Annotated in this window: 57 protein-coding genes (1 of these 57 running past the window's edge); 31 read left to right on the plus strand and 26 right to left on the minus strand. The window is 72.2% G+C overall.

The features are described 5' to 3' along the window. Nucleotides 1-235 precede the first annotated feature (235 nt). Complete coding sequence (locus ABD785_RS30565; protein ID WP_344835310.1) at nt 236-868, minus strand: glycerophosphodiester phosphodiesterase; 633 nt, start codon at nt 866-868, stop codon at nt 236-238. Between the two features lie 72 nt (nt 869-940). Here ABD785_RS30565 and ABD785_RS30570 point away from each other — a divergent pair, with 72 nt between their 5' ends. Beyond that, on the plus strand, nt 941-1,813 hold the full coding sequence (locus tag ABD785_RS30570; protein ID WP_344835312.1) for an alpha/beta fold hydrolase: 873 nt from the start codon (nt 941-943) through the stop codon (nt 1,811-1,813). Between the two features lie 42 nt (nt 1,814-1,855). On the opposite strand, the gene pip is transcribed toward ABD785_RS30570, so the two are convergent. Beyond that, nucleotides 1,856-2,803, minus strand: a complete 948-nt coding sequence (gene pip, locus ABD785_RS30575) for a prolyl aminopeptidase (RefSeq protein ID WP_344835314.1) — start codon at nt 2,801-2,803, stop codon at nt 1,856-1,858. A gap of 67 nt (nt 2,804-2,870) precedes the next feature. On the opposite strand from pip, the gene ABD785_RS30580 reads away from it, so the two are divergent. Further along, complete coding sequence (locus ABD785_RS30580) at nt 2,871-3,779, plus strand: oxygenase MpaB family protein (protein WP_344835316.1); 909 nt, start codon at nt 2,871-2,873, stop codon at nt 3,777-3,779. Between the two features lie 25 nt (nt 3,780-3,804). On the opposite strand, the gene ABD785_RS30585 is transcribed toward ABD785_RS30580, so the two are convergent. From ABD785_RS30585 to ABD785_RS30595, 3 genes are all read right to left on the minus strand, one after another. Continuing rightward, complete coding sequence (locus ABD785_RS30585; protein WP_344835318.1) at nt 3,805-4,692, minus strand: RecB family exonuclease; 888 nt, start codon at nt 4,690-4,692, stop codon at nt 3,805-3,807. Between the two features lie 116 nt (nt 4,693-4,808). Next, nucleotides 4,809-5,477, minus strand: a complete 669-nt coding sequence (locus ABD785_RS30590; RefSeq protein WP_344835320.1) for an MBL fold metallo-hydrolase — start codon at nt 5,475-5,477, stop codon at nt 4,809-4,811. A gap of 104 nt (nt 5,478-5,581) precedes the next feature. Next, the gene (locus tag ABD785_RS30595) at nt 5,582-6,220 is read right to left on the minus strand and encodes a DUF6758 family protein (RefSeq protein ID WP_344835321.1); all 639 of its coding nucleotides are present in this window, start codon (nt 6,218-6,220) and stop codon (nt 5,582-5,584) included. A gap of 88 nt (nt 6,221-6,308) precedes the next feature. Here ABD785_RS30595 and ABD785_RS30600 point away from each other — a divergent pair, with 88 nt between their 5' ends. Together ABD785_RS30600 and ABD785_RS30605 are read left to right on the plus strand one after the other, a co-directional pair. Beyond that, complete coding sequence (locus ABD785_RS30600) at nt 6,309-6,731, plus strand: NUDIX hydrolase (protein WP_344835322.1); 423 nt, start codon at nt 6,309-6,311, stop codon at nt 6,729-6,731. A gap of 35 nt (nt 6,732-6,766) precedes the next feature. Further along, entirely contained in the window at nt 6,767-7,474 is a 708-nt protein-coding gene (locus ABD785_RS30605; RefSeq protein WP_344835324.1) for a hypothetical protein, read from the plus strand. Nucleotides 7,475-7,487: 13 nt separating this feature from the next. Here the strand turns inward: ABD785_RS30605 and ABD785_RS30610 are convergent, their stop codons facing one another. From ABD785_RS30610 to ABD785_RS30620, 3 genes are read right to left on the minus strand one after another with little or no spacing between them, the layout of a single operon-like run. Continuing rightward, nucleotides 7,488-8,861 (minus strand): CPBP family intramembrane glutamic endopeptidase, encoded by a 1,374-nt coding sequence (locus ABD785_RS30610; RefSeq protein ID WP_344835326.1) that lies wholly within the window; start codon nt 8,859-8,861, stop codon nt 7,488-7,490. Between the two features lie 38 nt (nt 8,862-8,899). Further along, the gene (locus ABD785_RS30615) at nt 8,900-9,208 is read right to left on the minus strand and encodes a YkvA family protein (RefSeq protein ID WP_344835328.1); all 309 of its coding nucleotides are present in this window, start codon (nt 9,206-9,208) and stop codon (nt 8,900-8,902) included. Nucleotides 9,209-9,257: 49 nt separating this feature from the next. Then, a complete protein-coding gene (locus tag ABD785_RS30620; RefSeq protein WP_344835330.1) occupies nt 9,258-9,617 on the minus strand; it encodes an MmcQ/YjbR family DNA-binding protein in 360 nt (119 codons plus the stop codon). 141 nt (nt 9,618-9,758) lie between these two features. Between ABD785_RS30620 and pnuC the strand changes: the two genes are divergently transcribed. The 3 genes from pnuC to ABD785_RS30635 are packed head-to-tail and all read left to right on the plus strand — an operon-like array spanning nt 9,759 to nt 11,892. After that, nucleotides 9,759-10,394, plus strand: a complete 636-nt coding sequence (pnuC, locus tag ABD785_RS30625; RefSeq protein ID WP_344835332.1) for a nicotinamide riboside transporter PnuC — start codon at nt 9,759-9,761, stop codon at nt 10,392-10,394. Next, nucleotides 10,391-11,458, plus strand: coding sequence for an AAA family ATPase (locus ABD785_RS30630; protein ID WP_344835334.1), 1,068 nt, complete (start codon nt 10,391-10,393; stop codon nt 11,456-11,458). Before pnuC ends, ABD785_RS30630 begins: the two co-directional genes overlap by 4 nt. A gap of 17 nt (nt 11,459-11,475) precedes the next feature. Then, nucleotides 11,476-11,892 carry an SRPBCC family protein gene (locus tag ABD785_RS30635; RefSeq protein WP_344835335.1) on the plus strand — a complete coding sequence of 139 codons (417 nt, stop codon included), beginning with the start codon at nt 11,476-11,478 and terminating at the stop codon, nt 11,890-11,892. A gap of 6 nt (nt 11,893-11,898) precedes the next feature. On the opposite strand, the gene ABD785_RS30640 is transcribed toward ABD785_RS30635, so the two are convergent. Then, nucleotides 11,899-13,056 carry an acyl-CoA dehydrogenase family protein gene (locus tag ABD785_RS30640; protein WP_344835336.1) on the minus strand — a complete coding sequence of 386 codons (1,158 nt, stop codon included), beginning with the start codon at nt 13,054-13,056 and terminating at the stop codon, nt 11,899-11,901. Between the two features lie 116 nt (nt 13,057-13,172). Here ABD785_RS30640 and ABD785_RS30645 point away from each other — a divergent pair, with 116 nt between their 5' ends. After that, nucleotides 13,173-15,056 (plus strand): NACHT domain-containing protein, encoded by a 1,884-nt coding sequence (locus ABD785_RS30645; protein WP_344835337.1) that lies wholly within the window; start codon nt 13,173-13,175, stop codon nt 15,054-15,056. Between the two features lie 46 nt (nt 15,057-15,102). Beyond that, nucleotides 15,103-15,756, plus strand: a complete 654-nt coding sequence (locus ABD785_RS30650) for a maleylpyruvate isomerase N-terminal domain-containing protein (RefSeq protein ID WP_344835339.1) — start codon at nt 15,103-15,105, stop codon at nt 15,754-15,756. Here the strand turns inward: ABD785_RS30650 and ABD785_RS30655 are convergent. Continuing rightward, nucleotides 15,743-16,708 carry an HpcH/HpaI aldolase/citrate lyase family protein gene (locus ABD785_RS30655; RefSeq protein WP_344835340.1) on the minus strand — a complete coding sequence of 322 codons (966 nt, stop codon included), beginning with the start codon at nt 16,706-16,708 and terminating at the stop codon, nt 15,743-15,745. The genes ABD785_RS30650 and ABD785_RS30655 overlap by 14 nt on opposite strands. Nucleotides 16,709-16,788: 80 nt before the next feature. Between ABD785_RS30655 and ABD785_RS30660 the strand changes: the two genes are divergently transcribed. The 4 genes from ABD785_RS30660 to ABD785_RS30675 all read left to right on the plus strand — a co-directional run bounded on the left by ABD785_RS30660 (nt 16,789) and on the right by ABD785_RS30675 (nt 20,124). Then, nucleotides 16,789-17,304 (plus strand): hypothetical protein, encoded by a 516-nt coding sequence (locus ABD785_RS30660; RefSeq protein WP_344835341.1) that lies wholly within the window; start codon nt 16,789-16,791, stop codon nt 17,302-17,304. 86 nt (nt 17,305-17,390) lie between these two features. Further along, on the plus strand, nt 17,391-18,323 hold the full coding sequence (locus ABD785_RS30665) for a DUF4259 domain-containing protein (protein ID WP_344835342.1): 933 nt from the start codon (nt 17,391-17,393) through the stop codon (nt 18,321-18,323). 68 nt (nt 18,324-18,391) lie between these two features. Further along, nucleotides 18,392-19,639, plus strand: a complete 1,248-nt coding sequence (locus ABD785_RS30670; RefSeq protein WP_344835343.1) for a magnesium transporter MgtE N-terminal domain-containing protein — start codon at nt 18,392-18,394, stop codon at nt 19,637-19,639. After that, a complete protein-coding gene (locus ABD785_RS30675; protein WP_344835344.1) occupies nt 19,636-20,124 on the plus strand; it encodes a DUF1003 domain-containing protein in 489 nt (162 codons plus the stop codon). Before ABD785_RS30670 ends, ABD785_RS30675 begins: the two co-directional genes overlap by 4 nt. 4 nt (nt 20,125-20,128) lie before the next feature. On the opposite strand, the gene ABD785_RS30680 is transcribed toward ABD785_RS30675, so the two are convergent. Further along, a complete protein-coding gene (locus ABD785_RS30680; RefSeq protein ID WP_344835345.1) occupies nt 20,129-20,611 on the minus strand; it encodes a MarR family winged helix-turn-helix transcriptional regulator in 483 nt (160 codons plus the stop codon). Between the two features lie 125 nt (nt 20,612-20,736). On the opposite strand from ABD785_RS30680, the gene ABD785_RS30685 reads away from it, so the two are divergent. Then, entirely contained in the window at nt 20,737-21,873 is a 1,137-nt protein-coding gene (locus ABD785_RS30685; protein ID WP_344835346.1) for an Mrp/NBP35 family ATP-binding protein, read from the plus strand. Between the two features lie 137 nt (nt 21,874-22,010). Next, a complete protein-coding gene (locus ABD785_RS30690; protein WP_344835347.1) occupies nt 22,011-23,021 on the plus strand; it encodes an ROK family protein in 1,011 nt (336 codons plus the stop codon). A gap of 68 nt (nt 23,022-23,089) precedes the next feature. On the opposite strand, the gene ABD785_RS30695 is transcribed toward ABD785_RS30690, so the two are convergent. The 4 genes from ABD785_RS30695 to sigE form a co-directional block, all read right to left on the minus strand. Next, nucleotides 23,090-23,431, minus strand: a complete 342-nt coding sequence (locus ABD785_RS30695) for a sec-independent translocase (RefSeq protein WP_344835349.1) — start codon at nt 23,429-23,431, stop codon at nt 23,090-23,092. An 83-nt stretch (nt 23,432-23,514) separates the two neighbouring features. Further along, nucleotides 23,515-25,317: a S1C family serine protease gene (locus ABD785_RS30700; protein WP_344835351.1), complete on the minus strand. Its 1,803-nt coding sequence runs from the start codon at nt 25,315-25,317 to the stop codon at nt 23,515-23,517. Nucleotides 25,318-25,522: 205 nt separating this feature from the next. Then, a complete protein-coding gene (locus tag ABD785_RS30705) occupies nt 25,523-26,449 on the minus strand; it encodes an anti-sigma factor family protein (RefSeq protein WP_344835353.1) in 927 nt (308 codons plus the stop codon). Further along, nucleotides 26,446-27,012: an RNA polymerase sigma factor SigE gene (gene sigE / locus ABD785_RS30710; protein WP_344835354.1), complete on the minus strand. Its 567-nt coding sequence runs from the start codon at nt 27,010-27,012 to the stop codon at nt 26,446-26,448. Before sigE ends, ABD785_RS30705 begins: the two co-directional genes overlap by 4 nt. A 158-nt stretch (nt 27,013-27,170) precedes the next feature. Between sigE and ABD785_RS30715 the strand changes: the two genes are divergently transcribed. Together ABD785_RS30715 and ABD785_RS30720 are read left to right on the plus strand one after the other, a co-directional pair. Then, a complete protein-coding gene (locus ABD785_RS30715) occupies nt 27,171-27,779 on the plus strand; it encodes an O-methyltransferase (RefSeq protein WP_344835355.1) in 609 nt (202 codons plus the stop codon). After that, on the plus strand, nt 27,772-28,398 hold the full coding sequence (locus ABD785_RS30720) for a hypothetical protein (RefSeq protein ID WP_344835356.1): 627 nt from the start codon (nt 27,772-27,774) through the stop codon (nt 28,396-28,398). The genes ABD785_RS30715 and ABD785_RS30720 overlap by 8 nt, the downstream gene beginning before the upstream one ends. Nucleotides 28,399-28,419: 21 nt before the next feature. On the opposite strand, the gene ABD785_RS30725 is transcribed toward ABD785_RS30720, so the two are convergent. From ABD785_RS30725 to ABD785_RS30740, 4 genes are all read right to left on the minus strand, one after another. Continuing rightward, nucleotides 28,420-29,835, minus strand: coding sequence for a leucyl aminopeptidase family protein (locus tag ABD785_RS30725; protein WP_425547838.1), 1,416 nt, complete (start codon nt 29,833-29,835; stop codon nt 28,420-28,422). Between the two features lie 167 nt (nt 29,836-30,002). Next, on the minus strand, nt 30,003-30,170 hold the full coding sequence (locus ABD785_RS30730; protein ID WP_344835359.1) for a DUF3117 domain-containing protein: 168 nt from the start codon (nt 30,168-30,170) through the stop codon (nt 30,003-30,005). 127 nt (nt 30,171-30,297) lie between these two features. Further along, nucleotides 30,298-30,882, minus strand: a complete 585-nt coding sequence (locus ABD785_RS30735) for a DNA-3-methyladenine glycosylase I (protein WP_344835360.1) — start codon at nt 30,880-30,882, stop codon at nt 30,298-30,300. A 117-nt stretch (nt 30,883-30,999) separates the two neighbouring features. Then, the gene (locus tag ABD785_RS30740; RefSeq protein WP_344835361.1) at nt 31,000-31,488 is read right to left on the minus strand and encodes a hypothetical protein; all 489 of its coding nucleotides are present in this window, start codon (nt 31,486-31,488) and stop codon (nt 31,000-31,002) included. A 49-nt stretch (nt 31,489-31,537) separates the two neighbouring features. Between ABD785_RS30740 and ABD785_RS30745 the strand changes: the two genes are divergently transcribed. Further along, on the plus strand, nt 31,538-31,840 hold the full coding sequence (locus ABD785_RS30745) for a hypothetical protein (RefSeq protein ID WP_344835362.1): 303 nt from the start codon (nt 31,538-31,540) through the stop codon (nt 31,838-31,840). A gap of 24 nt (nt 31,841-31,864) precedes the next feature. Here the strand turns inward: ABD785_RS30745 and ABD785_RS30750 are convergent, their stop codons facing one another. After that, the gene (locus ABD785_RS30750; protein ID WP_344835363.1) at nt 31,865-33,187 is read right to left on the minus strand and encodes an alkaline phosphatase PhoX; all 1,323 of its coding nucleotides are present in this window, start codon (nt 33,185-33,187) and stop codon (nt 31,865-31,867) included. A 99-nt stretch (nt 33,188-33,286) separates the two neighbouring features. Beyond that, nucleotides 33,287-33,874, minus strand: a complete 588-nt coding sequence (locus ABD785_RS30755) for an LOG family protein (protein ID WP_344835364.1) — start codon at nt 33,872-33,874, stop codon at nt 33,287-33,289. Between the two features lie 72 nt (nt 33,875-33,946). Between ABD785_RS30755 and ABD785_RS30760 the strand changes: the two genes are divergently transcribed. The 3 genes from ABD785_RS30760 to ABD785_RS30770 all read left to right on the plus strand — a co-directional run bounded on the left by ABD785_RS30760 (nt 33,947) and on the right by ABD785_RS30770 (nt 36,200). Continuing rightward, nucleotides 33,947-34,780: an aldo/keto reductase gene (locus tag ABD785_RS30760; protein ID WP_344835365.1), complete on the plus strand. Its 834-nt coding sequence runs from the start codon at nt 33,947-33,949 to the stop codon at nt 34,778-34,780. A 172-nt stretch (nt 34,781-34,952) separates the two neighbouring features. Beyond that, on the plus strand, nt 34,953-35,612 hold the full coding sequence (locus ABD785_RS30765; RefSeq protein WP_344835367.1) for a Crp/Fnr family transcriptional regulator: 660 nt from the start codon (nt 34,953-34,955) through the stop codon (nt 35,610-35,612). 120 nt (nt 35,613-35,732) lie between these two features. Further along, nucleotides 35,733-36,200, plus strand: coding sequence for a hypothetical protein (locus ABD785_RS30770; protein WP_344835369.1), 468 nt, complete (start codon nt 35,733-35,735; stop codon nt 36,198-36,200). Nucleotides 36,201-36,210: 10 nt separating this feature from the next. Here the strand turns inward: ABD785_RS30770 and ABD785_RS30775 are convergent, their stop codons facing one another. Beyond that, nucleotides 36,211-37,176, minus strand: coding sequence for a hypothetical protein (locus tag ABD785_RS30775; RefSeq protein ID WP_344835370.1), 966 nt, complete (start codon nt 37,174-37,176; stop codon nt 36,211-36,213). A gap of 142 nt (nt 37,177-37,318) precedes the next feature. Here ABD785_RS30775 and ABD785_RS30780 point away from each other — a divergent pair, with 142 nt between their 5' ends. From ABD785_RS30780 to ABD785_RS30825, 10 genes are read left to right on the plus strand one after another with little or no spacing between them, the layout of a single operon-like run. Continuing rightward, nucleotides 37,319-38,989, plus strand: coding sequence for a dynamin family protein (locus ABD785_RS30780; RefSeq protein ID WP_344835371.1), 1,671 nt, complete (start codon nt 37,319-37,321; stop codon nt 38,987-38,989). Beyond that, complete coding sequence (locus ABD785_RS30785) at nt 38,986-39,471, plus strand: nucleotide exchange factor GrpE (protein WP_344835372.1); 486 nt, start codon at nt 38,986-38,988, stop codon at nt 39,469-39,471. Before ABD785_RS30780 ends, ABD785_RS30785 begins: the two co-directional genes overlap by 4 nt. Further along, complete coding sequence (locus ABD785_RS30790; RefSeq protein ID WP_344835374.1) at nt 39,468-41,375, plus strand: dynamin family protein; 1,908 nt, start codon at nt 39,468-39,470, stop codon at nt 41,373-41,375. The genes ABD785_RS30785 and ABD785_RS30790 overlap by 4 nt, the downstream gene beginning before the upstream one ends. A gap of 3 nt (nt 41,376-41,378) precedes the next feature. Further along, nucleotides 41,379-44,900 (plus strand): Hsp70 family protein, encoded by a 3,522-nt coding sequence (locus tag ABD785_RS30795; protein WP_344835375.1) that lies wholly within the window; start codon nt 41,379-41,381, stop codon nt 44,898-44,900. Nucleotides 44,901-44,904: 4 nt separating this feature from the next. After that, complete coding sequence (locus tag ABD785_RS30800) at nt 44,905-48,216, plus strand: hypothetical protein (RefSeq protein ID WP_344835377.1); 3,312 nt, start codon at nt 44,905-44,907, stop codon at nt 48,214-48,216. Further along, entirely contained in the window at nt 48,213-49,274 is a 1,062-nt protein-coding gene (locus ABD785_RS30805; RefSeq protein WP_344835378.1) for a hypothetical protein, read from the plus strand. Before ABD785_RS30800 ends, ABD785_RS30805 begins: the two co-directional genes overlap by 4 nt. A gap of 7 nt (nt 49,275-49,281) precedes the next feature. Continuing rightward, the gene (locus tag ABD785_RS30810; protein WP_344835379.1) at nt 49,282-49,842 is read left to right on the plus strand and encodes a hypothetical protein; all 561 of its coding nucleotides are present in this window, start codon (nt 49,282-49,284) and stop codon (nt 49,840-49,842) included. Nucleotides 49,843-49,866: 24 nt separating this feature from the next. Continuing rightward, entirely contained in the window at nt 49,867-50,574 is a 708-nt protein-coding gene (locus ABD785_RS30815; protein WP_344835380.1) for a vWA domain-containing protein, read from the plus strand. After that, nucleotides 50,571-51,635, plus strand: a complete 1,065-nt coding sequence (locus ABD785_RS30820) for a protein phosphatase 2C domain-containing protein (RefSeq protein ID WP_344835381.1) — start codon at nt 50,571-50,573, stop codon at nt 51,633-51,635. The genes ABD785_RS30815 and ABD785_RS30820 overlap by 4 nt, the downstream gene beginning before the upstream one ends. Further along, nucleotides 51,632-52,723, plus strand: coding sequence for a hypothetical protein (locus ABD785_RS30825; RefSeq protein WP_344835383.1), 1,092 nt, complete (start codon nt 51,632-51,634; stop codon nt 52,721-52,723). The genes ABD785_RS30820 and ABD785_RS30825 overlap by 4 nt, the downstream gene beginning before the upstream one ends. 9 nt (nt 52,724-52,732) lie before the next feature. On the opposite strand, the gene ABD785_RS30830 is transcribed toward ABD785_RS30825, so the two are convergent. The 4 genes from ABD785_RS30830 to ABD785_RS30845 all read right to left on the minus strand — a co-directional run. Beyond that, nucleotides 52,733-53,347, minus strand: coding sequence for a hypothetical protein (locus ABD785_RS30830; RefSeq protein WP_344835384.1), 615 nt, complete (start codon nt 53,345-53,347; stop codon nt 52,733-52,735). Nucleotides 53,348-53,432: 85 nt separating this feature from the next. Then, nucleotides 53,433-54,053 (minus strand): Crp/Fnr family transcriptional regulator, encoded by a 621-nt coding sequence (locus tag ABD785_RS30835; RefSeq protein WP_344835386.1) that lies wholly within the window; start codon nt 54,051-54,053, stop codon nt 53,433-53,435. A gap of 87 nt (nt 54,054-54,140) precedes the next feature. Beyond that, on the minus strand, nt 54,141-55,046 hold the full coding sequence (locus tag ABD785_RS30840; RefSeq protein WP_344835387.1) for a hypothetical protein: 906 nt from the start codon (nt 55,044-55,046) through the stop codon (nt 54,141-54,143). Next, nucleotides 55,043-55,580 carry the 3' portion of a vWA domain-containing protein gene (locus ABD785_RS30845; protein WP_344835388.1) on the minus strand. Its footprint extends 158 nt past the window's final position, so only the last 538 of its 696 coding nucleotides appear in the window; its start codon lies beyond the right edge, outside the window — the gene reads right to left on this strand; the stop codon is at nt 55,043-55,045. Before ABD785_RS30845 ends, ABD785_RS30840 begins: the two co-directional genes overlap by 4 nt.

Genomic DNA, 55,580 nt, shown 5'->3' on the forward strand with positions numbered 1-55,580 from the left:
GCCCGCCGCACGGCCGCCGCCGACGCGGAGCCCGCCGCGGAGGCTCCGGAGGCGGCGCCGAAGCGGACCAGGACCCGCAAGGCGGCCGAACCGGCGCAGGCCCCGGCCGCCGAGACCGAGACCAAGCCGGTCCGCAGGACCCGCGCCCGCAAGGCCCCCGAGGCCGAGGCGGAGTAGCCGCGGTGAGCAGCAGATCCGTCCGGTCGGTGACCGGACGGATCTTCGCTTTCCGGGGTCAGCCCCTGGTGGACAGCCGGAGGGCGAGGGCCTCGGCCGGACGGTCGGTGATCAGGACGGCCACCCGCGGATCGTGGATGTAGCGCCGGATGGTCGGCAGGTCGTTGATCGTCCAGAGCATCGCGGGAAAGCCGGCCTTGGCGCAGCGGTCGAGGACGCCCAGCCCGGCCAGCCGGTAGTTGAGGGCGACCCAGTCCGCCCCGCAGGCCCTGATCCGGTTGACGGGCCCGATGTCGGACACGAAACCGCGCTCCCAGAAAGATCTACCGACCGACAGCGCGCAGTGGACCTCGGGCCTGGCGTCCTTGATCGTCCGGATGGAGCGGGGCGACTTCGTGGTGACCACGTAGTTCCCGGGGCCCATGATCTCCTCCGTCATCTCGACGACGGTGAGCTCGTGCCCCTCCTCCTTCAGGTCCAGATGGGCCTTGGCGCGCCCCTGAAGGAGCTTCAGGGCGTCGAGGACGCCCGTCCGGGGTATTCCGGTCAGCCGGTCGTGGCTCACCAGGAGGTCGCCCGCAGGGCCGCGCCGGATGTCCAGTTCCACGTACTCGGCGCCGGTGGAAAGGGCTCGGGCCAGGGCGGTCGGTTCGTCGTCTGAGTCGCGCCGGTGGGCGGAAACCAGGGCCATGAAGCCACAAGTTACCGGTAGGAGATGGCGGAGAAGGCGGAGGGCCGCTTCGGTTAGGTAGGTTGAAGCACCGTGAGTACGCCCCGGTTTCTCGATCTGCCCCCCGTCGTCCGACGCACCAGCCTGCGCACGGAGCGCGGGAGCTTCGCCGTGCTCGAGGCGCTGCCGGTGGGTGAGCCCGAACGCTGTCCAGCGCTGCTGGTGCCGGGCTTCACCGGGAGCAAGGAGGACTTCCTCGGCGTCCTGCAGACCCTGACGGGCGGCGGCCGCAGGGTCGTGGCGGTCGACATGCGCGGGCAGTACCAGTCCGAGGGCAGCCCGCAGGATCCGGCGGCCTATGGCATCCCGGCCCTGGGCGCCGACGTCGACGCGCTGGTCGAGCTGATGGGCCCGAACCCCGTCCACCTGGTCGGGCACTCCTTCGGCGGGCTCGTCACCCGCGAGACCGTCCTGGCCGATCCGACCGGGATCGCCTCCTTCACGCTCATGTCGTCGGGCCCCTCCGCGGTGACCGGGCCGTCGGCGCTGCGGGCGGGGGCACTGCGCGAGGCGCTGGCCACGCTGACCATGGCCGAGATCTTCGAACTCAAGATCGGCCCCGACGCCCTGGCCGCCGGCCATCCCGCGGAGATCGTGGAGTTCCTGCGGGAGCGGAGCGTCGGCAACTGCCCCCAGGGGCTGATCGGCATGGCGGGCGAGCTGCTGAGCGCCGTCGACAGGGTGGACGAGCTCGCCAAGGTCGCCGACGACGCCGATCTGCCGATCATGGTCCTGTGCGGCGAGGACGACGACGTGTGGGATCCGCGCGTCCAGGCGGCGATGGCCGACCGGCTCGACGCGTCCCGGGTGGTCATCCCCGGCGCCGCCCACTCCCCCGCCTGGGACGCCCCGGAGACCACGGCCCATGCCCTGACCGACTTCTGGAACGCCGCCGAACGTCGCTAGACCGGCGCCTTCCTGGCGTCTCCCACGGGCGATCCGGGCGCCTCAGGGGCGGAAGCGGTCGGTCGCGGCGATGAGGGCGGCCAGGGTTCCGGGCTCGGAGGCGCCGTGGCCCGCGTCCTCCACGATCCGGAGATCGGCCTCCGGCCAGGCGTCGCGCAGGGCGAAGGCGGCGTCGGGGGGCGTCTTCATGTCGTAGCGGCCGTTGACGATCGCGCACGGGATGCCGCGGACCGGGTCCAGGTCGGTGAGGAGGCCGTCGCCGAGGAAGCAGCGGTGGGCGAAGTAGTGCTGCTCGATCCGGGCGAAGGCCAGCAGCAGCCGGTCGTCGAGGTCGGGGGGCGGCACCGGCAGCAGGGTGCCGGCCGACAGCTCCCAGCCCGCCCAGGCGCGCGCCGCCGGGAGGTGGACCGCCGGGTCGGGGTCGGACAGGAGGCGCCCGTAGGCGGCCAGGAGGTCGCCGCGCCGGGCCGGCGGGACCGGCGCGAGGAACGCCGCCCACTCCTCGGGGAACAGCCGGGCCGCGCCGGAGCCGGTGAAGGCCCAGTCCTCGTCGGCGGCGGTGGCGAGGTAGATCCCGCGCAGGACCAGCTCGCTCACCCGGGCCGGGTGGGCGAGGGCGTAGGCCAGGGCGAGGGTGCTCCCCCACGATCCGCCGAACACCAGCCACCGCTCGACGCCCCGGTGCTCGCGGAGCCGTTCGAGGTCGGCGACGAGATGGGCGGTCGTGTTGGCCTCCAGCGTCACCCCCGGATCCCCCGCGTGCGGGGTGCTGCGGCCGCAGTTGCGCTGGTCGAGCAGGATGACGCGGTAGGCCTCCGGGTCGAACCAGCGGGCGCTGCCGGGCACCAGCCCGCCTCCGGGGCCTCCGTGCAGGAAGACCGCGGGCTTGCCGCCGGGGTTCCCGCACTCCTCCCAGTGGATCCGCTGCCCGTCGCCGACGTCGAGCAGGCCGGACGCGTAGGGCTCGATCGGGGGATAGAGGGAAGTCATGCACCCCTTCCTACTCGACCGGGAGGTAACGATACACTTATCGGAATTTGTCTCATGGGAGGTGGCTATGGCGGCGACGGTCGCGGCTCCGGAGAGCGTCACGTGGCGGGTCCACATCGACCGGTCGATGTGGATCGGCGGCGTACGGAGCCTCATGCTCCAGGCGCTGCACCCGATGGCCATGTGGGGGGTCTGGCAGAACTCCAACTTCCAGGAGGACCCGTTCGGACGGCTCCAGCGGACCGCCGACTTCGTGGGCATGGCGACCTTCGGCTCCCACGAGGAGATCGACGAGCTCGCGGCCAAGGTCCGCGGCATCCACCGCCGCCTGCGCATCCTCAACCACGACACCGGCAGGACCGAGCGTCTCGACCAGCCGGAGCTGCTGCGCTGGGTGCACTGCGCCGAGGTCTACTCCTACCTCGAGACCGCCCGCCGCGCGGGGCTCCCCCTGACGGCGAAGATGTGCGACCAGTACCTCGACGAGCAGCGGCACACCGCCACCCACGTCGGCCTGCACGCCGAGGACATCCCCGGCACGGTGGCCGAGACGGAGGCCTACTTCCACGACATGCGCCCGCGGCTGCGGGTGACCGAGGAGGCCCGCGCGACGGCCAAGTTCCTCATCTGGCCGAAGCTGCCGGAGAACCTGCGCTTCCTGTCCCCCGGCAAGCCCGCCTACTTCCCCTTCGGCGCGCTCTGCTACTACTCGCTCCCCGCCTGGGCGCGCGAGATGTACGGGATGCTGCCCGAGGTGCCCCAGCCCGCCGTGACGGCCGCGCTGCGCTCGTTCCGCCTGGCCGTGAACTCCCTGCCGGAGCCCGTGCACGACTACGCGTTCATGAAGCCCACCCGCGACATGCTCGGACGCGCCCGGCAGCGGCTGTCGGCCGACGGCTACGACCTCTCCAAGGGCCTCTACGGGCTCCGTGACCCCCGCCGCTGGCCTGCCGCCCGTCCCCTGACCTCCGCCTGAGAGGCCGCGGGACGGTGCCCCGCCGTCAGGTGACGGCGGGGTGGTCGTCCAGGGCGGCCCACGGTTCCCTGCGGGTGGTCGCGGCCTGGCCCTCGGGGCAGTGCCGGGCGAAGTCGCACCAGCCGCACAGCGGGCCGGTCGAGGGCGGGAAGACCTCGTCATAGGGGGCGTGGTCGGGCGGGGCGTCGACCGGGCGGCGCGGCTTGGGGATCTTCGTGCGGTAGGCGTCGTCGGCGTCGGCGCACTCGGCCGCGATGGCCTCGGCGCGGCCCAGATGGCGGGCCAGGGACTCGTCGGTGTGCCGCCAGGACGCCACCGTGCCGGTCGGCAGATGGTGGAGCTCGACGGTGTGGCAGGGCTTGCGCAGCACGCGGGAGGAGGCGATCGCGTACAGGGCGAGGGCCAGGGAGCCGCGGGCGTCGTCGGAGGTCAGGGGGCGGCGGCCGGTCTTGTAGTCGACGACGGCCAGCTCGGCGCCCCGGTCGTCCAGCCGGTCGATGCGGCCCGAAACGGCGATGACCTCGGTCTTGGTGGCGACGGTGCGTTCCACCCCGGCCGGCTCGTCGAGCGGATCGAGGGCGGCGGCGTAGTCCTCGACCATGACGCGTGCGCGCTCGCGCCAGGCCGCCGACTGCTCGCCGTCACGGAAACCGTCGGTGAGCCAGCCCCTGCTCAGCAGGGTGCCGGCGGGCGCCGCCGTGCGGTCGGCGACGGGCAGGCGCCACCACGCGGCGAGCGCGTTGTGCACGGCCGCGCCCATGCTGTTGTGCGCCCACGGCAGGCCCTTGGACGGCATGGGCCGGTCCAGGTAGGTCATGCGGTACCGGCGCGGGCAGTCGAGCCAGTTGTTCAGCCGCGACGGTGTGCACGAGTACAACCGCCGCGGCATGCCCTCGAGTCCGAGCTGCTCCACGCCTCTACTCCAAAAGTCGTCCGGCGACCGACCCTACGCAAAGGGTCTGACACTCTCCGTCCGACACTCTCGGCCCGACGCTCTCGGCCCGACGCTCGCGGCCGAGGGGTGTGCGGTCAGGCGTCCTCGTCGGAGCGGTTGGACAGCGAGTACCAGGATTCCCAGCGGTCGGCCTCCTCGCCGACCGTGGTCTCCTCGCCCTGGGCGGGCAGGACGCGCGTGTCGCCGGGGATCTGGCCGAACTGGGCGCTGATGGAGTTGAGCTGGGTGTGCAGCTCGGGGTACTCGTCGCCGATCGAGCCGGGCTTGCCGCGCAGGAGGGTGTGGCCCGTGAACAGCACCGCGTCGCCCTCGCTGTACAGCGAGACGCTGCCGGGGGTGAACCCGGGGGTGTGCAGCACCTCCAGCTGGATGCCGGCGATCTCGAAGGTGCCGCCGTCCTCGAGGTACTGGTCGGGCTCGAGGGACTTGAGCTCCTCGTCCTCGGTCTCGAGGGCGAGCTGGCGGAAGAAGTCGCGCCACAGGCTGCGGTCGCCGCGGTGCAGGAGGATCTCGGCGTCGCCGCGCTCCTCGTCGGAGGCGACCTCCAGGACGGTGCTCAGCACGTTGTCGCGCCCGTTGGTGCACACGACGGCCATCACCTCCCGTCCGTCGACGACCTTGAGGACGGCCTCGGCGTCGTTGGCCGGGTCGATCACGATCACGGCGTCGTCGTCGCCGACGACCCACGAGTTGACCTCGACGGTGAACTTCTCGTCGTCCAGCGTTACCGGGCCACTCGTCACAACTTGTTCAATGCGCGCAGTCACGGAGGCAGACTATCCGGCTTGGACGAGAGAACGCACTGCGTCCGCGGAGAGTTGTGCGTGGCCGCGCGGGCGGGGCGGCGTCAGGTGCCCGGGGTCCCCTCCAGCCACGGGCAGGCCGCTCCGTAGGGCAGGTCGAGATCGATGCCGGGTTCGCGCAGGTCGCAGAGGTGAAGATCGCCGATCATCAGCGCGCCCGCCTGGCTCGGCCACAGGATCGCCCACAGCCAGTGACCCATGGCCTCTCCGAGATAGACGGCGCGGTCGGGCCCGGCCTCGACCGCCCACAGCGGCAGCGGGCGTCCCTCGGCGGTGACCTTGGCGTGCGGCGGCCCCTGGGCGAAGCCGTCGCCGGGGTCGGGGCCCGGGATCCCCGCGAGGTGGGCGCCGAGGCCCACGCCGGGCTCCTCGGAGATCATGATCATGTCGGCGGGGCCGGAGGTCAGGCCCGGTCCGGTGAGGGCCACGCCGGTGGCCCGCGCGCCCTCGCGGGCGTCGCCCGCGTGGAGGAAGCCGGTGACCAGCCAGCCGAGCGGCAGCGGCCACGGCAGCCAGAGCGGGACCTTCGCGTTCTTGCGGACGGCCGCCAGGCCCTCCTTCGACGGGCTCCCGGCCAGCAGCGGCAGCACGGGCCCGTGCGACGCGCAGACCCATTCGCTGGACCACGCGTTCGGCGGTTCTAGGTGTCCACGGCACCGTGGACAGGTCGGTTCCGGCCTCACGATTACTCACAGTCGCCGTTCGGGGGCTCCAAGTCAAGGGAGATTCGCTATGTAGTTCCCAAAAGTCTTTACTGGTGGGGTGCGGTGCGTGGGAGCGGTGATCGTCCGGGATGACGCTTTGCTCCTGGTGCGGCGGCGACGTCCCCCCGGCGCGGGGCTGTGGTCGATCCCCGGCGGCCGGGTGGAGGCGGGCGAGTCCGACGCGGCGGCCCTCGTGCGGGAGGTCCTGGAGGAGACGGGTCTGGCCGTCGAGGCCGGGGAGTTCCTCGGCCGGGTCGAGATCCCGGTGCCGGTCCCGCCGGACGGTCCGGTGCTCAGGCCCGGTTTCTGGGGGCCGCGGACCCTCGTCTACGAGGTGTTCGACTACCGGGCGACGGTCGTCGGCGGGGAACTCCTCGCCGGTTCGGACGCCGCCGACGCGCGGTGGCAGCCGTTCGGGTCGCTGAACTCACTCGAGATGACCGCAGGACTGGTGAACGCACTAAGGTCCTGGCGAGTCATACCCGAGTAAAATCGACTCCACCGCACGACCTGAGGGGCGCCCCGATGCAAGAGATCCAGTTCCGGCTGACCGAGCGACAGCGGAAGGTGTATCTGGTCCTCGCCGGGGTGTTCGCCGTCCTCGCGCTGCTCCGGTTCGTGATCAGCTTCGCCAGCGGCCTGTTCACGCTGGTCATCGCCGGTGCGATGGTCGGCTACTACTTCCTGTACGCGAGGTTCGGGCTCGACCTCGGCCAGCAGGGCGTGACCTTCCGCGGCTGGCAGACCAGGACCGTCCCGTGGAACCAGATCACCTCGGTGCAGCCGACCAAGTTCTGGTTCCAGGACCGGGTGCTGTTCACCCTCGCCGACGGCTCGTCCAAGCGCTCCTGGGCGCCGATGAACTACTTCTCGATGCCCGACCGCGAGTTCCCGCTCAAGGTCCAGGGCATTCAGCAGTGGCACGCGCAGTTCGCCGGCGCCCCCGCCCCGCAGGCGCAGTTCGGTCAGGCGCAGTTCCCGCAGCAGCAGCCGCAGTTCGGCCAGCCGCAGCCCTACGGCCAGCAGCCGCCCGCCGCACCGCAGCAGCCCTACGGCCAGCAGCCCGGCTACCAGCAGCAGCCCCAGGGCTACGGCCAGCAGCCCCCGGCCCCGCCGTACGGCCAGCAGCCGGTTTCCCCGCAGCAGCCCTACGGCCAGCCCCAGCCCGGCCAGCAGCCCGGCGAGTGGACCCAGGTCTTCGGCGCCGGCGGCCAGGACCCCAACGCCCGTTGAGCGACGTCCGCGGTCAAGCGACGCCCTCGGTGGAGACCCGTACCGCATCGGTACGGGTCTCCGTCGTCTCCGGGCCGCCCGGCGTGACGGTCCCGACGCGCATCCGGCGGGCCAGGAGCAGGACCGCCAGGGCGTAGAGGATCAGCGGGGGGACGGTCGTGAGCAGGGCGTACCAGGGAGCGCCGCCCTGCTCGAGGGAGAGCGTCCCGGCGGCGGCGGGCAGCAGGAACGCCAGCAGGTTGTTGAGGACGTGCAGCGCGATCGAGGCCTCCAGGCCGCCGGTCCTGATGACGAGCCACGCCGCGACCATCGCGAACACGAAGATGTCGAGCATCGCCCAGCCGGTGTAGCCGTGGCCGAGCACGAAGAGCACGCTGGTGAGGACCATCGCGGGCAGCGGGCCGCGCAGCGCCTTGTAGGAGCCCACGGCCTGGAGCAGCCAGCCGCGGAACACGAACTCCTCGGCCGCCGACTGGAACGGCACGAGCAGCACGATGACCAGGGCGGGCTTCCAGAACTCCGCCCAGCCCACGAACTCCGCGGCCTCGTCGTCCGCCTCGAAGACGACGGAGACCCCGGCGCTCAGCGCGTAGGAGACGGCGACGAAGGCCACCCCGAGGCCGCAGCAGGCGGCCAGCCAGCGCCACCGCATCCGCCCCACGACGGAGATCACGCTCCCGGCGGCCCGCCGCCCGACGCCCCAGGTCACCAGCAGCACCCACGGCAGCACGAGTGCGAGCCCGGCGAGCTGGAAGGCCAGGTCCTCGGTGACGTTCCCGAACATGCCGTCCTCGAGCGGCGCCTCGTCCCCGGTGATCGTCCAGTGCGCGATGCCGCCGGCGATGAGCAGCACCAGCATCGTGCCGAGCACCGCCGCGGCCAGCGCCAGGAACCCGACGACGGGCCGCCACCAGCGGAAGACCGCGTTCCGGCCCATCCTCAGGAACGGCACCCCCGGCTCGACCGGCACGGCCCAGGGCTGCCGGGGCACGGCCACCCACCGGGCGCCGTCCCACGTCCACCCCGGGTACGGCGACGGGAGCTCGTAGGCGGGACCGCCCGCCCGGGGCACTCCGGGACCGTGCGGCGGGGCCGCGACGGCGGGCCGCGGCGCGCCGGGCGCGGGATAGGGCTGTGCGGGATAGGGCTGTGCGGGATAGGGCTGTGCGGGATAAGGCTGCCCGGCGGCCGGAACCGGCTGCCGCGGGCCGCCGGGGACGGGCCCGCCGGACGGCCATTCGGGGGCGGGCGGCCGCAGGGCGGTGTCCTCGGGCAGGCGGGGCCACCGGGGGACGTCCTCGGGCGGCAGGAAGGTGGGGCCGACGCCGTCCGGGGGCGTCCAGGACGGCGGACCGGCGGGATCGGGTGCCGAGGCGTCGTGCTCCATGGGACCGACACTACGCAGCGTGATCCGGAAGCTGATGATCAGGGTCGGATCGTGACCGGACCGGAGTTCTCGCGGTCGCGGCGGGTGAGGCGCTCGATGGTGGCGATCGCGGCCAGGACCACGCCGATGTCGTCCAGGTAGATCGGATCGGGGAGGAAGTCGACGGGGCTGATCGCGTAGAGCCAGGCCGCGTAGTAGGCGAACCTGGCGGTGCCGGGGGCGTCGGGGGCGTGCACGCGCCTGCGCAGCCCGTAGAGCCGGACCAGCACGCGGACGGCCAGGAAGATCGTCACCACGGCCACGACGGCGAGCACGGCGTAGAGCCACAGGGGGATGTCGTCGAACATCGGGCACCTCCTTCTCGGACGCGGGGAGGGGTACCCCCATTCTCCGTGATCAGTCCTGGGCGTCGAGCCGTGCGACCAGGGTTCGCGGGGCGACCTGCCGGTAGGCGTCCAGAACGTGCTCGCCGACGGCCGTCCAGTCGGGTGCGACGTCGAGCCGGACGCCCAGCCAGCCGCGATGGCCGACATAGGGCGGCCTGAAGTAGGTCTCCGGATCGGCGGCCACGCACGCCTCCTGCGCCCCGGGCGGGGCGGCGCACCAGAACGCGAGCCGGTCGTCGTGATGGTGGTCGGCGAACATCACGAAGGCCTTCCTGCCGCGCACGAACCAGACCGGTTCGCCGTGGCTCGGACGCTCGGTGACCTCGGGCAGCGCCAGGCAGAGCGAGCGCAGGTTCTCCAGCGGGTCCATGCAGACGTCATAGCACGGTGAAGACGGATGCTGAAGACGGACGCCGAAGACGGATCGTGAAGTAAGACTCATCATGAGAAAAACCGTTGGCAGGAGGGCCGCCGCCCCGTTATCGTCTGGTTGACGATTTTGGAGGTCGCGATGTTGCACCAGCTCATCGAGCCACTGCTCGAACCCGCCTTCACCCTCGGGGGCACGCCGACCTCGTGGGGCGAGGTGCTCGGCTTCACCACCGGCGCGCTCTGCGTGTGGCTGGTGGTGCGGCAGCATCTGTGGAACTGGCCGATCGGCATCCTCAACGTGATCCTGCTGGGGCTGATCTTCCTCGACAGCGGGCTCTACGCCGACGCCTCCCTCCAGGTGGTCTACGTCGTCCTCAACGCCTACGGCTGGTGGGCGTGGGTCTACGGCGGCGAGGGCAGGACCGCGGAGGTCGTCCGGCGGACGTCGCGGGTGGAGTGGGGCTGGATCGCGGCCGGCCTCGCGGGGTCGACGGCCGTCATGTACCTGGTCCTGACCACGTGGACGGAGTCGACCGTCCCGTTCTGGGACGCGGTCACCACCGCGATCTCCCTGGCCGCGACCTACGGGCAGTGCCGCAAGCTGGCCGAGTCCTGGTGGCTGTGGATCCTCGCCGATCTCGTCTACATCCCGCTCTACGCCCACAAGGAGCTGTACCTGACGAGCGCGCTCTACCTGGTGTTCCTGGCGCTCTGCGTGGCCGGGCTGCGGGCCTGGCGCGCGGAGCTGGGACAGGGAAGGCTGGTGGCGGCATGACGCACGGGCTGGTCATCGGCAAGTTCTATCCGCCGCACGCGGGTCATCACCATCTCATCGACACCGCCGCGGCGGCCTGCGAGACCGTGACGGTCGTGGTCGCGGCGGCGTCCTCGGAGACCGTCCCGCTGGCCGACCGGGCGGCCTGGCTGCGCGAGGCCCATCCGCAGCCGAACGTCCACTTCGCGGCCGTGCTCGACGACGTGCCGGTCGACTACGACGACGCCGACGTCTGGTCGGCGCACGTCGAGGTCTTCCGGCACGGGCTGCGGTCGCTGTGGGGCACCGAGCCGGTCATCGACGCGGTGTTCGGCTCCGAGCCCTATGTGGAGGAGCTGGCCCGGCGGTTCGGCGCGCGCGCCCTTCTCGTGGACGTGGCCCGCGAGGCCTTCCCCGTCAGCGGGACCGCGGTGCGGGCCGATCCCCCCGCGACCTGGCACCATCTGTCGCCCGCGGTGCGCGCCGCGCTGGCCAGGCGGGTGGTGGTCGTCGGCGCGGAGTCGTCGGGCACGACCACCCTCGCCCGTTCGCTCGCCGCCGCCTACGCCGCCCGCGGCGGCGTCTGGGCGGCGACCCGCTGGGTCCCCGAGTACGGCAGGACCTACTGCGAGGAGAAGCTCGGACGCACCCGGCTGACCAGCCCGGACGCCTGGCTCGACGACCTGCCCTGGGAGTCGTCCGAGTTCAGGCTGATCATGGACAGGCAGCTCGCCTGGGAGGACGCCGCCGCCAGGACCGGCTCCCCGCTCCTGGTCTGCGACACCGACGCCTTCGCCACGACCGTCTGGCACGAGCGCTATCTGAACCTGCCCCTGGAGGAACATCCGGCGGCCCGGCACGACCTGTGGATCCTCACCGACGTCCACGGCGTCCCGTTCGAGCAGGACGGCTGGCGGGACGGCGAGACGATCCGCGAGGCCATGCACGACCGGTTCACCGTCGAGCTCAAGGGCCGGCGGCACCTCCTGGTGACGGGCACCCCGGCCGAGCGGCTGGCGCAGGCCGTCGCGGCGGTCGACGCCCTCCTGGCCGAGGGGTGGCGTTTCGGCGCGCCGCCCGGCTGATGTGGTCTGATCGGAAGGTGATCGATCGGGTCGAAGTGACGAGCAGTGCCCCGGCGGAGCGGGTGTTCGAGGTCCTCACGGACTGGCCCCGCCACGGCGAGTGGATGCCCTTCACCAGGGCCGAGGGCGGAACGGGCAACGGAGCCGTGATCAAGGGCTGGACGGGCGTCGGCCCGATCGCCTTCCTGGACACGATGACCATCACCGCCTGGGAACCGGGCCGCCGTGTGGAGGTCGTCCACACCGGCCGCCTGGTCCGCGGCGAAGGCTGGTTCGCCACCACCCCGCTGCCCGGCGGCGGCTGCGCCGTCGAGTGGGGCGAACGCCTCGCCCCACCCCTGGGCGGCCTCCCCTGGAAGATCATCGGCCCGCCCTTCCGGCTCTTCATGCGCGTCGGCCTCCGCCGCCTGGCCCGCCTCGCCGAACGCCCCTGAGGCGTCTCAGCCGAGGAGGCGCTTGGCGATGATCATTTTCTGGATGTCGGCGGTGCCCTCGCCGATGAGGAGCATGGGGGCCTCGCGGTAGAGGCGCTCGATCTCCGAGTCCTTGGAGTAGCCGAAGCCGCCGTGGATGCGGAGGGAGTCCTCGACGACCTCCTTGCAGTACTCGCCCGCGAGGAGCTTGGCCATGCCCGCCTCGAGGTCGTTGCGTCCGTGCTCCTTGCGGCGGGCGGCCATCAGGACCATCTGGTGGCCGGCCTCGACCTTGGTCGCCATCTCCGCGATCCGGAACCGGACGGCCTGGTGCTCGGCGATCGGCACCCCGAACGCGCGCCGCTCCTTGGCGTAGGCGACGGCCAGCTCCAGCGCCCGCTGGGCCATCCCGCAGGCCCGGGCGGCGACGTTCACCCGGCCGACCTCGACCCCGTCCATCATCTGGAAGAAGCCGCGGCCCTCGACCCCGCCCAGCAGCGCGGACTCCGGCACCCGGTGGCCGTCGAAGATCAGCTCGGTGGTCTCGACTCCCTTGTAACCCATCTTCTCGATCTTGCCGGGGATGGTCAGGCCCGGCTCGACCTCGCCGTAACCCGGCGCCTTCTCCACCAGGAAGGTGGACATGCCGCGGTGGCCGCCGTCCGGTGAGGTGCGGGTGAGGGTGGCGACGAGCGTCGCGGTGGCGCCGTTGGTGAGCCAGTACTTCTGCCCGGTGATCGCGTACCCGTCACCGTCCCGGACGGCCCTGGTCGTGATCGCCGAGACGTCCGACCCGCAGCCCGGCTCCGACATGGAGAAGGCCCCGCGCACCTCCCCGGTCGCCATCCGGGGCAGGAACCGCGCCTTCTGCTCCTCGGTCCCGTGCTGCATGATCATCCAGGCGACGATGAAGTGCGTGTTGATGATCCCGCTGACCGACATCCAGCCCCGGGCGAGCTGCTCGACGGCCAGCGCGTAGGTCAGCAGCGACTCCCCCGCCCCGCCGTACTCCTCGGGGATCATGAGCCCGAACAGGCCGAGCTCCCTCATCCCCGCGACGATCCGCTCCGGGTACTCGTCCGCGTGCTCGAGCTCCGTCGCGACCGGCAGCACCTCCTTCTCCACGAAGTCCCGCACCGCCGCGACGATCGCCTCTTGGACGTCGGAAAGCCCCTCGGTATACATAGAACGAGATTCTAGTCAGCACCCGCTTACCGGAGAGCGGGCGGTGTCACGGAGCCCGCGTCACGATGGGACAACTCCCCCGGTCCGGCACGGCCGGCTTCGGCAGAGTGGGGCATATGGACCAGACGGTGTCGAACAGCTATGTCGCCGGATCCGTGGTGATGATCTCGGGGGTGGCCGGGAACGTCAGCGTCGTGGTCCGCGAGACGCCTGCGGAGATCGTCCACGGGCAGCTCCAGCGGCTGGCCGAGGTGGTGCGGGGCGTCGCGGACGCGCAGTGGCGCAGCCGGCAGCAGCACCAGGCCGACCTGCGGGTCGGCTGGCGGACGGTGGGACCCCCGGTGAGCGACCACTGGGAGACGATCACCGGCGAAGACCGTGCCGTGTCCTTCGACGGGGACGGCGGCGACCTGCTCGGCCTGGTCTCGGGGACGGTCCCGACCCACCGGGTCGTGCTGCTCGGCGACCCGGGAGCGGGCAAGAGCGCCCTGGCCGCGCGGTTCGTCCTCGACTGGATCGAGCGCCGGGACACCGTCGTTCCGCGATCCGGCTGGGCGGAACAGCGCGTCCCCCTCGAGCTGCGGGTGCCCGTGCTCCTGCGGCTGCCGACCTGGGATCCGCGCGAGCACTCGCTCCACGTGTGGATCGGGCAGCGCCTGGCGAGCGACTACGGCATCTCGGGCGAGGTTCCGGTGGAGGGCATCGTGCCCGTCCTGGACGGGCTGGACGAGATGACGCCCGCCTTGCGGCCGCTGGCGGTCGAGCAGATCAACCAGAACCTCTCGCGGGGCACGGGAGCGGCTCCGGTGCTGCTGACGTGCCGCGGCGACGACTACCGGCGGATCATCGCCGGGGGTGCGCAGCTGCGCGGCGCCGCCGTGGTCGAGATCGCGTCGCTGGGCGTCGAGGACGTCGTCTCCTACCTGCGCGGGGCGGCCCTGCCGCTGGTCGCGCGGCGGTGGTCGGCGGTGTTCGGCAGGCTGCGCGCCGATCCGTCCGGGCCGCTCGCCCAGGCGCTCAGGACGCCGCTGGCGGTGTCCCTCGCCCGCGTCGCCTACCGCGGGGTGGACGCCGACCCCGGCGAGCTGCTGTCCCTGCCGGACCGGGCGGCCGTCCTCCGGCGGCTGCTCGATCTCACCGTCCCGGCCGCCTACCCCGATCCGCCGGTCGACGCCGACCACTGGCGGCGATCGGACGCCGCGAAGTGGCTCGGGACGCTGGCCCGCCACGCACGGAGGCGCCATGCCACCGAGATCGCCTGGTGGGAGCTCTACACGCGGGTGCCGCGCCCGGCGAGGTTCCTCACCGCCGCCCTCCCCGCGGGCCTGTGCGTGGTCCTCGCCGCGGACCCGGCGACCGGCGTGGCCATGGCGATCGCGCTCGGCCTGGGCAACGCCCTGTATCCGCCGAGCTCGACCTACCAGCGCGGCATGACGGGGCTCTTCCGGCGCGGGCACTCCCTGCGGCTGCGGCTCTTCGGCGTCGCGCTGGTCGTCGCGCTCACCGGCGGCCTGGGCGCGCCGGTCATGGGCCTCGGAAGCCTGATCGGCGGGGGCTCCTTCTCGACGGGAGCGCTGGCCGGCCTGGTCCTCGCGGGCGCCGCCGGGGTGATGGCGATGTTCGGGGGCGCCTTCGGCGGGTTCGACGCGTCGTCCGGCGTCAGCCCCCGCCGGACGATCCGCGCGAGCAGGCGCTGGACCCTGACCTACCTCTGGTTCCCCGCCGCGGCCGTCGGCTGTGCGGCGGGCCTGACCTTCGGCGAGGCCGAACCCGCCCCGAGCGCGGCCATCGCCCTGTGCACGGCCCTGACCCTGTTCAGCCGCAACCCCTGGGCCGAGTTCGCCGCCTCCCGCGTCTGGTCGGCGGCGACCGGCGCCCTCCCCTGGGAGCTGACCGCCTTCCTCGACGACGCCTGTCACCGGGGCGTCCTGCGCCAGTTCGGCGCCGTCTACCAGTTCGAGCACGTCCTCCTGCGCGACCACCTGTCCTCGCCGGGGTGAGGGGAATGCGCCGCCGGCAGGGGTCCGACGGATTAGCGTGGGGTGAATGGATCTCTTCTCGCGCTCCCTGACGGCGTTGATGGCGGCCATCGGCGACCTTCCGGACGAGGACTTCGAGCGGCCGTCGGGCTGTGCGGGCTGGCTCGTCCGCGATCTGGCCTGCCACCTGACCCTCGGCGCGCAGGACGTGCTGATCACCCTGGTCACGCCCGCCGAGGGGGAGCCGACCGTGGACGAGGTCACCTACTGGCACCTCGTGGAGCCGCCGACCGGCGACGACCCGTTCGACGCGCTGATCCCCCGCCTGGCCGACGCCTACGGCGAGCCGCGCCTGCTGAAGCACCACCTCGACGACCTCGGTTCCGCCGCGGACCGCGCCGCCGCCCTCGCCGATCCCGCCGGCCGGGTCGGCACCCGCGACGAGATCATCACGGTCGCCGACTTCCTGTCCGTCTACGTCCTGGAGTGGACGCTCCACCACCTCGACCTGGTCGCCCACCTCGCCGCGGCCCCCGCCCCGCCCGCCGAGACCCTCGCGGCGTCCCGCACGGCCCTGGAGCGGATCGCGGGAACCCCGTTCCCCGCCTCGTTCTCCGACGAGGACGCCCTCCGCGCGGGTACCGGCCGCCGCGCCCCGACAGAGGCCGAGACGGCCGCCCTCGGCCCCTTCGCCGGAGCCCTTCCCCTCATCCTCGGCTGACGCCGGGGGTGCCGGCCTCGGGGGTGAAGGTCCTGGTGCGGGTGAGACCGGCGGCGCGGCCCTTGGCGGCGATGACGAGGGCCATCTTGCGGGAGGCCTCGTCGATCATCTCGTCGCCGAGGGTGGCGGCGCCGCGCTTCTCGACCGTCGTGGAGTGGTGGTAGGCCTCGAGGATGAGCTCGGCGTGGTCGTAGTCGTCCTGGGACGGGGAGAAGACCTCGTTGCCGGCGTCGATCTGGGCGGGGTGCAGGACCCACTTGCCGTCGAAGCCGAGGGCGGCGCTGCGGCGGGCGACGCGGGTGAAGGCGTCGACGTCGCGGATGTTGAAGTACGGGCCGTCGATGGCCTGGAGGTCGTAGGCGCGGGCCGCCATCAGGATGCGCATGAGGATGTAGTGGTAGGCGTCGCCCTCGTCGTAGCCGGGGGGCTGCTCGCCGACGACCAGCGTCTTCATGTTGATCGACGCCATGAAGTCGCCGGGGCCGAAGATCAGGGTCTCCAGGCGGGGCGAGGACGCGGCGATCGCGTCGACGTTGATGAGGCCCTTCGCGTCCTCGATCTGGGCCTCGATGCCGATGCCGCCGACCGGCAGGCCGGCCGAGCGCTCGATCTGGGTGAGGAGCTTGTCGAGCCAGAGGACGTCGGACGGGTCACCGACCTTGGGGAGCATGACGCAGTCGAGGTGGGCGCCCGCCCCCTCGACCACCTCGATGACGTCCTTGTAGGTCCAGGGGGTGTCGAGGGCGTTGACGCGGACCGCCCGCACCTTCCCCGACCAGTCACCCTCGTTGAGCGCCGCCACCACGTTCTTGCGGGCCTCGGCCTTGGCGTCCTCCGCGACGGCGTCCTCGAGGTCGAGGAAGATCTCGTCGGCGGGCAGGCTCTGGGCCTTCTCGATGAAGCGGGCACTGCTGCCGGGCACGGCCAGGGTCGTACGACGCGAACGCTGCATGCGGCGAGATTACCGAGGGGACGTGCCGGGGCCCGAGGGCAGGTTCCCCAACGCGGCGGCCACCCGTCATGATGAGTGCCATGACAGAGGCGCTCGTCGACGAGGCGATGAAGAAGTCGGGCCTGGTCTGGCTCGAGCTCGACCGGGCCCGTCCCGCCTGGCATCTCTGGCACGACGGCGCCGCCTACGTGCTCACCGGCGGCGCGGACGAGCAGCCGCTCCCCGGCCTGCCGGAGGCCTCGACGGTCACCGTGCTGGTCCGCAGCAAGGACAAGGGCTCCCAGCTCGTCCGCTGGGTCGCCGAGGTCGCCGAGATCCCGGCCGGCACCCCGGAATGGGACGAGATCACCCCGCTGCTGTTCAAGGAGCGCCTCAACGCCCGCCCCCAGCCGGAGGACGAGCACGAGCGCGGCAAGGCCCACAACCCCGTCCCCCGCTGGTCCCACCAGTCCTGGCTGCTCAAGCTCACCCCGACGGGCGAGATCCTCCCCCCGCCGGACGGCTACGCCGCCGTCCGCCCCGTCGAGACCCCCGCCGCCAATACCACCCGCAAGCCCTTCATGATCGGCGGCAAGCGCCGCAAGATCGACCGATAGCGCCGGTCTCCGCCCCGCCCTACCGCGTCAAGGGCACATAAAGGGACGGGTAACCTTCCTGGCCACCCCCCAGTGGAAGGAAGGCCATGGATCTGCCCTTTGCGGGCACGTTCGACAGCGACGAGGCTTCGGACGTTCTTTGGGACCTCGACGAGGCCGACGACGTGGTCGCCGCGATGACCGACCTGCTCGTCGACTTCCTCGAGGACAACGAGGAGTACGTCAACGAGGGCGCGTCCGAGGCGGCGCTCGCCGTGGCGTGCCTGATCGCGGCGCGGCTGTCGGGGATCGCGCCGGAGGCCGACGAGGAGGCCCACCACTGGCTCGGGCGCAACCTCTTCGAGGTCTCCGAGGAGCTGCGGGAGCTGGCGGCCAGCGCCTTCACCCTCGCCCTGCGCTACGAGGACAACCACCTCAACCAGTTCGCGTCGCAGCGCCAGTGGCATCTGCTGCGCGAGCATCTGGAGCCCTACCGGCGCTCGCTTTTCGGCGTTCCGCAGCGCGTACCGGATCTCTACGAACCCGACCTGTCCGAGGGCGACTGGTTCGTCGTGGACCTCTTCGGTCCCTACGGCCCGGTGCCGGACGACGCCCCCTACAGCACGGCCGTGACGGCGCTGGCGGACACGATCAACACCTCGCCCGAGTGGATGGAGTGGTGGCTTCCGGCCGGGCTCCAGTCGCTGATCGTCCATGCCCGCCTCGAACGGGACGGCGGCGCCCCCGCCGTCGGCGGCATCTGGAACGGCCTGACCCGTGGCCGCACGACCGTCCGGCTCGAACAGGATCTTCTGTACCTGGACGTCCTCGACGAGGACCGGCTCGCCGCCGACCTGGCGGCGGGGCTCCAGCGGGTCGCCGACCGGCTGGGGCTCGGCCCCCTTCCCTCCCTCTCCCCCGCCGCGTCGTCCCGCTCCCCGCGCCGGGTCCCCCGGTCCTCTCCCCGGGCCGAGCGGACGTCCCCGCCGCCTCCGGCCCCCGTCCGCCTGAACGTGGTCCGCGCTTCGCACCAGCTCTGACCTGGGCGGACGTGGAGTTCGGTATGGGTGGTCCGTTCAGGCTTGTCGATCTTGGGTAGCCTCAGGGCATGAGCTCGGGGCCGTCGAGGGTGTTCGTCGCGCGCCTGGCCGGGATCGCCGTCTTCGACCCGGCAGGCGAGCAGGTCGGGCGCGTCCGCGACGTGGTCGTCGCCCTGCGGTCCGACCAGCGCCGCCCCCGCGTGCTGGGCCTGGTCGTCGACGTACCGCCGCGCCGGCCGGTGTTCCTGCCGATCACCCGGGTGACGACCATCGACGCCGATGCCGTGATCTTCAACGGCCGCCTCAACATGCGGCGCTTCTCCCAGCGCGCCGCCGAGACGCTGGCGATCGCCGAGATGCTGGATCGCAAGGTCAAGGTCGGCGGTGAGGACTTCATCGCCATCGACGTCGCCATGGAGCCGCTGCGCACCCGCGACTGGGAGATCGCCCGGGTCGCCGTGCGGCGCAACGGCAAGCTGCGGCGGCGCGGCGAGACCATCGTCGTGGAATGGGAGTCGATCACCGGGTTCGGGGTCGCCGAGGAGCAGCAGGGCGCGGCCAGCCTGATCGCGGCCTTCGAGCGGATGAAGCCCGCCGACCTCGCCAACGTGATCCACGAGCTGACGCCGAAGCGCCGCGGAGAGGTCGCCGCCGCCCTCGACGACGAGCGTCTCGCCGACATCCTCGAGGAGCTCCCCGAGGACGACCAGGTCGAGATCCTCAGCAAGCTGCACATGGACCGCGCCGCCGACGTCCTGGAGGCGATGGGCCCCGACGACGCCGCCGACCTGCTCGGCGAGCTCCCCGTCGACCAGCGCGAGCAGCTCCTGCGGCTGATGGAGCCCGACGAGGCCGAGCCCGTCCGGCGGCTGCTCTCCTACGCCGACAACACCGCGGGCGGCCTCATGACCACCGAACCGGTGATCCTCCCGCCGGACTCGACCGTCGCCGAGGCCCTCGCCCAGATCCGCAACCCCGACCTGAACCCCGCGCTCGCCGCCCAGGTCTACGTCTGCCGGCCGCCGACCGAGACGCCCACCGGACGCTACCTCGGCACCGTCCACTTCCAGCGGCTGCTGCGCGACCCGCCCTCGACGCTCGTCGGCGGCATCGTCGACCGGGCCCTGTCGCCGCTGCGCCCCACGATGTCGCTCGAGACCGTCGCGGGACATCTGGCGATCTACAACCTGGTGTCGGCCGCCGTCGTCGACGAGGACGGCCGCATGCTCGGCGCGGTCACCATCGACGACGTCCTCGACCACCTCCTGCCCGAGGACTGGCGCGAGGGCGTCATGGACACCGGGGACGAGCCGTGACCCCCGGCCGCCTCGACCAGCCGCGCGACACGCGCCGCAAGCTCGTTCCCGCCTACGACCCCGAGTCGTTCGGCCGGATGTCGGAGCGGATCGCCCGCTTCATGGGCACGGCCCGGTTCCTCGTCTACATGACGGGGATCATCGCGGTCTGGGTGCTCTGGAACGCCGTGGCCCCGTCCGGGCTGCGCTTCGACCCCTACCCGTTCATCTTCCTGACCTTCACGCTGTCGCTCCAGGCGTCCTACGCGGCGCCGCTGATCCTGCTCGCCCAGAACCGTCAGGCCGACCGCGACCGGGTCCAGTACGAGCGCGACCGCGCGCAGAACGAGCGGTCGATCGCCGACACCGAGTACCTCACCCGGGAGATCGCCGGGCTCCGCCAGGCCCTCGGCGAGGTCGCCACGCGCGACTACCTGCGCTCGGAGCTCCAGCAGTTCCTCAAGGAGCTCGACGCCAGGGACGACCGGCAGCCCGAGGCGCCCTGACCGGTCAGGCCGAGAGGGCGATCTGCTCGTCTTCGGCCAGCTTGTGGAGAATCGCCTGAAGCTGCCCGAGCTCCTGGCCGTCCAGGCGGCCCAGCAGGTGCTCCCGGACGCCCCGGTGGTGGGTCACGGTGGCGGTGGCCAGGGTCTCGCGGCCCTGCATGGTCAGGACGGCGAACAGCCCCCGGGCGTCGCTCGTGCAGGACTCCCGGCGCACCAGGCCGTCGCGCTGGAGCCGGTCGACCAGCCGGGTCAGGCCGCTGCGCGACAGCAGGACGCGGTCGGCGAGGTCGTTCATCCGCAGCCGGCCGTCGGGCTGCTCGGCGAGCTGCTGGAGGACGTCGTAGGAGCCCAGCGCGAGATCGTGCCTGGCCAGAAGATCTTGGTGCAGCCGACGGGAGATCGTTACCTGGGCGCGCAGCAGGTCGCGCCAGACTGCCAGTTCCTCGGCCGAGATCGTCGCCGCCGGGAGGGTGCTCACTTCAGTCACGGGGACGATCGTAGGTCGCCCTTTGCCCTGGAGCGATCCCGTCCGGTGACGTTTCGGGCACGTTCGCGGTGAATGTCACGGGCCCTGGGTTCGCCCGGGGTCGAACTGTTCCATACCATGGGCGCATGGCCTCCCCTTTGACGACCGAGCAGGTGACCGCGGCGCTCGCCACGGTCCAGGACCCGGAGATCCGCCGCCCGATCACCGACCTCGGCATGGTGAAGAACATCGAGTTCGGTGCCGACGGCGCGGTCACCGTGGGCGTCTACCTGACGGTCGCGGGGTGTCCGATGCGCGATCGCATCACCAAGGACGTCACCGACGCCGTCATGAAGATCGGCGCCGCCTCGGTGAAGGTCGAGCTCGACGTGATGAGCGACGAGCAGCGCAAGGACCTGCAGACCACGCTCCGCGGCGGCCAGCCCGCCAAGGAGATCCCGTTCGCCAAGCCCAGCAGCCTGACCAAGGTCTACGCGGTCGCCTCCGGTAAGGGCGGCGTCGGCAAGTCCTCCCTGACGGTCAACCTCGCGGTGGCCTTCGCCTCGCTCGGCCGCAAGGTCGGCGTCGTGGACGCCGACATCTACGGCCACTCGATCCCCCGGATGCTGGGCGTCGACGGCCGTCCCACCAAGGTCGAGGACATGATCATGCCGCCGTCGGCGCATGACGTGAAGGTGATCTCGGTCGGCATGTTCACGCCGGGCAACCAGCCGGTCGTGTGGCGCGGCCCGATGCTGCACCGCGCCCTCCAGCAGTTCCTCGCGGACGTCTACTGGGGCGATCTCGACATCCTCCTCATGGACCTCCCGCCCGGCACCGGCGACATCGCGATCTCCGTCGCGCAGCTGCTGCCGTCCGCGGAGATCCTCGTGGTGACCACTCCCCAGCAGGCCGCCGCCGAGGTCGCCGAGCGCGCGGGCGCCATCGCCGCCCAGACCCACCAGCAGGTGGCGGGCGTGATCGAGAACATGTCGTACCTGATCTGCGACCACTGCGGCGAGAAGCAGCACATCTTCGGCGAGGGCGGCGGCCAGACCGTGGCCGACGAGCTCACCAAGACCCTCGGCGCGCGCGTCCCGCTGCTCGGCCAGGTGCCCCTGGACACCCGGCTGCGCGAGGGCGGCGACGCCGGCAAGCCGCTGGTCCTGTCCGACCCGGACGCCCCCGCCGCCGTCGAGCTCAAGAACATCGCCGAGTCCCTCGCCGGCCGCACCCGCGGCCTCCTCGGCCGCCCGCTGAACATCACGCCGACCAAGAAGTAACCCGGCTTCGGGAGGCCCGCGATCCCCTGGATCGCGGGCCTTTCGCGTTCTCGCGGCAGATACCCGGAAGGCTTATGGCGATTTTCGGCGTATATGCCGGTAGGGTGCGTGCGGACGGTTGATCGAGGAGGGTTCGCATGGGCTGGGTAGTGGTCGGGCTGGACAACGGCGGGACGTGCAACAACGCGACGGTGCTGGACGCGTCGGGGAAGTTCCTGGTGGACGCCCTGGTCGAGTCGCCGTCGCTCGTCAAGGAGGGGCCGGAGGTGGCCGTGCCCGCGCTCGCCGAGGCCTTCGAGAACATCCTCCGGGTCACCGGCGTCGACCGCGCCGACGTGCGGGCCGTCGGCCTCGACACCCCGGGCCCCGCCAGCGCGGACGGGGTGATCTCGGCCAAGGGCGCGACGAACTTCGCCCACACCGGCTGGTTCGGGTTCGACTTCCGCGCCGCCCTCCAGGAGCGGATCGGGCTCCCGGTCATCTACAACAACGACGGCAACGCCGCCGCGCTCTACGCCCACCACGAGCTCTTCGGCCACGAGGCGCCGGTCCGGTCGTCGGTCTCGGCGATCGTCGGGACGGGCCTCGGCGGCGGGGTCGTCGTCGACGGCAAGGTCATCAGCGGTGCCGCGGGCATGGCGGGCGAGCTCGGCCACGTCCAGATCCCGGTGCACGGCCTCCTGGAGGACGGGCAGCCGATGCCGCACTGCAACTGCGGTTTCGACGGCGACGCCGAGAGCATCGCGTCCCTGACGGGCATCGAGAAGAACCTGCTGCCCTACTGGCTGACCCGCTACCCCGAGCACCCGCTGAACGCCGTCGAGTCGGCGAACAAGGCCGCCAAGCAGCTCCGCTCGTTCGGCGAGCAGGGTGACGAGATGGCGCTGAAGGTCTTCGACCAGCAGGCGATGGCCATCGCCCGGCTGTTCACGATCGCCGCCAACTTCACCGACCCCGACGCCTACTTCCTCGGCGGCGGCGTCGTCGAGGCCGCACCGCACTTCCGCGAGTGGTTCCTCGACCGGGTCCGCACCCACACCGTCCTGCGGTCCGAGCAGGAGTCCGCCTCGACGATCACCCTGGTCACCGACCTCGACATGGCAGGCGCCCGCGGCAGCGCCCTCGCCGCGCACGCGACCGTCGCCTGATCCCCGGAACGCGAAGAAGCGGCCCCTCCCTCACGGGTGGGGCCGCTTCTCTTCGTGGTGTTCGAGGATCAGGTGGCTTCGGCGTCGAACGGGGGACGCTCGTCGACGGCCAGCGCCGGGGCCTTGTAGGCGGGTGCGGCGGCGGTCTCGCCCGACATGCCGAGCGGGTCGGCGTCGTCGTCGAACAGGTGCTTGCGGACGAAGCTCTTGGGGTTGAGGTCGCGCGGGTCGAAGTCGCTGAACTCCGGGCCGAGACCGTCCTTGAGGTCCGCCTGGGCGTTCTGTGCCATCTGCCGGAGCTGGCGCAGGGTACGGCCCGCCGACTGGGCGACCTGGGGGAGCTTGTCGCCGAAGATGACCAGGGCGAGGACCGCCAGGACGGCCGCCTCACCGAGTCCGATGTCGAACAAGTGCTCCTCCAAGACCGCGGGGGGCCGGGATGTTCACCGGCCCCCCAAGGGTATCTGTCGCCATCTGGTAAAAGAACCGCCGATCAGCTCGATCCGAGCGTCACTTCCACGGTCTGCTCCTGATTGCCGCGCTTGAAGGTGATCTTCACCTTGTCCCCGGGGTTGTGGCTGGTGATCGCGCCGATCAGGTCCTCCGGGGTGGCCATGGCCTTGCCGTCGAACGCGGTGATCACGTCGCCGCCCTTGAGACCGGCCTTGTCGGCCGGGCCGCCGGGGGTGACCGGCTTGCGGTTCGCGTCGGCCTGGGTCAGCACCTTGACGCCGTCGCCGGTGTACTGGGTGTCGATCGAGATGCCGATGATCGTCTTCTTGATCGTGCCGCCGTTGATCAGGGTCTGGGCCACCGAGGCGACCTTCTTGATCGGGATGGCGAAGCCGAGGCCGATGCTGCCGCTCTCCTGGCCGTTGCCGAGGCTCGCGATCGCGGTGTTCATGCCGATGACCTTGCCGTCCGCGGCGTTGACCAGCGGGCCGCCCGAGTTGCCGGGGTTGATCGCCGCGTCGGTCTGCAGGGCGGTGATCACCGCTCCGTCGCCGCCGTTCTCGCTGCGGGTCGGGACCACGCGGCCCTTGGCGCTGATGATCCCGGTCGTGACCGAGCCCTCCAGGCCGAGCGGTGAGCCGATCGCGATCACCTGGTCGCCGACGACCAGGCCGTCGGAGTCCCCCAGCTCGAGCGGGGGCAGGTCGTGGCTGCCCGTCACCTTGATCACGGCCACGTCGTTGTCGGCGGAGACGCCCACGACGGTCGCCGGGAGCTCCTTGCCGTCGCTGAACTCGACCTCGAGGGTGCTGCCGCCGCCGCCCTGGCCGCCGGCCGACACCACGTGGTTGTTGGTGATGATGTAGCCGTCCTTGACGATGAAGCCCGTCCCGGAGCCGCCGTTGCCGTCGCCCAGGGAGACCTTGACCGTCACGACGCTCGGCAGCACGCGCTGGGCGATGCCGGCGACGGACTGCGGGTCGCGGGCCTGCTGCTTGCCGGAGTCGGCGGGCGACAGCGAGATGCCGCTGGAGGGCTTGTCGTCGTCGGTCGCGACCACGACGCCGGCACCGACCGCGCCGGCCACCAGGGCGATCACGAGCCCCGCGACCACGAAGACCACCGAGGAGGGACCGCGCCTGGCCGGGGTGGGCGGCGGCGGGACCGGCGCCCAGTTGGGGCCGCCGGGGCCGCTCGGGCCGCCCATGCCGGGGACCAGGGGCGGGGGCGGCGGCGGGCTCGCCGGCCGGGTTCCGGGCCAGAAGGCGCCCTGCTGGTGCGGGGCGAACCCCGGACGCTCCTCGCGGCCCGGCTGCTCGCTGAAGGACGGCTGCCCGGCGGGCTGCCCGTACCGGGGCCGTTCCCCGTAGTTCTGCTGGGGCTGCTGCGGCGGAAGCTGCTGCGCCCCGCTGTACTGGCCCTCGTACCCGCCGCGCGGGGCGAGCTGCTGGGCCTCGCCCAGCGGCCGTCCGCCGGCGTAGGCGGGCATCTGGTCCGGCGCGGCGAAGGCCGGCTTGTCGTAGGCGGGCTGCTCGAAGGCCACGGCCTCCTGGCGGCGCTCGGCCTCGTAGACCGGCTGCTCGACGCGGTAGGCGGGCGCGTGCGGCGCCTGCTCGGCCAGGAAGTCCGGGACGGCCGGTGTCTCCGCCGCGTTCCGTACCTCGATGCCGTCCAGCATCGTCGCCGCCGGAGCGGCCGCCTGGGCCTCCTCGCGGGAGACGACCAGCTTGTCGGACGGCGCCCCGGCGGGCGTCTGGTCGACAGGCGCTGCGGACTGCGCGGCCCCGGTCTCGGCCGGGGTCCCCTCCGGCGCGTCGACCGAGTCTCGGCGTTCCTCCGTCATTCCCCACTCCTTGACGAGCCTGTGTGTTCGGGCTTCATCGTGGCCCGGTCCCCGTGAGATTGCCGTAAGGCACCTTAAACCGTCATGGCCTCTGTCCGTTCCCTGGTTCCCCCGGCACGGGACCGAAACCCCCGACAAACCCGGAACCCGCCCAAAGAGCCGGGCTCAAGAGCGGGTTCAGGGCGGGTTCCAGGGAAGAGCCGATCTAGTGCTTCTCCGTGCGGCGCGTCAGCTCGCGGCGGGGCAGGCGCGCCTGGTGGGCCGGCTGGTCGGCGTAGACGGGGGCGTAGCTCGGTGCGGCGGGTGAGGGGACTCTGGCCCCGCCGCCGCTGAGGGAGGCCGTTCCGGCGCCGAGGGCGGCCAGCGTGGCCGCTCCCGCGACCAGGTAGCGGGCCCTCGGGATGCGCCGGGACCTGCCGGGGCCGCCGGGGCGGTTGTCCTTCGGGCGGCGCGGGGCCGCGGGAGGTTCCTCGTCGGCCAGGGCCAGCAGCCGCTGCATGAGGGCGGCCGACGGCTCCTGCCCGGGCGAGGAGCCCGCGGAGGGGACGCCGGAGGCCGGTGGGACGCGCCACACCGGGGAGTCGTCGATCCCCGTGATCCGCCGCAGGACCTCGTCGGAGGGCCCGTCCACGGCGGGTGTGGCGGGCTCGGGCGCGGTCTCGTCGTCGCCGAGGGCGAACAGGCGGCGCAGGAAGTCCTCCGCCGGGGCGTCCGCCGGGTGCGCGGACGCGGCCCGGGGCTCGGCGGGCGCGGCCGGGGCGTAGAGGCTGCGCAGCCGGCTGTCGGCGACGGTGAAGCCGGGTGCGAACGGGCTCGGGTCGAGCGGGGCCGGCTTCGGCAGCGCGGTGCCCGACAGGCGCCGCAGCAGTTCGGCCGACGGGTCGGGCATCCGCAGATGGGCGCCCGGTGTGGCGTTGCCCATGGCGTACAGCCGGATCAGCAGGTCGGTCGAGGCCGCGGGGCCGCCGAGGCAGTTCAGGCGGCGCTTGAGCGCCCGCAGCGACGCCGCCTCCGCCCTGCACGTGTCGCAGCAGGCGAGGTGGGCGAGCGCCTTGTCGCGGGCGTCATGGTCGAGCTCGCCGTCGATCAGCGCGGTGAGGCGCTCGCCGAGGCAGGGAGGACGATCGGTCACTGTGTCGCTCCCGCGGGGGCGCGGTGGGCCAGCGCGGCGCGCAGCTGGGAGCGGCCGCGGTGGATGCGGCTGCGGACGGTGCCCAGCTTGACGTCCAGCGTGGCGGCGATCTCCTCGTAGGACAGGCCCTCGATGTCGCACAGGACGACCGCGGCGCGGTAGTCGGGCGCGAGGGCGTCCAGGGCGGCCTGGACGTCGTCGTCGAAGTTGGTGTCCTCGTAGACCTGCTGCGGGGTCTTCTCCCGGCCGGGCAGCCTGTCGGCGGCGTCGTCGGCGAGGTTCTCGAACCGGATGCGCTGCTTGCGGCGCGCCTGGTCGAGGAAGAGGTTGGTGGTGATCCGGTGCAGCCAGCCCTCGAAAGTGCCCGGCGTGTAGTTCGCCAGCGAACGGAACACGCGGACGAAGACCTCCTGGGTCAGGTCCTCCGCGTCGTGCTGGTTTCCGGTCAGCCTGTAGGCGAGCCGGTACACCCGGGATGAGTGATCACGAACGACCTGGTCCCACGATGGCGGAGTCCACTCCGCGGCGGGGGCGTTCTCCCGGCCGACGGAGCTCGCCGCCATGCCCTGATATGGAACCGCTGAGACCGTCATGGTGTCTCAGATCACCCTTTCCCTGACTGAGCCGTGGGTCCTGCTTTGCGATCGGCTGTCGTTTGCCCCGGCTGGTGATTTTTAGAACGTCGCGAATCGCGTCATCGTTCCCGTCCAGCGCTATCGTTTTGCCCGGAAGGACGAGCGGCGGAAAAGAGGCGGCCATCAACGAGGTGCAGGCCTACGTGGAGGGATTCCTCCCGGAGGACGAGGCGCTGAGGGAGGCCCGGCGGCTCGGCGACGAGTACGGGGCCTTTCCGATCAGCGTTGCCGGGGGTGCGGCGCTGCGGTTCATCGCGTCGTTGATCAATGCCCGGACGGTCGTCGAGATCGGCTCCGGGTGCGGAGTATCCGGGATCTGGCTTTTGCGCGGAATGCATCCCAACGGGGTGCTCACGAGCGTGGACGTCGAGCCCGAGAACCAGCGGCTGGCCAAGATGGCGTACACGGACGCGGGCTTCACCGGGTCCAGGACCCGGATGATCGCCGGACGGGCGCTCGACGTGCTCCCCCGGCTCACCGACGGGGCCTACGACCTGGTCTTCGCCGACGCGGTGCAGCGCGAGTACCCCGAGTACCTGGCCGCGGCGGTCCGGCTGCTGCGCCCCGGCGGCGTGGTGGCCTTCGACAAGGCGCTGGGCGAGGACGTGGTCCGCCTGGTCTCCGAGGACGAGAACCTGATCCCGCTGCTGCTGCCCCTCGGCGGCGGCCTGCTCCTGGCGCAGAAGCGTGGCTGAGCCGGTCGAGGTGCGGCTGAGGCCGTCGTTCCAGGGGTCGGGGCAGGCGCTGGGCGTCGTCACGCTGGTGGTGTGCTCCGCGCTGTTCGTCGTCGGCGGGCTGTACGACCCGTCGAGCGTGGGCGGGGTGCTCTTCATCACGCTGGGGCTGATCGGCGTGATCGGGTTCGGCGGGGTGCTGGTGGTCGTCGTCGGGCATCTGCTCGGGCGCAGGCCGCTGCTCGTGCTCGACGACGAGGGGGTGAGCGTCCCGGCGAAGTGGCCGCTCCCCCGCTCCCGCGACCGCCGCCTGCCGTGGGCGGACGTGGCGTCGGTGTGCGCGTGGAGCCAGGGCGTCCCGACCGGCAAGGGGCTGGCCCACCAGCTGGCGTTCCTGCCGCGCGAGGGCAGCGCGGAGTCGCGTCACTCCTCGGGCGCGGAGATGCTCATGATCAAGGTGCAGGGGCTGCCGGGCGTGCCGGTGCTGCGCTGGTCGGTGCGGACCCTGCCGGGCTGGACGGTCAAGCCGGACGACGTCTTCAAGGCCGTCAAGGCCAGGACCGACGCGCCCTTCGAGGACCGCAGGGTCGGGCTGCCCAGGAAGCGCAGGGTCGTCCGCAAGGCCCCGCCCGCCGCCTGAACGGCGGCGGGGACGGGGCCCTCAGGCCCGGGTGAGCCAGGTGAGCAGGAGACGGACGCCGTAGCCGGTGGCTCCGTCGGAGCCCCTGGCCGGCCCCGCGACGTCCAGGTGGGCCCAGGGACGGGAGCCGGCGAACTTCTCCAGGAACAGGGCGGCGGTGATCGAGCCGCCGCCGAAGCCGCCGCGGCCGATGTTCGCGACGTCGGCGACGTCGGAGTCGATGGCCGCGCGGTAGTCCTCGACCAGGGGCAGCCGCCAGAGCGGCTCGTCGGCGGCCGTCCCGGCCTCGACCAGGGCCTCGGCGAGGTCGTCGGCGGTGGCGAACAGGGCGCCGTGCCGCAGGCCGAGCGCCATCTTGGCGGCGCCGGTGAGGGTGGCGATGTCGACGACGACGTCCGGTTCGAGCGCCGCGTCGGCGTAGGCGAGGGCGTCGGCCAGGACCAGGCGGCCCTCGGCGTCGGTGTTGAGGACCTCGGAGGTGAGCCCGCCGAAGTGGGTGATCACGTCGGACGGCCGCATCGCCGAGCCCGACGGCATGTTCTCGGCCGAGGCGATGAGCCCCGTGACCTTGACCGGGACGCCCAGTTCCCGGAGCGCCGACATGACGCCGATCACGACCGCGCCGCCGGCCATGTCGGTCTTCATGGTCTTCATCCCGTCCGACGGCTTCAGCGAGAGCCCGCCGGTGTCGAACGTGATCCCCTTGCCGACCAGCACGACGTGCCGGGTCGCGCCCTCGGGGGCGTGGGTGAGCTGGATCAGCCGCGGCGGCCGGGCGGAGCCGGAGCCGACCGCCAGGATCCCGCCGAACCCCCCGGCCCGCAGGCCCTGCTCGTCCCAGACGCGCACGCCGAGCCCGCCGCCCTCGCCGGCCTCCGCGGCCCGGTCGGCCAGCCACTCGGGGCACTTCTCCACGGAGGGCTCGTTGGCCAGGTCGCGGGCCAGCGCCACCGCCCGGACGATCACTTCGGCGCGGTCGCCGTCCCCGGCGGGCCAGGCCCCCTCCTCCGCCGGGACGAGCGCCAGGGCGGCCACGGGCTTCTTGCCGGAGTTCTTGTAGGTGAAGGAGTAGGCGGCCAGGAGGGCGCCCTCGAGGAAGGCGCCGACGGCGTCGGGGGCCGCCGCGGGCAGCCGGACGGCCAGCAGGGACTCGCCCTTGGCACGGCGGGCCAGGGCCGCACCGGCCTTGCGCAGGGCCGCGGGGGCACCGTCGCCGGTGCCGTAGAGCAGCAGCTCGCGGACCACGCCGTCGACCTGGACGGGGATGGCGATGATCTCGCCGGGCTCGCCCTTGGCCTCGTGGAAGGCGAGCAGGTCGGCGAGGGGGATGCCGGTGTCGAAGCCGGGGTCGGCGCCCTGGGGCAGCGCCCACAGCCGGGCCTCCACGACCGAGGCCAGCGGGCCTTCGACTCTGCGCACACTCGTCTCGACCGGCACCGCGTCCCCCTCAGTAAGGCAGGCAAAAGCTGAAGAAATGGCTGAACGGAATTGCTGGGCAACGACGCGAGTCCCGGTGGCCGGGGGCCTTACCGGGACCGCGAAGGTTGATGAAATTGGCTGTTCCCTGGAAGGTTCCTCAAGGACCGTCTCCGTGGAGAAGGCCTTTAACCGACGACGCCCTTGATGGCCTCGCCGAGCTCCTTGGCCTCGTCGGGGGTCAGTTCGACCACCAGCCGGCCGCCGCCTTCCAGAGGCACGCGCATGACGATGCCACGGCCCTCCTTGGTAACTTCGAGCGGACCGTCACCTGTCCGCGGCTTCATCGCCGCCATGCGTGCATCCCCTTCCTCCCCGGCCCCCCGGGGGCCGTTCGGGCACCGCGCGAGCCGGCCGCCTGTCGCGTCACCGTCTTTCAGTAGTGGTCCATTATCCCGTGTTCTGGACGCGAAGTGGTAACGATCAGGCCTGGACGATCAAATCCGGCCCGCCGAAGGGCCTCGCGGGGCAGGTCCGAAGGTGGTCGTTGACCAGTCCGCAGGCCTGCATCAGGGCATAGGCGGTGGTCGGGCCGACGAACCGAAATCCGTTCTTCTTCAGCTCCTTGGCGAGCGCGACGGAGCCGGGAGTCTGTGCCGGAACGTCCGACATGACCTTGGGCACGGGCGCCGACGGATCCGCGTATTTCCAGATCAGTGCCGAAAGCCCGTCGGAGAGATCGAGTGCGGCACGCGCGTTGAGGATCGCCGCATCGATCTTGGCCCGATTCCGGACGATGGCCGCGTCCGCCATCAGACGCTCCACATCCCCCGGTCCGTAGGCCGCGACCGCGACCGGATCGAAACCGGAAAAGGCCGACCGAAACCCCTCCCGCTTGCGCAGGATCGTCAGCCAGGACAGGCCCGACTGGAAGGCCTCCAGGCACAGCCGCTCGTAGAGCTGCTGATCTCCGCGGATCGCGCGTCCCCACTCGTCATCGTGGTAGGCGACGCACTCCGGCGCCGACGTCGCCCAGGCGCACGCCACCGCCTCCACCGGATCGACCACCGCTCCAGCCCCCCTCAGAACCGTTCTGGCGGCCCGGGGACCGGACCGCCCTCCCCAGCCAAGCATCCGCCTCTGACATTCCGTTCCGCGCCCGCTCAGAGCCGGAAAGGGAGAAACCTAGGCGGAGGCCGGGCCCTCGGGATCGTCCCGGGCCTCTCCGGGTTCGGCGGGGGCGGCCCCGGGGAGCTCGTGGTCCGGCCGGTCCTGGCGGGTCCGGACGGAGCCCGGCTCGTCGCCGGGGCTCCACTCCTCGGGCTTGAGCAGCCAGGACGCCGTCGGCGGGGCCACCGACCAGGAGCCGGAGTCGGTGGAGCGCAGCCGCTGCTCGCCGAGCAGGCGCTCGAGCTCGCCGATCCGCGTCTCGCGCTCGGTGAGGGCGTAGGCCAGGCGGCTCAGGGCGTCGTCGGTGAGGGCGATGTTGTAGCCCCACAGGCCCTTGGGAAGGCGGAGCAGGGCCGCGTCGGTGCCCTGGAGCGGCCGGTGCGAGGGGAGCCCGGTCGGCGGGTGGTCGGGGACGGCCTCGGAGAGTTCGCCGCCGCGTCCGTAGGCGAGGGCCACCGTCGCGGCCACCACGGCGAGCGCGGCCAGCACGAGTACAACAGGCACGGGGAACCCTTCCTTCGACCGGTCACCCGATCGTGCCATGCTCGGGGCCATGGAAGCGCACACCGACCCCGAACTCGTGTGGTCGACCGCGCCGGGCGATCCGGCGGCCCTGCTCGACGCGGGCGCCGATCCCGGCCCCGAGGAGGTCGGGCGGCTGCTGGAGCGTGGCCCGGTGCTGGTCCGCCTGACCGGCACCGGCCCCGACGCGCTCGCCGCGGCCTCGATCTACGCCTGGCTGGGCGTCTCCGCCTTCACCACGGCGGGCCCCGGCGAGCTCCGTCAGGTCCTCGACATGGTCGCGACGATCAAAGGGCAGCGCCCTCCTGCCGTCGGCAGGAGGGCGCTGGCGTGATCCGTGCCGGTTCCCCGAACGGGGCTAGCGGGCGCGGATCTTGTCGAACGGGCCGGTGATGGCGAAGGTGACGCCCGGCGACTGGCGGTTGGCGAACAGCGTCCTGCGGTCCTCGGAGTAGATGACCCCGGTGAACTCGCTGTCGTTGAAGGCGTTGCGGGCCATCGGGAACGACTTGGCGTAGCGGGTGGTGCCGACGAGGTACTGCTCGCCGTCGCCGTCCTCGGCGAGCATCACGCCGCCGCCGTAGGGCGAGACCGTGATGTTGTCCGGGGAGTCGTACTTGCCGCCCGGCTTGAAGATGAACTCCAGCGACAGCGTGTTGGCCTTGGGGTCGTACTTCCAGACCTGGCCGGCGTGGTTGCCTGCCGCGCCGCTCGAGGTCCGGGAGTAGGAGGCGACGAAGTAGGCCTTCTTGCTGTCGAACCAGGCGCCCTCGAGCTTCTGCGAGCGGGTCACCTGGCCGGTGAGCGCGAACTGCTTGCGCACCGAGACGGTCGTGGCCTCGGGGTCGGGCACGTCGACCCACTCGATGCCGGTCAGGACGGTGCCCGGCACCTGGACCGACGACAGGTCGTCGACGCCGGGGACGCGCATCGCCTGGAGCTTCCCGCCGTCCTGGTAGCAGTGGTAGCCGCCGCGGTTGTTGTTCGGGATGAACCGGTAGAACAGGCCGAACGGGCCGGAGGAGTCCTCGGTCAGGTAGGCGATGTGGCTGTGGTTGTCGATGCAGACGGCCTCGTGGGCGAACCGGCCGAGCGGCTTGATCGGCTCGGGGATGGTCTTGACGCCCAGCGGGTCGACCTCGAACACCCAGCCGTGGGTCTTGGTCTGGCCGGAGATCCCCTCGGTCTCCTCACAGGTCAGCCAGGTGCCCCACGGGGTGACGCCGCCCGCGCAGTTCGTGGCGGTGCCCGCGATGCTGACGTACTGCGACACGACGTTGCCGGAGGCGTCGACGTCGACCGTCGAGGTGCCGCCGAAGGCCTTCGGGTCGTAGGTCAGGTTGGCCGCCGCGACGGCCTTCGTGCCGCTGGTGCCCAGCTCGTGGTTGCGGACGAGCCGCGAGCCGCCCGGGGTGCTGCCGGGGAACAGGCCGGTGCCGTCGTGCGCGCCGGGGACGACCCCGCCGGCCGGGCCGAGCGAGGAGCCCTCGGCCGAGAGGACCTTGTAGGAGAACCCGGCCGGGAGGTCGAGGATCCCCGCGGGGTCGGCGATCAGCGGGCCGTAGCCGTAGGCCTCGCCCTCGTCGGCCCCCGCCGACGTGGTGAAGAGGGTATCGAGGGTGCCGGCGACGGCGATGGAGGCGACTCCACCGGCCACGAAACCGCGACGGGACACGTCCATGTGAGAGGACTCCTTGCAAAGAATTGGAACGATCAACGCACAGGTTGTCGGCCTTGGTTGAACGTTCCGTGTCCCGCGGCGGAAACCTGACGGAACTCGTCAGGCCTCGAGGATCTCCTCCTCGGTGGGCGGGAAGTGGCGCCGTCCGGCCTCCAGGTGGTCGAAGGCCGCCCCGACGTCGGTGGCGTAGGTGACGGCGGCGAGGGCCCTCTCGCGGTTGAAGCCCTCGTCCAGCAGGTGCGTCATCAGGGTCCTGAGCGGCGCGTAGACCCCGTGCGGGTCGAGGACGACGATGGGCTTGTCGTGCATGCCGAGGCTCCGCGACGTCCACACCTCCAGGAGCTCCTCCAGGGTGCCGATCCCGCCGGGGAGCACCAGGAACGCCTCAGCCCTCCGGTCCATCTCGGCCTTGCGGGAGCGCATGTCGGCGGTGAAGACGATCTCGTCGTTCTCCCCGTCGGCCCGCTCCTGGGAGGCGGGCATCCCGGCCGGGACGACGCCGACCGTCCGGGCTCCCCCGGCCCTGGCCGCGGCGGAGACGGCGCCCATGCAGGAGGCGGTGCCGCCGCCCGTCACCAGGTCGTGGCCCCGGCGGGCGAGCTCGGCCCCCACCTCGGTCGCCACATCGACGTGCTTCTGGTCGATTCTGGTGCTGGACGCGCAGAAGACCGTGATCGTGAACCCCATGCCCCGGTTCTACACCAGGACGGCGGCCGGGGAGGAGGCATGTTCCATGGTCCGGCGGGCAGGGTTCCGGGCATGACCAACGTCCCTGACATCACGCTGAACAACGGCGTCCGGATTCCCCAGCTCGGCTTCGGCGTCTACCAGGTGCCGCCCGAGGACACCAAGGAGGCGGTCCTGACCGCCCTGGAGTTCGGGTACCGCCACATCGACACCGCCGAGATGTACGGCAACGAGCAGGGGGTCGGCGAGGCCGTCCGGGCCTCCGGCGTGCCGCGCGAGGACGTCTTCGTCACCAGCAAGCTGAACAACGGGTTCCACGCTCCCGCCGACGCCCGCAAGGCCTTCGACCGGACCCTCGCCGATCTCGGCATGGACTATCTCGACCTGTTCCTCATCCACTGGCCGCTGCCGAAAGTCGGCGACTTCGCCGAGACCTGGAAGGCGCTGGAGGAGATCGCGGCGACGGACCGGGTCCGCGCCATCGGGGTCTCCAACTTCCAGGCCCACCACCTCCAGCGCCTGCTGGACGAGACGGGCACGGTGCCGGCGGTCAACCAGATCGAGATCCACCCCTACCTCGTCCAGGACGAGCTGCGCTCCTTCGGCGCCGCCCACGGCATCGCGACCGAGGCCTGGTCCCCGATCGCCCAGGGCCGGGTCCTCGGCGACCCGGTCATCACCGCCATCGCCGAGCGCGTCGGCCGCACCCCGGCCCAGGTCACGCTCCGCTGGCACCTTCAGCGCGGCGACATCGTCTTCCCCAAATCGGTCACCCGTGCCCGCGTCGAGGAGAACTTCGCCCTCTTCGACTTCTCCCTCACCCAGCCCGACATGGACGCCCTCACCGCACTCAACCGCGATCTCCGCACCGGCCCCGACCCCGACGACTTCAACTGGATCCCCTGACGCGAGAACGCCCCGAATCGGCCGCCTCTTGATCGAAATAATGATTTGGCATCATTCGCCGAATATTCCATCGAATGGCGGACGCAATGCCACACTGCTACCCAACGGGCGCGGCGGGAGCAAGGCGGACGGGGCATTGGTATACAGGGGCAAATGGCCGGATGGAAGCCTGATGGCGTCGCTGTCGGAGGCGGAGCAGCGGGATTTCCAATCGGCGGGCACGAAGGTGCAGTACGAACACGAGGCGGCGCTTCTTCTCGAAGGGGGACGGGAACGGGATCTGTTCATCCTGGTCGACGGCTATGTGAAGGTGACGGCGGCCGGCCAGGCGGGCGCCGACATCCTGCTGGCCATCAGGGGGCCGGGCGACCTGGTCGGCGAGTTCTCCCTGCTGGACGAGCATCCCCGGACGGCGTCGGTGTTCGCGGTGGGGGCCGTGGTCGCCGTCAGGATCGGGCAGTCGCGTTTCCACGGGTTCGTCGAGCGGCATCCCGAGGTGTATCGCAAAATCACGAATAGTGTGCTGGCCAAAATGCGGTCTTCGACCCATTATCGGGTGTCCTCACGGACGCTCGACGCCAAGGCGCGGCTGGCCCAGGTGCTTTTCGATCTCGCCGAGCGATACGGGGAGTGGAAGCCCGACGGTCTAATGATCATTATGCCGCTGACACAGTTCGAACTGGGCGCGCTGGCGGCCGTCGGCGAATCGACCGCGGAACGGATTCTGAAGGACTTCCGTGACGCCGGGCTCGTCCGCACGCGTTATCGCCAGGTCCTCGTCAAGGATCTGGCGGCGCTCGGCGCCATCAGCCGCCCGGAACATGAGACCTAGCTGAACGGGGGCCGTCCGGAGCGGGTCTCCGGGGCGCGGAAACCCCGGAAAGAGGGAGTTCGGCGCCGCCGGGCGGGGGATGGTGTGCCGGTGACAGAACCGGCTCTGGGAATCCGTCGGATGTGCCTCTCGCTCGCCGCGGCGCGGGGGCTCGAGACCATGATGGGCGCGCTCGTGGCGGAGCCCGTCCTGGACCGTGTGCTCTGGAACGACGACCGGGCCGGCCTGCGGATCGGAGTGCTCGCCCCGGGGATCGACGAGCCGCGGGCCGTGGCGGGACTCGTGCGCTCGGTCGCCCGGGTGGTGCTGGCGGTCGCGGACGCGCCGGTCCGGCTGGCCCTCCACGAGGGGCTCGTCTCGCTGGCGGGCGGCCAGTGGTGCGGTCCCGCGATCACCGATGTGGCGGGGCTCGGACGGCATCCGCTCGAGCCCTCCCCCGGCGGCCTGACCGTACTCCTGTCGCACCGGGTCCACGACGATCTCGCCCGGCTGGGCCGCGGGACGTTCCCGCTGTCGGGATTCCGGCCCGTCGCCTCCGCTCCGGTCCCCGCCCACACCATGACCTGGGATCTCGGCGCCGGATCCTGACCGTCCCGGATCAGGGGTGGCCGTGGTCGAGGCCGCCGAAGTCGCCGCCCGGAGGGAACGGGTCGAGGTAGCCGCCGCGGGGGCCGCCGAACCCGTGACCACCGGCTTCGTGATCACCTGTTCCCTGATCACCGGTTCCCTGCTCACCTGTTCCGTATTCACCGGTCTCCTGCTCAGCGGCTTCCTGCTCACGGACCTCCTGGTCGCGGGCCTCGTGGTCGTCGAGCCCACTGCCTCCGCCGGAGATCCCGTCGACGAGGTCCGCCATCCTGTCGACGATCCAGGTCCCGTCGTCCACCGCGGAGCCGAGCCCGCCTGCCCCCACCACCCCCGCCATGATCATCTTGGCGCGGGCCGAGCCGCCCTTTCCGGAGGTCTCGTAGGCGGGGACGGCGGGGTTGGCGCCTCCGGGCCGCGAGGCGTGGATCCAGCCGGGCTCGCCCGGGCCTCCGCCCCGCACCGCCCTGACCCAGCCGGAACCGGGTCCCGTGGTCGCCTCCAGGCCGAGGACGTCCCGGTACAGGTCGTCGGCGATGATCGTCACGAGGTCGCCGCCGGGCACGGCACGGTGCGGCTCGATCGAGTCCAGCAGCAGGCGGGCCTGGTCGATCGCGCCTCCCGTGAAGGCCGTCCCGTCGAAGCGGACGGCGCCGTGGGCGAACGCCGCCCGGAGCCGGAGCGGCCCGGACGAGCCCGCCGCCCGGTTCACGGCGCGCAGCGCGTCCCGGGTGCCGGACATGAGGCCGGGAAGGGTCAGGAGCCGGTCGGCGGCGACGGGCAGGACGAGGAGCCGGCCGCCCGCGCGGCCCTCGAGACCGCACTGGACCGGGTTGATCCCGGCCAGCAGGCAGGCGTGGGTGAGGACCCAGCTCAGCCGTTCCTCGACGCCCGCGGCCGGCGCGGAGGCGCCGATGACGGGCGGCTCGACGTCGACGGCCCAGACGGTCCGGTGCGCGGCGGGTGACGGGACGGGCATCTTCGGTCTCCAGTCCGTGGGGATCTGCTCGCTACCACGGTCTTTTCGCGCGATCCCGGAGATGTCCTCGCAGGAGGGAATCTGCCCTCTTTTCCCTCCTTATTCTCCGGGGCAGCGACGATCGTCCCCGGAGGGAAGAGCCGTGTCCAGCGAGTCGGAACCGGCGTGGGACCGCGGGCTGCCCGCGGCCGACGGCATCATCTCGGCCTGCGAGAGGGCCGCTCTTTCGGGAGGACCGCCGCTCGCCCCGCTGGCCGCCGCGGTGGCGGCGGCGCGGACGAAGCTCGGCCAGCCGATGCGGCTGGCCGTCGCGGGCCAGATCAAGCGGGGCAAGTCGACGATCGTGAACGCGCTGCTCGGCGCGGACCTCGCCGCGACGGGCCCGGCGGAGCTGACGTTCACCGTCAACGAGTTCCACGACGCCCGGACACCGCGGATCATGGTGCACTACCGCAACGGCGACAGCGAGGAGTTCCCGCCGGAGCAGCTCCACGCCCTCACCGTCCGCGACGCCGCCGACGTCGAGCGGCTGCGCCGGATCCGGCGGGTCGAGTACGGCCTGCCCAATCCGCTGCTCGAGAAGTTCCGGCTCATCGACACCCCCGGCCTGGCCAGCGTCCACGCCCAGGACTCCGCCAACGCCATGGACGCCCTGGGCATCAGCGGCTTCACCTCCGAGACCGAGCGGGCCGACATCGGCTCGGCGCTGAAGGCGATGGACCGGACCGCCGAGGAGGTCGGCACCGACAGCGCGGCCGAGCTCGACGCCGCCGACGCCGTCCTCTACCTGTTCAGCCGCGGCCTGCACGAGCGGGACAGCGCGGCCCTCACCGACTTCCTCGGCCCGTCGGCGGCGTCGCTGACCCCGCTGAAGGCGTTCGGCGTGCTGAGCAAGTGCGATCAGTACTGGCCGCCGGGCGCGGGCGGGTCGGGACCGTCCGATCCGATGACCTACGACCCCCTCGCCGAGGGCGCCCGGCTGGCGCAGCGCTGCATGGAGCGCCCGGAGAACCGCCGCCTCTTCTTCACCCTGGTCCCGGTCTCCGGCCTGGTCGCCCTGGCCGCCCAGACCCTGGGCCCGGAGGAGTTCGGCTGGCTGGAGGAGCTGGCGAGAGCCGACCAGCGGTGGCTGGCCGACGAGCTCGGGGACGCCGGATACTTCGCGTCCGAGGAGCGGCTCCCCCGGATCCCGCTCGGCCGGGCGGAGCGGTCGGTCCTCATCCGCAGGCTCGGGCCGTGGGGCGTGCACCTCGCCGCCCGCCATCTGCGCGACGGGCTGGGCGAGGCGGAGGTCCGTGAGCGGCTCGTCCGGGACAGCGGGGTGGCCCGGCTGCGCGAGCTCGTCGTCGGTCACTTCGGTGCCCGCGCCACGCTGATCAAGCTGGACCACGGGCTGCGCGGGGTCTCCCGGGAGGTCACGCGGTGCCGTGGCGAGGCGTTCGCGAACGGGGTCGAGGCGCCGGAGCAGGCCGGCCGGGTCGCGGGCCTCGTGCAGTGGCTGCGCGCCCAGGAGCCGGGCTTCGACGAGCTGCACGTCCTCGGCGACCACTACAACGGCAGGCTGCGGCTCACCGATGCCGAGGTGGCCGACCTGCTGACCGTCACCGGCGAGTACGGCGGCGGGACGGCCGCCCGTCTCGGCCTTCCGGCCGGCGCCTCCCCTGACGACCAGCTGCGCACCGCGCGCGACAAGGCCGGCGCGTGGGCCAGGCGGGAGCGCGATCCGATGCTGGACCGGCACACCCGCAACGCCGCCGAGGTCCTGCGCCGCGCCTACGAGCTCCTCGCCCATCTCACCGGGGGGAACCGGTGACGCGCGTCGGGGACGCGCTGCTGAGCGGACTCGGCCTGGTGCGGCGCGCCCAGGCCGAGGCCGCTCTCGGCCGGGCCAGGCGCGAGCGGGACGCGGTCGTGGCCGAGCTGGTGGAGCTGCGGCGCGCACCGAAGATCATCGATCGGCCGGAGCAGCCGCCGGAGGTGGCCATGGAGCTGATCGTCCTCGCCGACCGGCTGGCCGACCTGCCCGGACGCGACGGCGGCGACCAGGGCGGCGCCCTCCTGCGCTGGCTCGACGGCCGGGTGCGAGCGATGTTCGCGGCCTGCGAGGTCACCACGATCGAGGAGCGGGGTCCCGTCGATCCGCTCCGGCACCAGGTCGTCGGCGCGCGGGCGGCCGGCCCCGGCGACCCGCTGGAGCACGTCGCCGAGACCGTGCGGCCCGGCTACCTCTGGCGCGACGTGCTGCTGCGGCCGCAGCAGGTGGTCGCCTTCGTCGAGGAGGAGGACGCACCGTGAACGAGCTCCAGGCGCTGGGCGCCGCGATCCTCGACGCCTTCCCGCAGGTCCTCCAGGCCGTCGGCGACGATCTGACCGGCGCCCGGCGAAGCCTTCTGGAGGACGGCCGCCGCCTCCTGGAGTCGGGACGGTACAACGTCGTCGTCTGCGGGGAGTTCGGGCGCGGCAAGTCCAGCCTGCTGAACACGCTCGTCGGACGGCCGGGGCTGTTCCCCGTCGACACCGCGGCGACCACCTCGGTGATCACGATCCTGCGCTGGGACGAACGCGAGCGGGCGGTCGTCACCTTCCTCGAGGGCCCGGACGGCAACGCCCCCGAACCGCTCGAGATCCCGCTGTCGTCCGTCGCCTCCTACGCGACCGAGCAGGGCAATCCGGAGAACCGCGAGGGCGTCCTGCAGATCGAGATGACCGCGCCGATCGAGGAGCTGCGCGGCGGCCTGGTCCTGGTCGACACCCCCGGCACGGGCAGCACCGATCCCGGCCACACGGCCGCCACCAGGGCGTTCCTGCCGAGCGCCGACGCCATCTTGTTCGTCGCCACCGCCTCGGAGTCCCTCAGCCAGGTCGAGCTGGACTTCCTGAAGCTGGCCCTGGAGCAGTGCCCGACGGTCGTCACCGCGATCACGATGATCGACCGGGAGGAGGATCCGGGTCCGGCGATCGGGCGGGCCAGGGCCAGGATCGGCGCGGTCGCCGGGGTTCCCCCGGAGGAGCTCGTCGTGGTCGGCGTCTCCGCGCACCGCAAGCGCCGGGCCCTGACCCGGGGCGACGCCGGCCTGCTGGACAGGTCGGGCTTCCCCGATCTGGACCGGGCGCTGTGGGAGGGGCTGACCATGACCTGCGGCCGTGCCCGGGCCGAGCGGGCGCTGGACGCCCTGGACACCGCGCTCGCCGAGGCGTTCGCGCCCCTCGCCAACGAGCTGGCGGCCCTGCACGACGACACGGCGTTCCAGCGGGTCGACGCCGAGCTGCGCCGGGCGCGCGAGCGGTCGCGTGAGCTGTCGTCCCAGGGCAGCCGCTGGCGCTCCGACCTGCGCGTCGACCTCGACACGGCGGCCCGCGGCATCCGCGCCCGCATGCAGGACGACTTCGACGCCGTCACCGACGACCTCCGCACGGCCCTGGAGTCGGAGATCGCGTTCACCGATCCCGGGCGGCTGGTCGGCGACGTCTCCGCCGGGCTGATCGACACGGTCAACCGGGCGGGCATCGCCCTCGCCGAACGGGCCGTCGAGCTGGCCGATCGGTACTCCGAGCGGACCATGACCCGGCTCACCGCCTCGGACGTCCCCGCCGGTCCGGCGCCCGTGCTGAAGAGCGTCCGGGAGGCGCCCGCCCGCCCGCGCCAGGGCCCGAGCCGCTTCGCCCGGCTCCGTGAGCTCATGGCGGGCGGCAACGCGATCAGGGGTCCCGCGGCGATCATCGGCGGGGCGATCGGCCTGGCCGTGCCCGGTGTCGGCGTGGTCGTCGGGGTGGGTGTCGGCGGGGCCATCGGCCAGATCGTGGGCTGGCTGGGCGGGCACCGGGAGATGGCGCGCAAGCGGCGGGAGCTGGCCAGGCACGAGCAGCTCGAGCATCTGCGCGGCGAGCTCGGCCTGATGGTCGGCGCGGCCCGCCGGAAGGCCGAGCGCGACTTCACCGAGCAGGTCGCCCGCTGCCGCGAGGTGCTCGTCAAGGAGCTCGAACGCGAGCTGGAGGCGGCCGAGCAGTCGCAGCAACGGTCGATCCTGCGCCTCACGGAGCTGCGGGAGAGCGGCGGGAGGCGGCGCGGGGCGCACTCGGCCGAGCTGGGCGTCCAGGCGGAGCGGTACGCCGTCCTGCGCCGGAGGCTCGGGGCCCTGCGCGAACGTACGGCGGCACTCGATCCGGCGGCCGGGGCACGGCCGCCGCGAGGGGAATAGTCCATGGGAAACGTCTACGGAGTCGACTTCGGGACCTCCAACTCCGCGATCATCGTCGGGCGGGCGGACGGGACGTCCACCCCGGTCAAGGACCCGGCCTCGCCGCACGGCTCCTACTCGGTGCCGACCTCGGTCTGCCTCCTGGCGAACGGGTCGCTCGCTCTCGGCCATGCCGCGGAGAACTCCAAAAGGGTCAGGCCCCGCTCGTACCGGACCGGGTTCAAGCAGCACTTCGGATCGACGATCCCGATGGACTTCGAGGACCGTGAGCGCCGTCCGGACGAGCTCGCCGCCGAGATCATGCGCTTCCTGCGGGTCATGGCGGAGCAGCAGGTGCAGGGCGAGGTCGACCGGGTCGTGATCACGGTGCCCGCCTCGTGGGAGGAGGGCGTCCGCGAACAGATGCTGGCCGCCGCCGTGCGGGCGGGCTTCTCGCGGGACCGGACGTCGCTGCTGTCCGAGCCGGAGGCCGCGCTGACCCATGCCTTCGCCGACATCGCCAGCCCGGTCGCCGAGCACGTCCTGGTCTACGACCTCGGCGGCGGCACCTTCGACTGCGCGGTGGCGCGGGGCAGGGCGGACGGGTTCGATCTCTCCGCCGCGCCGGGCGGGCTGCGCGACGTCGGCGGCGGTGAGTTCGACCGCGCCCTGCTGAGGCTGCTCGGGGAGCGCTTCGACGCGGCGGCGTGGATGCTGCACGGCGATCCCGTGGACGCCGAGACCCTCCGCGGCAGGCTCGGCCTCGAGGACGTCTGCGAGAAGGTCAAGTGCGTGCTCTCGGTGATCGAGACGGCCGAGGAGTGGCTCACCCAGCTCGACCCGCAGCAGATCTTCGAGCTGCACCGCAGGGATCTGGAGCGGGTGCTCCGGCCGCTGCTGGAGGAGACCCTGGCCGAATGCGAGCGGACCCTGGCCGACTCCGGGCTCGACTGGGACCGTCTCGACCGGGTCGTCCTCGTCGGCGGCAGCTCCCGGATCCCGCTGGTCCGCGATCTCATCGCCCGGCGGACCAAGGCCAAGATCACCCTGGTGGACGATCCCGAGATGGCCGTGGCGGCCGGCGCGGTCCGTCATGCCCGCACCCTCGTCGCCCGGGGGGACGACCCGCTGCCCCCGCCGCCGCCCGACACCCAGATCGCCCGCGAGCTGGAAGCCCTGCGGAAGGCCAACGAACGGATCAGGCGGACGGTCCAGCAGACCTCGGGCATCTCCGAGCGCGCCGTCGCCAGGACCCGGCTCCTCCTCGACCGCGCCGAGCAGGTGAGCAGGTGCGCCGACGAGCCCGTCGCGGTCGGGGTGCTCGGCGTGCGGGGCGCCGGCAAGTCGCTGCTGGTGAACATGCTCCTCGGCACGCCCGGCCTGCTGCCCGACGGCTGCTCCCCGGTCAGCCGGAACGTCACCGTGCTGCGGCTGAACCCCGAAGGCGATCTGCCCGGGGCCAGGGTCGTCGGCGGCAGGGTGGAGTTCCTGGGCGAGCCCGACCTGCGGGCCTGCGTCGCCTCTCTGGTGGACGCGCTCCTCCAGGTCGCCGAGGTCTCGCGGCGGATCCCGGACTCCGCCCTCGCCCCGCTGCCCCGGCTCGTCACCGGTGCCACCGACCTCTCCGCACCGGACGGGTGGGAGCCGCTGGTCGAGTGGTGCCGCGTCCACGCGTGGCCGACCGGGGCGTCCGGGGTCCGGCTGCGGGTGATGGAGCTCCTGGCGCTGCGCCACGCCTGCCTGGCCGGCGCCGAGCTGGTCGGCACCGAGCCGCCGGTCGACCTCGCCGAGCTCGGCGGGACCGCGCTCCGTCCCGAGGCTGAGCTCGTCGCCGAGGCGGCCGGGGACTTCCCCGAGCCCGCCGCCTCCGTCGCCAGGATCCCGCGCGGGCGGACGCCGGTCTCCGGCGAGCTCGCCGCCGTCGCCTCCCTGATCCGCCGGATCCGGCTCGACGTCGCCGTCCCCCGGGAACTCCTCCCCTTCGCCAAGCTCGGCGAGGAGCCCGTCGACCTGGTCGACCTCCCCGGCCTCGACGGCCGCGCCACCGAGGCCCGCGACGCCTACCTGACCGAGCAGGAGATCGACCGGCTCACCTCGATCATCGTGGTGCACAACGGCCAGAACCTTCACGGGAGGACCCCGCTGGAGCCGGCCACCAGGTTCGGGCGCACCCGCAGCCGCGAGGAACTGGCGGCCGCCTCCCTGGTCGTGGTCAACAAACTCGACGCGCTCCCCGCCGGGCTGGCGGAGCCGGCGGCCCGCTCCGGCCCGCTCGACCCCGGCACCCTGAAGCAGCACGCCTCGGACCTCGACGCGCTGCTGTCGGCCGCGGGCAGGATCGTCGGGCCGGACCGGATCGTCCTGACCTCCGCCCTGCTGGCCCGGGACCTGCGCTCCGGCGGCCACACCACGGAACCGTCCGGGACGGCCCGCGTCTGGAGCGCTCTGGCCCGCCGTCTGCACGCCGGTGCTCCGGGACACCCTCTCGGCGCCCTGTTCGCCGCCGCCGCGCACGACGGCGGGATCGACCGGCTCCGCCAGGCCGTCGCCGACCATGTGGCGCTGCACGGCATGCCGTTGCGGCTGACCCGGATGCGCGGGCTCGTCGAGGAGCGCAGGAAGGTCCAGGCGGAGGTCGCGCGGCTGATCGGCCCGCACGACACCCGTGAGGTGGAGTCGGCCGAGCACCGGCAGCTCCGCCAGCTCCTCAAGACCATCGCCAGGGACGCCAAGAAGCTGCCCGAACGGGTCAGGGGCCAGCTCGACGCCGCCGACACCGGAGTGTCCGGCGCTTCCACGGCCGACCTGCGGCTGCGCGTCGAGGCGCTGGTCGCCCGCGAGGTCGGCTCCTGGCCCGACTGGTCGGACCTGCTCGACGAGGTCCGCGACGGCGCGATCCCGCCGCTCCGCCACGACGGCTCCGAGATCCGGCCCAACGACACCACGACGATCGAGGCGCGCTTCCTGGAGTGCCTCTCCGTCCTCGACGAGGTCTTCAAGGGCCTCGGCGACCAGCTCGTCGAGCACTGGGTCGAGGCGCGCAACGACGAGATGCGGGCCGCCAGGTCGGCCCTGCGCGCGCACGGCGGGGCGAAGGGGTTCCTGGAGTGGGCGCACCGCTTCGTCGACTTCGGCTGGATCCCCGCCAGGATCGCCGCCGCCGACCCCGGATTCGCCGAGCCCGGCAGGCCCGTCTGGGAGGGGTTCCCGCTGGCCAGGGCGCACGGCCTGCCCTGGCATCCGGACTATCCGGTGCCGTTCGGCCGTAAGAGCGACGACCTGCGCGGCCTGCGCCACCAGACCCATGTGATGGCCATCCGCCGCGAGCTGGTCAACGCCCTGACCAGGATCGCCCTGGCGCGGATCCAGCGTCAGCATCTCGACCTGGCCCGGCGGATCAGGGGCGCGCTGGAGGGCGTCACGCTGCCGCGCGGCGACCGGGACATCCGGCAGTACGTCAACGACGTGCTCGGCGAGCCGAGGGAGCCGGGCAACGCGGCCCTGCAGACCCTGGCCGACGTGCTCACCGAGGATCTGGAGGACTGAAGCCATGGCCCTGCGCGTGACGTTCGGCGCCCTGAGCGCCCGGCAGCAGGAGTCGCCCCTGCGGCTCCGGCCGGAGGACGGCGTCTACCGGCTGCCCGACCTGTGGGTGATGCCCGATGACGGCCCCGTCCTGCTCGAGAACTGCCAGGCCCGCGTCGACGGGTCGGCCGAGCTGGCGGCGCTGATCGGAACCGGGTACACCGCGTCGATCCCCGCCACGGAGATCACCACGGTCTCGACCGTCGCCGGTCCCCCCATCGACGCCGCCCTGGTCCCGCCGGGCCGCACGATCAACCTCATGCTGCGGCTGGTGCACATCGAGCAGGACCAGGTGGGACGCCAGGTGCGCGGCAGCGTCTTCGCCTCCCCCATGTCGCTCGACCTCTACTTCGATCCCGAGCCGGTCGTCCCGCCGCCCCCGCCCCCGCCTCCGCAGCGGGAGCCGGAGCGGGAGTCCCCGAGCGTCACCGCGCTCCCGCCCGTGCCCGAGCCGGACGATCCGCCGCGCGACGGCCACCACGGCTTCGCCGCCATCGACTTCGGGACCAGCGGATCGACGGTGACGCTCCTCGACCGCGAGTACAGCAGGCCGGAACCACTCCCCGACGCCCAGCTCGACGCGCTGCGCTCGGAGGTCAGGCGGCTCGTCGCGGACCGTCCGTCGGGCCCTGTGGGCGAGGATCTGAGCAGCCTGTGGCACGACCTCCTGGCCGAGGCGGTCGAGGAGCTGCGCTGCGACCGTCTGGGCGCCGGGCCCGTCAAGGCCCTGACCGCCCTCCTCGAGATCCCCGACGGCGGCACTCCGGTCTTCGAACTGCTGCGCCAGCTGGAACTCCTCAGCCAGTTCTCCGACGAGCGGCTCCGCGGCTGGCTCAGCCACGCCCTGCACCGCTGCTGGGACCGGGCCCTGAACGTGCCGCCGCTCCAGACGTGGTCGCTGCACCAGGTCGTCCTCGAACCCGCCCGGGATCTGCGCGAGGTGCCGAGCCGGGCCGAGCTGGTGGACTTCGACCCGCTCAAGGTGCGGGTCGGGGCGCAGGTGCTCGGCGCCCGCGGCAACGACGGGGAGATGTGGACGTTCAACGGGCTCAAGGAGAAGTTCGACCGGCTCGGCGAGACGGCCCTGGCCTCACCCGAGGGACGGCCGATCACCTACGCGGAGATCGTCGCGGCCACGTACCGGGACCTGTGCGACAGGACCAACCGGTTCGTCCAGAACGCCTCGGGACGGGTGCGGCTGGACTCCCGGCCGATCCGAGAGATCATCGTCACTTATCCGGCGATGGCGTCGCTGCACGTCAGGGACGAGCTGCCGGCCCTGGTCAGCAGGGCCCTCGACGTCAAGTACGTGGAGACCCGCTATGACGAGGCCGTCAGCGCGGCGTTCTTCTTCCTCATGCGCGACCTCGGCGCCCGCACCGAGCTCGGCGTGGAGAGCCTGCGCTCCCGGTCGCGGCCCGTCCCCGGGACGACCGGGATGTGGCACCGGCACGTCCTGGTCGTGGACGTCGGCGGCGGGACGACGGACATCGCGCTCATCACCTTCACGCTCGAGGACCGCACCCCGTCGCTCCCCGGCGCGGACGAGCGCTTCACCGGCCGCTACTACACGATCCTGCCCAAGCTCAGGGGCACGAGCGGCCGGGCGCAGCTCGGCGGCAACCATCTGACGCTCCTGGTCTTCCACTGGCTGAAGACCGCCCTCGCGGACGCCCTGCTCTGCCTGGACTCCGGCCGTTTCGCCCCGACCCTCCCGGACGTCCTGCTGGACGCGTCCGGCGCGTACGCGAGGGGCAGCCTCCTCACCAAGCTGTCGACCGAGCTCCCCCAGGAGAGCTGGCTGGCCGATCTGGTCGAGGAGATCGTCCCCACCCAGTGGGCGGACAGTCCCGAGCGGCTGGAGGCCTTCCGCCTGCTGTGGAACGAGGCCGAGGCCGCCAAGATCGCGCTCGGCGGGCTCGAGCCCGGCGGCTCGCACCAGGTGGCCGCCGACCGGCTCGACAAGATCGTCCGGGCCCTGGAGAGCGCCCCCGGCCAGCGGAACTGGCCGGGGGCCTCGCCCGGCGCGCTGTCCCTGACCGTCGAGCGGTTCGAGAGTTTCGCCCGCCCGGTCATCTCCCAGATCGTCCAGCTCGCCGACGGGCTGGTGAAGCAGCGGTTCAGGGACACCGGGGACCGTCTCGACGAGCTCATCCTGACCGGGAAGGCGAGCGGGCTCCCGCTGGTGGAGAGGGTCTTCGCCGAGGAGTTCGGGAGCGGCGGGTCCGGGCACACGGTGACGGTCGAGCACGAGTACGCCAAGAACGCCACCTCGATCGGGGCGTGCTGGGCGGAGAACCTGCGCCAGTACGGGCACCGTGACCCCTCCAGCGCCGCCGAGGAACTCAAGCACGGCTACACCGTGATCGACGTGGACGTCGACAACCTCTTCCGCAACCTGCCGAGCACCTTCGTCCGCGCCGGGCAGCGGGCCGCCGACACCAGCGTGGTCCTCAGCGCGGGCGACGAGCTGCACATCGTCGACGAGCGCTACCGGACCCGGGTGCGCCGTCCCAGCTCCTACCTGACCGACACCTACGAGATCCGGCGGGAGATCGAGGGCGATCCCGAACGTCCGCGCTGGGGGACCTTCGCCTACCGCGACCATCTGCCCCCCGGGGCGGACGCCGACAGGTCGGTCTGGCCCGGCCAGATCAACACCATGCTCGAGATGGGGTACGACCTCAAGCCCCTCCTGCACCTGTGGCGCGGCCCGGTCCCGCACTACGTGATCGAGGGACCGCCGCTCGGCAACGTGGCGGAGGCCGCGGCCAGGCTGGGCCGGGCCCGCGCCGACGCCGCCGAGGGGCCCGAGACCTTCGAGCTCAAGGTCAACATGCCGGTGAACAGCCCGGCGCACGGCCCGACGGTCTTCAAGAACGTCCCGGTCGAGTTCCCCGCGGCCGAGCATCTGCTCACCGACCGGTTCCGGTTCGGCGGGGCACGGTCCGAGGGGCGTCCGGGGCTGCTCTCGGAGCAGCCGCTTCCGGCCGTCCCCCGCAACGGCCGGTGGACCTTCCATCTCCGGTCGTCGGCGACCGGGGAGACCGTCCTGCTCGGTGAGGCGCGGCCGGCGCCGAGCGCGATCGGGATCGCCTGCTGGGTCACGCTCGACGAGCACGGCTCGCTCCGGATCCACGAGGGCGGCCCGCCGTTCGCGTCGGTCTCCTCGCTGCTGGACGTCGAGAACGACGAGGGTGCCGTGTTCAGCCATCGGCTCCAGGAGAACAACACCGAGATCAACAGGGTTCTCGATCCCTTCAGCGGTGCGCAGTGAACGACCCGCTGAGAGAGCTGCTCGCCGTGCCGGGGTCGGAGCTCGCCGAGGTGCTCCGGTCGGGGCTGCGCCTGACCGCGCGGGCCCTGGAATCCACGGCCCGTGAGACGCCGGACGACCCGGGGACGGACGCCTACCGGGAACTGCGCCTCGTGTTCGAGGACGTCCTGGGGACCGCCCCGCGCCGGGCCGTCGCCGTCGTGCACGAGGATCCGCTGGAGGACCTCTACCGCCACTACGTCAGGGAGACCCCCCAGGGTCTTCCGCCCGGCGAGTCCCTCCCCGGGATGCCCGCCGCGCGCTGGCAGGCGTTCACCAGTTCCCTGCTCAGGCTGCCCGCGCAGGCCGCCATCGAGTGGCGGCGCGCCTCGCAGTCGCTGATCGGGGCAGGGCCCCCCGAGGCGCATCTCGTGCCGGGCGAGGAGCACGAGACGCTCCTTCCCGGCAACCGGGACCTCGGTGTCCGCGAACTCGTCGGCACCCCGCACGCGCCGCTGCCCGCCGACGTCGCCGCGGCCGTCCGCGGTGCCGCTCCGGGCACGGACGGCTGGACGCTCGGCGCACTGGCCTCCCAGGTCCTGGCGCTGAGCGAGGCCGACCCGGCGCTCTACTCCTTCGGCAGCCTCACCGGCGGCCCCCGGCCGCTGCGCGACGCCGCCCACCGCGCCCGCTACCGCGCCGAGCTCCTCGCCCGGATCGAGGACTTCTCCGATCAACCCGCCTCCTCGCTGGCGGCGCTCCGGGCCCTCGTCCTCGTCGACGAGGCCCTGTGCTCGGTCACCCACCTGAGCCCGTCGACCCACGCGACGAGCTGGTGGAACCTCCTGGCCGCCCGGTCCCGCCGCCTGGTCTTCGCCCACGCCCAGGCCCTGCGGGAACAGGCCAAGGTCCGGGAGCCCGCCCGGCGCTACAGCGACATCAAGGAGCTCACCGAGGACGACGTCCCGGCCCACTCCCCCGGGCAGTCCGGGCGGGTGCTGCGCTGCCTCCGCCTGTACGCCGACTACGGCGGGAACGTGCGGCGCGGCCGGGTCATCTACGGAACGGACGAAGGGTGAAACACCGGTGAACCTGAAACTGCTGCGGTCGTGGGCCTGGATCGCGCTGTCCTTCGCCCTGCTCATCGGCGCCTTCACCGTCGCACGCCCCACGAAGGAACCCGCGAGCAACGCCCAGGGGACGGTCGTCACACCGACGACGGCGCCCTGGATCCCTTCCCCGGTCACCACCATCATCACGCCACCGCCGGTGACCACCGGCCCGCCCGCGGTCCCCATGCGCTGGCCCAAGGCGGAACGACCGGCCGGTGCCTCGAACAAGAAACAGCAGCCCGGCCCGGCCTGGTTCCAGGTCATGAACGCCCGGCAGTGCGTGAAGATCAACGAACTCGGGAAGAACTCGCCCCTCTACAACGGCTTGAAGCAGGCCTGCACCTCGGCCGCCGGTACCGAGGACTACTGGCAGGACGCCGCGGACAACCTCGAACGCGTCCAGCACAAGGACCTCGACTGCGCCGAGACCTTCGCCTACACCCTGCTGACCACCCTCATCAAAATCCACCAGAACAGCCCCGACAGCCCCATCACCTTCGTGGACGGCCCCACCCAGACGCCGCTCGCCTGCTGATCTCCCCCTCCAGGAGGAACGACCTTGCTCGACTTCGACGGACGGGAACGCGCGTTCCCCTTCTACATCGTCTGCGACGTCTCGCAGAGCATGTGGGATCCGGGCTTCCATCCGGGGGCGGCCCAGGTTCCGCTCGACATGCTCGGCGACGCCGTGCCGGAGCTGCTCTGGCAGATCCAGACGGAACCGGCCATCAGCGACGCCACCTGGGTCGGCGTCGTCGGTTTCCACAGCAGCCCGCAGGTGATCCTGCGGCTGACCCGGCCCTCCGAGGTGGCCGACCTCAAGGCGTTCGAGCCCGGCCAGCAGACCAACTACGCCTCGGCGTTCACCCTGCTGAGCGATCTGATCGAGCGGGACTGCTCCCGGCTGAAGGCCTCCTACAACCTCAAGCGGCCGGTGGTCTTCTTCCTCACCGACGGCATCCCCTACGTCGGCAGGGCAGAGCAGCCCGAGCCCGTGTGGCGCGAGTGCCGCGACCGGCTGGCGGGGCTGAGCTCCCGCCCGCAGATCGTGGCCTTCGGCTTCGGCCAGGCCCGCGGCGACATCCTGTGCAAGGTCGCCACGGAGCAGGACGGCCGTCCGCTGGCGTTCGTCGCCGACGGGGGCGTCAGCGTGGTCACGGTGCTGACCGCGCTCATGGACACCCTGTTCGTCAGCATCACCTCCTCGGTCGCCAAGGGGGAACTGTCCCTGCGCGTCCCGGACGGCATGCGCTGGGCGTCACCATGACCTTCCTGCAGATCGTCTGCATCTTCACCAGCGGCGCGTGCCTCCTGAACGGCATCAGAGGAGTGATCGCCCATGCCCCGTTCGCCGTACCCGCAGGGCTGGGACGGATGACCGGCCCGGATCGGCCGGCCGTCCCCCAGCACTCCGAACCGCGGGCGATCCGGGCCCCGTCCGGCGCGTCCGGGCTGGAGCCCCGCTATGTCGGCAGGACGCCGAGCCCGGTGTCGGTGCTGCTGCCCGCGAGCGTCCTGTCCGACCAGCCGAGCGTCCAGGCCGAGCACGGCATGTGGCAGAACGTGACGGTCCGGGCCGCCAGCAGGCGCGGACGCTCGCACATGCGCAGGGGCGAGCCGCTCCAGGACGCGTTCATGGTCCTGCCCTCCGAGGACCGGCGCTGGATCATCGCCGTGATCGCGGACGGGGTCGGCGGCTCCGCCTACGCGGAGGTCGCGGCCAGGACCGCGGTCGCGTCGACCATCCGCGAACTCGGGCTCCATCTCCGCAACGCGGTGAACGGGCCCACCCCGGCGGGCTGGCGGGCCGTGTTCTCCGAGGTCGCGGCGGACGTCGGCGACGCGAGGAAGTCCGTCCACGGCTATCCGGGCACGGACCGCAAGCCGCTCCCCAGCACGACGGTCGTCGCGATGGTCGCCCCGGCCGACGCGCGTCCGGGCGACACGGTCTTCGTCGCCGGGATCGGCGACTCCATGGCGCTGCTGCTGCGGGGCGGCACCGGGCAGTGGGAGGGGATCCTCGGCCCGTCCGGCTCCTCTTCGGACTCCGGGAACGACCCGACCGCGGCGCTGCCCGCCGACCTCGGCGATCTGCGGACCCTCGAACACGGCTGGGCCCGCGACGAGGTGCTGATGCTCGCCACCGACGGCTTCGCCCGGGGCCTGGGCCGCGGCAACTCGCTGCGCGACGACCTCGCGAAGGCCTGGCGCCGGCCGCCCGAGCTGCTGAGCTTCCTGCGCGACGTGGAGTTCAAGAGCGCCACGTTCGACGACGACAGAACCGTGGTCGCGCTCTGGCAGGGCGCCTTCGACAGGCAGGTGAAGTGACCGGTCTCCCGTTGTTCGTCGAGTTCGACGACCTGATCATCATGGAGCGGTTCTCGACCGGTGGAGGGCAGTCCTCGGGGCTGTTCCGCTGCAAGGCCCCGGACGGCGAGATCTACCTCCTCAAGACCTACACCGACGAGGTGCAGCAGAGCCTGCGGCCGATGCCCCTGCAAGAACTGATCATGATGCGGGGGATGCTGGGGCCCGAGGAACGGGCCGAGCTCGACGCCCGGTGCGCGTGGCCGCGGGCCGCGGTCATCAAGGACACCGCGATCAACGGCGTGCTGATCCCGCCCGCCTCGGCGGAGATGTTCGAGACCGTCGCCGGGCGGACCAAGACGCAGACGCGGCCCCGCCATCTGGAGGGCCTGGCCCGGCCGCCCGACGCCGCCGGCCGGATCGGCCTCCCCTACTACGAGATCCCGCAGAAGCTGGCGATCCTGAGCGGGTACTTCGACACGATGCGCTGGCTGCACGACCGGGGCTACGCCATCGGCGACCTCCAGCCGCGCAACGCCCTGTTCTCCGCCGACGGGGCGCGGGTCCTGCTCATCGACTGCGATTCGTGCGTCCCGCTGCTCGGTACGCCCGCCTTCGTCGCCCAGGACCCGGAGATCTGGAAGACGCCCGGCGAGGAGGCCTTCACCATCAGGACGGACCTGTACAAGTTCGCGTGGATGATCGTGCGCTGTGTGCAGGAGAACCTGGAGAGCCGGACGGTCCGGCGCGACCTGCTCCTGCCCGCGATGCAGGGCGCGGTCTGCGATCTGCTGGAGGCCCTGTGCGCCGGTGCTGATCTGGAGAACGCCTCGAACCTGCTGCGCGGCAAGGCCACGCTCTGGCGCGTCCTCGTCGTGGGGGACGCCCTCTACGTCCGCAACGACAGGAGCCTCCGGGCGCGGTGGGAGCCCCGGGCGGTCGAGCCCGCGGTGCAGCGGCCCGCGGTGGCCGAGGAGGAGTACTTCGACGACGGGGACGTCATGGAGCCGGCCGGACGGCGTTCCGTGCTGCGCACCATGGCGTGGGTCCTGATCCTCCTGGCCGTCTTCGTCTGCGTGGGCCTGCTCGCCGCCGACCAGCTTTCGTGAGCCGTTCCCTCATCCGCACCGGGGGCACGGTTCCGAGGGGCCGGGGCCGCCCTTGCGGTCGGAGACGTAGAGCCAGGCGTCGGCGATGAAGTCCTTCTCCGGGATCTCGCTCCGGGTGGCCCAGAAGGAGTCGGCGCGCAGGTCGCGGAAGCCGTGCCGGATGACGTCCCGGTACAGGTAGTCCGAGACGATCACCGCCAGGTCGGCCGAGGGGTAGTCCTCCAGGGCCGCCTTGGCGGGCTTGCTGTCGAGCAGGCGGAAGCACTCGATGACCGTGCCCCCGCCGAACCCGGCGGGGCCGGGGGTGACCATGCCGCTGGTCAGCGCCAGCCGCAGCCGGATGCGCGCGGCCTCGCTCAGGAGCCTGTTCTCCTGGCGGAGCGCCATGGTCATCCCGCGGATCAGATCGGGGATGACCCTCGTCTCGTCGATGTCACTCGGCGGAATGATCAACACTCCGTCACCGCTGTTCTGGAGGATCTCCTCGGGGAGACCGGCCTCACGGCAGGCGGCGTGGACGACGTCGACCAGGCTCTGCTGCGCTCTCATCTGCTCGGGGACCAGCCGCGAGCTCCAGCCCTTGATGTCGGCGGCGCCGCACAGCGCTCTGCGGGGAAGTGACATGGGTCTCTCCTGTGACTCGAGTGCGCCCATTCTTCGGGCTGGGCCCGGGTCGTTACCCGAATAAATCCGGACAGGGTCGATAAGTTCAGCCCGCGGCGAGAAGCCGGGCGGGCGGTGGGATGTCGGCGATCTCGGCGAGCCCGACCACGTCCCTGATGAAGATCCGCCCGCGCCGGCTGACGACGAGGTCCCGGAGCGCGTCGCCCTTGAACGCCTTCTGCACGGTGCCCTCCTGGGCGCCGATCAGCATGCCCAGCTCCACCTGGAGCAGGTCCAGCCTGAACTCCCCGTCGACCTTCTTGGCGAACAGCTCGGCCTGGTAGAGGACCGTGCGGGCCAGCCGTGCGTTGACCGCGTACCCCATGGCGTCCGCGCGGTAGGTGTTGGACTGCTTGAGCCGGAAGTTCGCCATCGAGGCGAGGGCGATCGCGGCTCCGGGATGCTCACCGAGGAAGTCCTTGAACCGGCGGCCCGGGATGACCAGGACGCTGGTGCGGATCCGCGCCGTCACCGTGGCCATGCGGGCCTCGTCGTTGAGGACGGCCCGCTCCCCGACGATGTCGCCGGGGTGGCGGATCGCCAGGAGCGACTCCGCCCCGTTCTCGACGACCACGGTCACGTTGACCCGCCCGGAGAGGATGAGGAAGGCCACGTCTCCGGGCTCGCCCTGGAGGACGAGGGTCTCCCCGGGTTCGTAGAGCTTCATGCGCCCGAGCCCGCGAAGCGCGTCTCGGGCCTCCGGCGCCAGGAATCCCATGTAGGAGGAATCCGGCCAAGGGGTCTGAGGGAACATCTAGCAACCGTCCGGGTCGAATCCGTTCTCCGCTAGCACCTCCATTATTGCCCTCACACCGGTCGCGAACTGGAGTGTTTCGAATATTTCCGGCAATACGTCGGCCTCCACGCCCGGACCGATCCGGCCGAGCGCGGCGTCCATGAGGCGGCGGGCCGCGTCGGGGTCGCCGGCCTCCGCCTCCCACAGCGCCAGCACGATCAGCGGCAGCGGGCTGCCGGGATCGGCCTCCGCGGCCTCGTTCAGGCACCGGTCCGCCCGCCTGTCCTCACCGCGGGCCTTCGCGGCGCACGCCAGCTCGACGAGCGTCGCGCAGCCGAGCCCGGACGGCCGCGCCGGCTCCCGGACCGCGACCTGCGCCGGGAGCCTGCGCGGAAGGTGGAGCCACGCGGTGGAGCTGCGGACCCCCTGCGGGCGGACCCTCCGCCAGACCGAGGCCGGGGAGCGGTCCTTCCAGCGGAGGATCACCTCGCGGAAGCACGGATCCGAGGCGATCACGGCGAGGTCGCTGCCCGGCGCGGACCGCAGGGCGGACCTGACCGCGTCGCCGGCGACCATGCGGGAGCCCTCGGCGAGGGCGAACCGGGCGATGCCGGCGGCGCCCGGCATGAGCAGTCCCGTCGTCAGCGCCAGCCGCAGCCGCAGCCTGCCGGTGCCGGACACGCCGGTGTTCTCGGCGGCGAGCACCCGGTCGAGCTCCCTGATCAGGGTCGGGAGCGCGTCGACCCGGGCGCCGGAAACGACCATGAGCAGCCCGTTCAGGCCGTGCCCGGTGTACGGGCCGTTGAGCCCGCTGCGGTGCAGGGCGGTGTCGAAGACCCGGGAGACCGCCGCGCGGGCGGCCTGGCGAGGAGGCGGACGCTCGGTCCCGCCCTCCGCCTCCAGGGTCAGGCACAGGCCGTTCAATACTCGATCGGGTCCAGCGGAAGCGAGCGGTACCCCTTCACCTCCTCGGGCACCAGCAGCCGCTGCGCCTGCACCGAGGCGACGAGCGAGTTCAGGAGGCTGGCCAGCGCCGACGACAGCGCCTCGCTGTTGGTCCCCTGCCGGGGGTCGGCGATGAACGCCGCGACCGTCGACATCTGCTTGAGCACCGACTCGACGGCCTCGCCGAATCCGTAGGTGATGAGGTGCGGGTGCGGCTTCCAGGACGGGTCGGTGAGGCCGCTCAGCGCCTCGGTCCACCGCTCGTACGGGCGGTCGGCGGGCGCCCCGTCGGTCAGGAGGAACACCACGGGCCGCAGCGGGGTGATCCTCGTGGCCAGCAGCCGCTGGAGATCGACGTCGATGCGTTCGCGCAGGAGCTCGAAGAGCGGCGCGAAGTTGGTGGTCCCCCGGCACTGGACCGTCGGGACCCCGGTCAGGTCGCTGATCCCCGTCATGCCGAGGACGACGTGCGGCCTGGTGCTGAAGGTGATGATCGACAGATGGATGAACTCG

The sequence above is a fragment of the Actinocorallia longicatena genome, from assembly GCF_039534125.1.
Classification (GTDB): domain Bacteria; phylum Actinomycetota; class Actinomycetes; order Streptosporangiales; family Streptosporangiaceae; genus Actinocorallia; species Actinocorallia longicatena.

What these genes read in the sequence shown, in the direction of transcription:
- ABD785_RS30700 (WP_344835351.1), bottom strand. Translation starts at nt 25,317, where the DNA reads ATGACGGAGGAACGCCGAGACTCGGTCGACGCGCCGGAGGGGACCCCG.
- ABD785_RS30750 (WP_344835363.1), bottom strand. Translation starts at nt 33,187, where the DNA reads ATGGACGTGTCCCGTCGCGGTTTCGTGGCCGGTGGAGTCGCCTCCATC.
- ABD785_RS30610 (WP_344835326.1), bottom strand. Translation starts at nt 8,861, where the DNA reads ATGGAGCACGACGCCTCGGCACCCGATCCCGCCGGTCCGCCGTCCTGG.
- ABD785_RS30640 (WP_344835336.1), bottom strand. Translation starts at nt 13,056, where the DNA reads ATGTATACCGAGGGGCTTTCCGACGTCCAAGAGGCGATCGTCGCGGCG.
- ABD785_RS30665 (WP_344835342.1), top strand. Translation starts at nt 17,391, where the DNA reads ATGGATCTGCCCTTTGCGGGCACGTTCGACAGCGACGAGGCTTCGGAC.
- ABD785_RS30580 (WP_344835316.1), top strand. Translation starts at nt 2,871, where the DNA reads ATGGCGGCGACGGTCGCGGCTCCGGAGAGCGTCACGTGGCGGGTCCAC.
- ABD785_RS30755 (WP_344835364.1), bottom strand. Translation starts at nt 33,874, where the DNA reads ATGGGGTTCACGATCACGGTCTTCTGCGCGTCCAGCACCAGAATCGAC.
- pnuC (WP_344835332.1), top strand. Translation starts at nt 9,759, where the DNA reads ATGTTGCACCAGCTCATCGAGCCACTGCTCGAACCCGCCTTCACCCTC.
- ABD785_RS30765 (WP_344835367.1), top strand. Translation starts at nt 34,953, where the DNA reads ATGGCGTCGCTGTCGGAGGCGGAGCAGCGGGATTTCCAATCGGCGGGC.
- ABD785_RS30660 (WP_344835341.1), top strand. Translation starts at nt 16,789, where the DNA reads ATGACAGAGGCGCTCGTCGACGAGGCGATGAAGAAGTCGGGCCTGGTC.
- pip (WP_344835314.1), bottom strand. Translation starts at nt 2,803, where the DNA reads ATGACTTCCCTCTATCCCCCGATCGAGCCCTACGCGTCCGGCCTGCTC.
- ABD785_RS30760 (WP_344835365.1), top strand. Translation starts at nt 33,947, where the DNA reads ATGACCAACGTCCCTGACATCACGCTGAACAACGGCGTCCGGATTCCC.
- ABD785_RS30730 (WP_344835359.1), bottom strand. Translation starts at nt 30,170, where the DNA reads ATGGCGGCGATGAAGCCGCGGACAGGTGACGGTCCGCTCGAAGTTACC.
- ABD785_RS30565 (WP_344835310.1), bottom strand. Translation starts at nt 868, where the DNA reads ATGGCCCTGGTTTCCGCCCACCGGCGCGACTCAGACGACGAACCGACC.
- ABD785_RS30670 (WP_344835343.1), top strand. Translation starts at nt 18,392, where the DNA reads ATGAGCTCGGGGCCGTCGAGGGTGTTCGTCGCGCGCCTGGCCGGGATC.
- ABD785_RS30830 (WP_344835384.1), bottom strand. Translation starts at nt 53,347, where the DNA reads ATGTCACTTCCCCGCAGAGCGCTGTGCGGCGCCGCCGACATCAAGGGC.
- ABD785_RS30775 (WP_344835370.1), bottom strand. Translation starts at nt 37,176, where the DNA reads ATGCCCGTCCCGTCACCCGCCGCGCACCGGACCGTCTGGGCCGTCGAC.
- ABD785_RS30650 (WP_344835339.1), top strand. Translation starts at nt 15,103, where the DNA reads ATGGATCTCTTCTCGCGCTCCCTGACGGCGTTGATGGCGGCCATCGGC.
- ABD785_RS30645 (WP_344835337.1), top strand. Translation starts at nt 13,173, where the DNA reads ATGGACCAGACGGTGTCGAACAGCTATGTCGCCGGATCCGTGGTGATG.
- ABD785_RS30835 (WP_344835386.1), bottom strand. Translation starts at nt 54,053, where the DNA reads ATGAAGCTCTACGAACCCGGGGAGACCCTCGTCCTCCAGGGCGAGCCC.
- ABD785_RS30605 (WP_344835324.1), top strand. Translation starts at nt 6,767, where the DNA reads ATGCAAGAGATCCAGTTCCGGCTGACCGAGCGACAGCGGAAGGTGTAT.
- ABD785_RS30795 (WP_344835375.1), top strand. Translation starts at nt 41,379, where the DNA reads ATGGGAAACGTCTACGGAGTCGACTTCGGGACCTCCAACTCCGCGATC.
- ABD785_RS30620 (WP_344835330.1), bottom strand. Translation starts at nt 9,617, where the DNA reads ATGGACCCGCTGGAGAACCTGCGCTCGCTCTGCCTGGCGCTGCCCGAG.
- ABD785_RS30685 (WP_344835346.1), top strand. Translation starts at nt 20,737, where the DNA reads ATGGCCTCCCCTTTGACGACCGAGCAGGTGACCGCGGCGCTCGCCACG.
- ABD785_RS30745 (WP_344835362.1), top strand. Translation starts at nt 31,538, where the DNA reads ATGGAAGCGCACACCGACCCCGAACTCGTGTGGTCGACCGCGCCGGGC.
- ABD785_RS30690 (WP_344835347.1), top strand. Translation starts at nt 22,011, where the DNA reads ATGGGCTGGGTAGTGGTCGGGCTGGACAACGGCGGGACGTGCAACAAC.
- sigE (WP_344835354.1), bottom strand. Translation starts at nt 27,012, where the DNA reads ATGGCGGCGAGCTCCGTCGGCCGGGAGAACGCCCCCGCCGCGGAGTGG.
- ABD785_RS30615 (WP_344835328.1), bottom strand. Translation starts at nt 9,208, where the DNA reads ATGTTCGACGACATCCCCCTGTGGCTCTACGCCGTGCTCGCCGTCGTG.
- ABD785_RS30800 (WP_344835377.1), top strand. Translation starts at nt 44,905, where the DNA reads ATGGCCCTGCGCGTGACGTTCGGCGCCCTGAGCGCCCGGCAGCAGGAG.
- ABD785_RS30820 (WP_344835381.1), top strand. Translation starts at nt 50,571, where the DNA reads ATGACCTTCCTGCAGATCGTCTGCATCTTCACCAGCGGCGCGTGCCTC.
- ABD785_RS30655 (WP_344835340.1), bottom strand. Translation starts at nt 16,708, where the DNA reads ATGCAGCGTTCGCGTCGTACGACCCTGGCCGTGCCCGGCAGCAGTGCC.
- ABD785_RS30630 (WP_344835334.1), top strand. Translation starts at nt 10,391, where the DNA reads ATGACGCACGGGCTGGTCATCGGCAAGTTCTATCCGCCGCACGCGGGT.
- ABD785_RS30770 (WP_344835369.1), top strand. Translation starts at nt 35,733, where the DNA reads ATGTGCCTCTCGCTCGCCGCGGCGCGGGGGCTCGAGACCATGATGGGC.